The following is a 48,757-nucleotide window of genomic DNA, read 5'->3' on the forward strand; positions in this document are numbered from 1 at the left end:
TAGACCTGACCGCTGGCCCAGTACAGCGCATCACTGCCCGGCTGATGGCGATCAAACTCACCGCTATATAGTGCCTGCTGTTTCACCAGATCAACCTCCTTTTGCGTGGCATTCACTTCCGCGGTAATTAACGGTGACAGCACCAGACCTAAGGTAATACCGGTGCCCAGAAAAAACAGGCTGGCGATGAGATATAGCACGTTTGATTTTTTTAGCATCCCTACCTCCCTGCAGCAGAATAGCGCTGTACTGCTCTGCCCGATCCTGCTGCTCACTGGTGTTAATAAAATCGTAAAGTCAGGCTAAATATTGATTATCGTGTTGCTGTGCATACTGTGACAGTAACCAGCACTGTTACAACCAATTCTCAACGGCGGCAGGGAAAGCGAGGCGAAGCAGAATAACCAGTGTCAGGGAGTGGCAAAGACAAGGGCCGGCAGTACCAGCCCTGGAGGGAAAAGATCAGTTCAGCAGCGCGAGAATTTCGTCAGTGGTGCCGGTTTCGCGTTTACGCATCTGAGTGCTCACACCTCATTTGTTAGCCAACACATTTTGCGCCGCGCAATAGAATTACTTATATTGTTTGCTGCAGTCAGGCATGCAGGATGTTAGTCAGGTAAGGGAGAAAGGATTCATGACACGTAACATCGCCCCGGGATATTGTGTTGTCGAACGCGCTGGTTCGCTGGAGTACCAGGCCAGAGAATTGTTTCGCGACACCCGTGCTCCAGCAGTTACCATGTTTATGCAGTTGAACGCTGACACGCCCTGGTTAAGGCCGGGACAGATATTAATCGTCGCCGATCCTGAAACTCAGGCTCCTCTGACGCTGCATGCCTTGACAGCTTTGAGACAGGCTAAGCACAGAATTAACAATGCATTAATTGGCGTCAGTGTTAATGAAGCGGATTTTATGCAAAAACATTATGCCACCATTGCTGCATTAACGAGTGCCGGCAATCAGATTTTTGGTATCACAGGGGATGCCGGAGCAAAATATTTCAGTGCAATAGAGCAGACGTTAATAAAAATAGAGGCCAGTTATCAGAATCAGTTTCGCGCACAGGGAACCCTCATTAGCCAGCAGTTCTTTGTTGAGCGTAATCAATTGCTGAATCAATTAAAAGAACTAGTCAATAAGCCTGTACTCAAAAACCTCTCCCGCTATACCATTAAATTCCAGCAGTACGAAAATATGAAACGAGCGCTAAATCTTTCAAGCCGCTCAATAGTACATGAGTGGTCGACTGTGGGTTTGGGAGGCATACCAGGCTATTCAACCTATGTCGGCAATGCCGCCAAAGCGGCACGTTTTCTTAAGATGGGCGGCTATGTGGGTATTGCGTTTTCTTTTGCCGGGGCGACGAATGATGTTATGAAGGCCTGTACGGTTGGACGTGAGGGTGAGTGCAGTAGATCTGCGTTTAGGGAGTATTCGAAATTTGGACTCTCAACCACTGCGGGTATTGGCGCTGGCGCTGCAGGATCGGCGATTGGCCTGGGTTTTTGCACGGCTATCGGGATAGCCACGGCAGGAGTGGGAGGCGTTGCCTGCGCAGCGGTCGGTTCAGTTGCTGCGGGTTATGCAGCCGGGGAGTTTATGAACTGGGGTGTCGACGCTTTTTATAATCATATGGGCTTATAAATGACAATTAAATTTCTTGGCATATTTATCATTGGGCTATGTTTAGCCAGCTTCTTATTATCCATATTGATTTATGCTTATAACAGAAAGAAATATTACACGCTTTTGGAAGAGTTTCAAAAAAAACACGTATTCCCGGCCCCCTACTCATTTCATTGCCTTGTGGGATTTTTTGGCGCTGCGCCCATGTCATATTTTTTTATGGGCATTATGAAAAAAAAGAAAAATTTTTTCCTTAACCGCGATAGCAGCGCATATGATTTTTTTGATGATAACAAGGGCAAATCTATCGGATGGATATCTGCACTTTATTACGCACATATCACCAGTTTCATCTGTGGTGTATTGATAGCCCTTCTGGGTGCTGCACTTGAGTTAAAAGCGAGATTTTTTCCATAACAGGACCGATTTCTGATTCAGACCTGACGCAGCATTCCCGTAACAGGAAAATGCTTAACAGCAGGATGACATCTGCCAGAAGACGGTTGGCTGCGGCAGGAAAATATTGAGAACAGGGCCGGCAGCACCAGCCCTGGAGGGAAAAGATCAGTTCAGCAGCGCGAGAATTTCGTCAGTGGTGCCGGTTTCGCCGAGGCGCGGGAAGATGCGCTCAATGCTGTTGTGGTGGGTTTCGGCGTTCAGGCAGCTCATCGCATCGGTCGCCAGCGTAACGTTGTAGCCCAGCTCGTACGCCTGACGCGCCGTGGATTCCACGCCAATACTGGTGGCAATCCCGCACACCACCACCTGAGTTACTCCACGTTGATTTCGCCCGGCTGCGGTGTCATTTCGGGACCAACATACCCGGCAGTTGTTCGCGCGAAACGCCTGCGTCAACTGTATGGCAAGTGCAACCATTTCACCCAGGTCCTCCGCTAATTGCGGTGTCTGCTTGTTGATTCATGAGAAACATATCCATCCGAATAGGAGACTTATCCAATAAGGAATTGTCTACTTTCTGAACCGGGCTAGTTCGTTTAGCTTTTTAAGTCATCAAGACACTAAAGCCCTGTTGCAATTAGTTATTTAATGAGAAAAATTTTTCCTGAATGCGGATTTTTAGTGCATAAAGTGCATAAGAGTAGCCGGTGCCATGTTTGTCAATAATCAGATGTGCAGGGACGAAAACAAATAGGGCACCCGAAGAAGTGACCCATTTGTTTTATTTGATGTATCCAACTTTAGTTTTTAGATACTACATCGCCGACGCATTTTACAGTCGACCAGCAGTTATGAGCCCAATCAACTCCTCCAGATTTACATACGGCATTGACAACTGCATCGCCACCCATAATGGCAGCTTTATAACGCATATTCTCCAGTGCTTCAGAACCGGTCGCGACATCTGGTCCAGTGGTGGTTGCGAAAATATTTCCGCTCATCTCGGTCACCATTGTTGAACTACCGGCACGACGAGCGCAACTCATCCCCATAACCTCACCAAGAATTCTGGCTTTTGGATAAGGATTGTTGGAGTAACCTTCCATATTGGCAAACTTTACCCTTGCATCCCTCGGCATATCCTCTATGTCATCAGAGGCGCAGCCTACAAGCAATGCCGCCAATATCAAAATCGCCAATCCACTCTTCATTCACCATCCTCAGATAATTATTGTGTAGGGAATCTTATAACGGAGTTTGAAAAACGTGAAGTAGATACTCATATAACTATGACCTCACTCAATCGTTAAACGTTTGTTTTTATGATTAAGTGCCAGGAAAGGGATTGCTTTACTAACGTGTTGCTTAAAAGATAGGCGCTCTGCCACACAACCACATCAGCACGAATGAAAGAGGCCCGTTCATACGACCCTGGCGAGCGAATTTGGCATGGCCTTTGCTAACTGAATCTGGAACCAAAGAGAGTTTCTGATTTCTCATCCGCACTCTTGCAATGGATGTCTTACCTGAAAAATTTTTATCCGCTTCTCTGCCTTTAAAGAATATAGTAAATTCGCCAGCGGTACATTTGCTGGTATGACTGGAGGGACGCTGGGTGCATCTGCTGGTATCGGTATCTGTTTTGCTATAGGCATAGCCACTGCAGGAGCCGGAGGGGTTGCTTGCGCCGCTGTAGGTTCATTAGTGGCTGGGACTGCTGCCAGCTCAGCAAGTGATTATCTTATGGATCTATGGTTGAAATAGCATGAACACGACTCTTTCTTATGTTGCTCTCGGATGCGCGATCATCCCTTTTTTTATAACTACGCTACAGTTTATTATTTATTTAATCAACAAACGCAAATATAACACTTTGTTATCGCGATATCTCGACAGCGCATTCGAATTACCACCACTGTATAGATTCTACGGCTCCATGGGTTTTTTTGGCTCTTTTGGCATGTCCTACTTCTTCTCCAGGCTTAAAAAAGGCCAGAAAATTATTTTTCAACCCAAAGAGCAGGCGGCTATTTCTACCTTTCTTAATGCTATCGATGTAAACGTAACAAAGTGGCTTGACACTTATTATTACCTGTCAATATTTTCATTACTTTTATATGCGGTTTTTGTGGTAATGAGCCTGATAAAAATGGTTACTGTGCAACTTTAAAGCTCACATTTTGGGCTGATTTTTTTATTAAATAAACTATTCATCGCCAGCCTAACATCCAGCATCGCCAGACAGCCTTCAGGGAGCCGCAAAGATAAGGGCCGGCAGCACCAGCCCTGGAGGGAAAAGATCAGTTCAGCAGCGCGAGGATTTCGTCAGTGGTGCCGGTTTCGCCGAGGCGCGGGAAGATGCGCTCAATGCTGTTGTGGTGGGTTTCAGCGTTCAGGCAGCTCATCGCATCAGTCGCCAGCGTAACGTTGTAGCCCAGCTCGTATGCCTGACGCGCCGTGGATTCCACGCCGATACTGGTGGCAATCCCGCACACCACCACCTGCGTCACGCCACGCTGCTGCAGCTGCTGGTGCAGATCGGTATTGTGGAACGCGCCCCAGGTTTTTTTCGTTACGCTGATATCGCCCGGCTGCGGTGTCATTTCCGGCACCAGCACCGCCCAGTCTGCCGGCAGAGCAGCATCGTGGCGCGGCTGCTGATTGCGGCCCGGGGCGCCGCCCGCCACGTTCACCAGCACCACCGGCAGCTGTTTCGCGCGAAACGCCTGCGTCAGCTGCGTGGCGCGTGCAATCACTTCATCCGGATGGTGCGGCGTAACCGGCAGGCGGACGATGCCGTGCTGCAGGTCGATGACAATCAGGGCGGTTTGGGCATCTAACGTGGTGACAGCCATGGTGAGTCCTCTCAAATTAGTGGTCAGCGAGTCGTTGCAGTAAGGGAATGGCGGCCAGCAGCGTTTGCTGCTCCTGCGGACTGAGCAGGCTGCTGATACTGTGCAGCAGCCAGTCGTCACGCTGGGCGCGATTGCTGGCGATGAGCTGCAGGCAGGCAGCGGTAGGCTGATAACGGGTTTTGCGGCCATCCTGCGCATCGGCCACGCCCTGTACCAGGCCCAGCGTCTGCAGGCTGGCGACCGTGGCACTCATTGACTGGCTGCGCACCCCTTCGCGCGCGGCCAGCTCGGTCACCGTCATTGCGCCGTCGCGCACCAGATATCCCAGCACGGAAACCTGCGGCCAGGTGAGATCGCCCGGCGGGGCCGATTCACGCAGGCGGCGCATCAGTTTGCCATTGATGCTGCGTAACGCGGCAGCGGCGCTAATCAGCTCGCTCATCGCCCTTCTCCTTTACTGATGAGACCGCAGTATATAAATACGCAGGCAAACTGTGTAGTTTGCCTTCGTATCAATTTGTAATTGCACATCCCGCCGCTCAGCTGCGCTGCAAATAGTGAATCAGGCTATGAAAGCGCAACGGGCTGGCCAGCGGATTGCGATAGCTGTGCGGCTGATCGGCGGCGAACTGGCTGGCTTCTCCGGCCTGCAGGCGACGCCAGCTGCCCGCCATGCCCAGCAACAGCTCACCTTCCAGCACCACCACCTGCTCAATCACTCCGCTTTCGTGCGCTGACGAATCGCTTTGCGCGCCCGCCGCCAGCGTCACTTCCAGCAGATCGAAGCGCAAACGCGCGTCATACGGCAGCAGCGGCCTCACCTGCATTTGTGCATTGGGCTGGCTGAAGGTCGCCACATCGCCCGACGGCTGAGCCCCGCTCTGCACAAAAAAGGAGAACGGCACATTAAAGCCGGTGGCGATTTTCCATAGCGTGGCGATCGTTGGACTTGACTCGCCGCGCTCAATCTGACCGAGCATGGCTTTACTCACGCCAGTGCGCGCCGCCGCCAGCGTCAGGCTCCAGCCATTGGCCTGACGCAGCTGCTTCAGCGCCTGGCTGAGATGTTGATGCAGATTTTCCATGAATTCTCCTGAAAAGCGGGCGCGCAGTGTACCACTTGTGCGCGCCATACCGTGCGTGCCACAATGTGCGTTATAACGCACAACAGGATGTGATTCCATGACCACTGCAACTGTTCGTCCGGCTTTTTCCTTTCCGATGCTGATTTCCGGCCTGATCGCCGTGCTGGTCGGCTACAGCAGCACCGCGGCGCTGATCTTCCAGGCGGCGCAGGCTGCAGGCGCCTCACCGGCGCAGATTGGCGGCTGGCTGTCGATGCTGGGCGTGGGCATGGGGCTGGCGTCACTCGGTCTGTCGCTGTGGACGCGGATGCCGGTGCTCGCCGCCTGGTCGACGCCGGGTGCCGCGCTGCTGGCCACCAGCGTGCACGGTCTGACGCTGAATGAAGTGGTCGGGGTGTTTGTCGCGACCAATCTGCTGATTGTGCTGAGCGGCGTGACCGGCCTGTTTGCCCGGCTGATGAACCACATTCCCCAGTCGCTGGCGGCCGCGATGCTGGCGGGGATTCTGCTGCGTTTTGGCATCGGCACCTTCAGCGGCTTACCGGATCATTTTGCCCTGTGCGGCAGCATGTATCTGGTATGGCTGCTGGGCCGCCGCTGGCTGCCGCGTTATGCCATTCTGCTGGCGCTGGTGACGGGCGTGCTGGTGGCGCTGGGTCAGCGCGCCATCCACTTTCCGCCTCATGCGCTAACGCTGAGCGTGCCGGAATTTATCATGCCGCACTTTAATCCTGCCGCGCTGATTGGCGTCGGCTTGCCCTACTTCCTGGTGACCATGGCATCGCAGAATGCGCCCGGTATTGCCACGCTGCAGGCGCATGGTTACCGGCCGCCGGTCTCCGCGCTCACCGGCTGGACCGGCCTGATCGCGCTACTGCTGTCGCCGTTCGGTGGCTTTTCGGTGTGTATTGCGGCGATCACCGCCGCGATCTGCATGGGCGATGATGTCGATCCGGACCCGGCGCGCCGCTGGGTGGCTTCCGCGCTGGCGGGCGTGTTTTATCTGCTGACCGGCTTTACCGGCGCGCTGATTGCCGTGATGCTCAGCGCATTGCCGCCGGTGCTGATCGCCACGCTGGCCGGTCTGGCACTGCTGGCCACGCTGGCGGGCAGTCTGCAGCGCGCGCTGGCGGAACCCGCGCAGCGCGACAGTGCTATCGTGGCATTCCTGATCACCGCCAGCGGCACCTCCCTGCTCGGCGTCGGTTCGGCGTTCTGGGGCCTGATCGGGGGCGTCCTCACCCATTTGCTGCTCAGCCCACGCCGGAACGGTTAATATTTCACCACCCCGCGTACCGTGGGGGGAATAACGCCCTGTTTTCCCCCCTTTTTCCCCCGTTTGATTGCGGCGCATTTGGCTTAAGATCACTACCATCGCCCATCACACCCGATGTTTGGCTTCAGATAACCACCGATAAGGGCCCAACGAGTGGCAAAAACTTTTCTGCGCAGCGGTAATCTCGACGCGTTACTGGCACTGGGGGAGAACGGCCAGCCGGTCTGGGCTTCTGCCCTGCAAATTCGCGAAACGTTACGTTTGCGCCGCCAGACGACACTGGCCAACTGCCTCGCGATCCCGCAGGCCAACGAGCGCGGTGACCGCCTTGACTGGTACGCGCCATTCAGCGGCAAAGTGAAATCCTGGCTGGCGGCCAGCGATCGCGAAAAGCGTCAGGCGCTGGATCAGCTCACCCTTAATCAGCAGGATTTGCAGGCGCTCAGCCTGCGCGCCCGGGATGCCGACAATCCGGCGATGCGCCTGTTTGGGGCGCTGCTGGCAAAGACGCTGCAGTTTCCCGATCAGCAATACGTCTATCTGGTGGATGGCAAGCCGGTGATCACCTTCTGGGGCTTTGTCGACCCGCAGGCGCGCACGCGTGATGATGCGCTGGCCTGCCTGCGCGACAGCCTTTATGAAGAACTGCCGCCGCTGGTGGTGCCCGCGCCGGAGCCAGAAAGGGCTGCCGCGCCTGAACCGGTTGCGGCCCCCGTTGTGGCGGAGCCCGAGCCGGAACGGCTGGCGGAACCCGAACCACAGCCCGAACCCGCACCGCTGAGCGTTGTCGCCGACACGCCCGCGCGGAAGAAATCCGCACTGCGCCCGCTGCTGCTGGTGCTGCTTCTGGCCGCTGCTGCCGCAGCGGGTGTGGCCTTCTGGTTACACGACGCGCCGGTCCAGCCGGCAGAAACCGAAACCGCGCCTGTGGTCAGCGCCGCGCCCGCGCTGGCCCCGGCGATGCTGGCGAAAGCACAGACGCTGGCCGCCACGCTGCCGCACAGCAGTGCGACGGTGACGCCTGCGCCGGCACCGGCTGCCCCACCGGCACCGCCGGAGGTCGTAGCGGAACATACCGAACCGGCCAAAGCGGACGATCTGGTGATGACGGCCGATGACGCGCGCCTTGGCTCGGTGAAATTTATCAATGGTACCTGGCGCGTGACGCTGCGTCAGACCAATCTGCCGACCGGAAAGCCGCCGAGCCTGCGCTATCAGATCCGCAACGGTAAAGGCAGCGCAGTGATTACCCAGGGCGACAATATTCGCTGTAAAGCCGATGTCACCGCCGCCATGACCAGCGCCGGCACCATGGTAGTGCGCAGCCGCTATACTGCCAGCTGCAGCGATAAATCACGCTATCGCATGCCGGAGCTGGTGTGCAAAGCCGGTGATGGCATTGCCAGCTGTACGGCGCAGTATGGCGCCGATCAGGTGTTCCCGTTGACGATTAAGCGTGAGAGTAAGTAACCATGTTGGCTCCACTGATTGATGACAAACAGAAAATCACGCTGATCGAAGACAGCGGTGTGCAGTTTCTTGATTTTGGTTTGCGCCTGCCCGCGCTTCAGGCGCGGCGGCAGTTTGTGCGCCAGACCGCCAATGGTCCGCTGCTGCGCCTCAACGTTGATGGCAACAGCGGCAAGTTTCTGCTCTATCCGCAGGATGGCGGTGCCGCTGAGGTAGTGCGCCCGGAGACCGATATCGCGCTGGCCGATTCCCTGACGCTGCTGGCCGGGCAGTGGCTGCCGCTGCCGGTGCTGCGCTGTTCCAGTGGCCGTCGTTTCATCGGTGGCCCGGATAACTGGGCGCGTCTGCGCCTTGCGCCGCTCAGCCAGCCCGACGCGGCGGGCAATACCCATCGCATCACCCTCGCCTTCGATACGCGCCTGGTGGCCGACACGGACGGCGGTGAGCAGCTGGGGTTGAGCAAAGCCGATGCGCAGAACGGCGTCAGCTTTGCGCTGGCGTGGCACAACTATGAACTGGGCGAGTTCCTCGACCTCACCTGGGTTGACGGCTGGCTGCGCGAGACGTTCAGCCAGCAGGTGTATGCGCTGGAATCACGCCGCGAGCAGGAAGTGAACCAGGCGCTGCGCGAATTTGAATATCAGGCGCACTATCTCAACGTGCTGGAACTGCTGGGCGAACAGCTCGATCTGGCAGAAATCACTATCCAGGCGGCCTCACCGCAAACGCCGGCGGTCAACGTGGATATCATTCTCGACGTCGGCAACTCGCATACCTGCGGCATTCTGGTGGAAGATCACCCCGAAGAGAGCAACGGCCTGCGCCAGACCTATGAGCTGCAGCTGCGCGATCTGTCGCAGCCGCACCAGGTCTACAACGAGCTGTTCGACAGCCGACTGGAGTTTGCCGAGACGCACTTTGGCAAAGCCAACTTCTCGCTGGAGAGCGGCCGCGAAAACGCGTTTATGTGGCCCTCACTGACCCGCGTCGGTCGCGAAGCCAGCCGCCTGGCGCTGCAGCGCGCCGGCACCGAGGGCAGCACCGGCCTCTCCAGCCCGCGCCGCTACTTATGGGACGAAGCGCGTTATCAGCCAGGCTGGCGCTTCAACGCCAGCGGCGGCAGCGACGAGCCGCAGGCCACCGCGCTGCCGTTTACCCTGTTGCTCAACGATGAGGGGCAGCCGCTGCATGCCCTGCCGGAAGATGACCGCCTGCCGGTGTTTTCTGCCAGCTACAGCCGCAGCTCGCTGATGACCTTTATGCTGTGTGAGCTGCTGGCGCAGGCCATGATGCAGATGAACAGCGTGGCCCAGCGCCAGCGTATGCCGCAAAGCCAGGCGCCGCGCCAGCTGCGTCATGTGATCCTGACGCTGCCATCAGCCATGCCGAAGCCGGAGCGGGAAATTTTCCGTCGCCGCATGCAGGAAGCCATCGCGCTGGTGTGGAAAGCCGAAGGCTGGCATCCGGCCGACGCCGCGTTTGACGCCACCAGTCAGGCACACAGCCTGCGGCCGGTACCGGATGTGCAGATGGAGTGGGATGAAGCCACCTGCGGTCAGATGGTGTGGCTGTTTAACGAAACCCAGGTGAATTTTGCCGGTCGCGCGGAAGATTTCTTCAGCAGCATGGCGCGCCCGGATCGCCCGCGCGAAGCGGATGAGCTGCCGGGCAAAAGCCTGCGCATCGCCTCGATTGATATCGGCGGCGGCACCACCGACCTCGCCATCACCCAGTATCGTCTGGATGATGGTCAGGGCAACAACGTGAAAATCACCCCGCGCCTGCTGTTCCGGGAAGGGTTTAAAGTGGCCGGCGATGACATTCTGCTGGACGTGATTCAGCTGTGGGTCCTGCCCGCGCTACAGCAGAGTCTGCAAAAAGCCGGCCTGGCGCTGGCGGAACCGCTGATGAACAAGCTGTTTGGACACGACAGCCGCATGGACGGTCAGGCCACGCTGCGCCAGCAGGTCACCCTGCAGCTGTTTATTCCGCTGGCGCAGGCGGTGCTGGAGCGCTATGAAAACTGGAATCCGCTCGACAGCCACAGCGAAATTAACGCGCTGTTTGGCGAGCTGGTGCCGCAGAAGCCAGCCAGCAGCGTGCTGGCGTTTGTCAACGGAGAGATTCAGCGCACGCTCGGCGGCGACAGCCGTTTCGATCTGCTTGACGTGCCGCTGGTGGTGAGCATGGCGCAGCTGCATGCTGAGTTCCTGCAGCACCGGATGGCGATCATCCCGGCGCTACGCGCCATGTGCGAAGTGGTTTCCCTCTATCAGTGCGATGTGCTGCTGCTGACCGGTCGCCCGTCGCGCTTCCCGGGCATTCAGGCGCTGGTGCGTCATTTGCAGCCGCTGCCGGGCAGCCGCATTTTGTCGCTGGAGGGGTATCACACCAGCGACTGGTATCCGTTCAACAAACAGGGACGCATTGATAACCCGAAATCCACCGCGGCGGTCGGTGCCATGCTGTGTCTGCTGGCACTTGATCTGCGTCTCAGCAGCTTCTGGTTCCGCGCCGGCGATTTTGAACCCTACTCGACCATTCGCTACCTTGGCGTGCTGGATGAAAACGCCACGCTGAGCGATGACAATCTGTGCTACAGCGAGATTGATCTCGACAGCCACAGCTTCGCGCTGGACCGTAAAAGCAGCTTCCGCATTCGCGGTAATGTCTGCCTCGGTTTCCGCCAGCTGGAGAACGACCGCTGGCCGGCGACACCGCTCTACAGCCTGAGCATTACCGATCCGCAGCTGGCGCGCCAGGTAGCGGGCGAAAGCGTGCTGCGCATCAGGCTGGCGGTACAACCGGGGCCGGATAACCTCGGCCCGGAGCGGCTGGTACTGAGCGAGGCGCGCATGGACGATGGCACGCGCGTGCCGCTGGAGCAACTGAGTCTGAAACTGAATACGCTGTCGGCCACCGGCAACGCCAATGCGCAATACTGGATCGACAGCGGGAGCGTGTGTAAACGATGAGAACTGCCAAAAAAGCTACGCCGGCGACGCCTGCTAAACGCCTGGGCCTGCTGCAGGAGACGGTTGACGGCGCGCTGAACTGGGTGGAGAGCCACCAGGCGCACTCACCGCGTCTGGCGCTGGAAGCCGATACGCTGCGGCTCCAGCTGCGTCGCGCCCGCGTTGAAAGCCACGCGCTGGCGCGACAGCTGGCGCGGCCGGTCACCCTGGCGCTGTTTGGTCAGTCGCAGGCGGGTAAAGCCTGGCTGCTGAGTGAAATGGTCGGCGACGCGCAGGGCCAGCTGATCGCCCGTCTCGGCGACAAAACCCTGAACTATTTTCAGCACATCAATCCCGGCAATCTCGATTTTGCCATCGCCACCCGTTTCAGCCATCAGCGTGAAGCGCAGTCTGGTGCGTGGCCGCTGGAGATGACGCTGCTGAGCGAAGCCGAGCTGATTCGTCTGATGCTGGCCTGTGCCAGCGCGGACACCCAGCCGGACAGCGCGGCGATTGATGCCGCGCTGCAGCGCCTGCAGCGCCATCGCCAGAGCGAGATGCAGCCCGGCCTCGACAGCGACGCGCTGGTGACGCTGTGGGCGTGGCATCGCCGCCAGCCCGACCACGCCGAAGTGCTGGACCGTCATTTCTGGCCGCAGGCGATTGAGCTGGCACCGTGGCTCAACGTGGACGACCGCGTGCAGCTGTTTGCGCTGCTGTGGCCGCAGCGTCCGGCGCTGAATGAAACCCTGCGCAGCCTGCTGCATCTGCGCCATCAGCTGCGGCACGCGCCGCGCGTGCTGGCACCGCTCAGCCTGCTGGTGGATGACGCCTCGCTGCCCGCTGAAAAGCTCATCGGCCATGATGCCGACCTGAACGAATTGATTGAAGTGTGTCCGGTTGTCGCCAACCGCGTGGGCAAACCGCAGTCGGTACCGCTCGGCTGGCTGGCGCTGCTGACGCTGGAAATCACCCTGCCGCTCAGTTCGACGCCGCGTCAGGCGCTGTATGACGAAGCCGATATGCTGGAGCTGCCCGCACCGGGCACGCCCGCCGACCGCGATCAGCAGGACGAGCGCGCAAGGCTGCAGGCGCGTGATGCGCTGCGCGCCAGTCTGCTGGAACAGAAACGTGCCCTGCTGCCGGGCTTCTATGCCGCGCGTCAGGGCATCGATTTAATGCTGATTTGTACCGCCGCCAGCCAGCGTCAGGATGCGGATCTCGCCGCCAGCGCGCTGCGCGAGTGGCAACTGCAGCAGAGTGCGACGGCCAGCGCAGACAAGCCGCGCCTGATTTGGGCGATTACGCCGCACGATGCGCGCTATCAGCAGTCGCAAATTAACGTCGATGAAGCGGTACAGCGGCAGATTGGTCAGCCGGGCCAGAGCTGGGGCTCAATGCTGGCGCGCGATCGCGCCGGCGTCGACCGCATGAGCAGCTGGCTGCAGGATGAGATGCAGCCAGAGGCACGGCGCGACCGGCTGGCGCTGCAGCTCAGCACGCTGCAGCAGAAACTGGTGGAGCGTCTGCAGCCGTGGACCGAAGCCAGCGCCACGCCGGAACAGGCCGCGCGGAAACAGGCCATCGCCGATACGCTGCTGAAGTGTTTACAGCATCGCACCGGCCTGCACGGCGAGCTGCTTGAGCGTCTGCAGCCGTCGCGCGAGGCGGTGCGCCAGCTGTGGCTGAGTCAGAGCCACGGCAGCACGCCGTCCACCGGCGGCCAGCCAGCCGCGGTGGAGCAGAGCTATTTTGGTATTGGTTTTGAGTTTGACCTGTTTAACGATGAGCCGGTAACCACCGCCGAACCGCGCAGCAGCAGCGGCCAGCGCGATCAGCAGTTTCCTCAGCAGGTGTTCGCGCTGTGGCTGGCGCACCTGCGTCAGCTGCCGGAGAGCCAGAGCCTGCTGGCGCTGCTCAACGTTGATAAGCCGACGCTGGAACTGCTGGTGGAGGAGCTCATCACCGCCAGCTTCCGTCTGCAGGTGCTGAGCAAACTGCAAAGCGCGCTGAACGAAACAGAGACGCAGGCCAGTGCCCATGAAGCGCGCACCGATCGCCAGGTGTCGCGTGCCATGACAGTGCTGGGTGACTTTGTCGCCTGGCTCGGCTTCCTGCAGCGGGATGAACGTGAACGGCCGCAGAGTCGCGTCAATCGCGGCAGCCCGATTTTCGCCCGCCCACCGGCGCCCAGCGTCAGCTTTTCGTCAGGCCAGCGTCTGACGCGGCTGTCTGCCGCGCCGGCTAACCACACCGCCTATTACATTTATGACTGGCTGGTGGGGTTAAATTCGCTGATCGTCGAGAATAACGGCTACACCGGCGGCGGCGATTTGTCGGCCAGCGCACGCCAGACGCTGGCGATTATGCTGCTGCCGCTGCACGCGTAGTCAGTGAGTAATCAGGCGCAGCTCACCCGCCAGCTGCTGCGCCGCCTCTTCCAGCAGCGCCAGCACCGGGGCAAACTCCGCGCTGGTGCTGACCTCGGCGACATGCTGCAGATGCAGCGTTGCCGGCAGCGCCATGCCGCCGGTCAGCCAGTCCCACAGCGCATCCAGATTGTAGCCAAAGCATTCACCGCAGCCGCTCTGTTCGACCAGCGCCTGATAAAAGGCCTGGCGCGTGCCCAGCGTGCGAAAATCAAAATGGAGTGTCAGCATAGTCAGGGTACCGGCGTGAAGCTGCGATAGTGATCGGTGGTGAGAAAGATCAGCCCATCAGAAGAGTAAAGCAGACGATCGGCATCGCGGTGGCCGCAGTCGTAATTGACGTCCGCCTCATACCACTGCCGCCCCGCCTGCATCGGCAGCCGCCGTTCGCGGTTACTGAAGCGATCGCCGCCAATCGCCCGCCCTGGCAACACCTCACACAGGTTGCCCTGCGCCGGGTTCCAGCCCTGACGACGTGCCGCGCTTTTGGTGAGATAAAAATCAGGCAAACGGTGATGCTGCTGCAGCCAGCGCGCCACGCGATGTGCATCGGTCAGTTGTGCAATATCCGTCTGTTTTTCTGGCGCAGTACCGCTCAGATGGGGCTTCAGCCCGATCCAGCAAACCACCAGCGCAAACAGTAATCCAATCCAGAGTTTTTTCGACATAGTGACATCCTGAAAGGCAGGACGCCGATAATAGCAGGTTTCAGGCGGGGAAAAACGCGGGCCAGCATGGCTGGCCCTGGCGGAGGTTTACTGCTGCATCGCGCTCGGGGTGTGCGCGGCGTGACGACGCCATGCGCCCGGTGCCACGCCATACTGGCGCTTGAAGCTGCGGTTAAACGACTGCTGTGAATCGAAGCCCAGCGAAATCGCCACGTTGAGGATCGGTTCGTTGGTGGTGGTCAGGCGGTCGGCCGATTTTTTCAGCTTCTTAGCCCGGATGTACTCACCAAGCGGATAGCCGGTGTGCTCTTTGAACATACGCTGCAGGTGCCACTTCGAATAGCCGGCGCGCCCCGCTACGGTGTCCAGATCCAGACGTGCTTCAATGTTGTTATCAATCCAGTCGATCAGATCGTGAATAAAAGCGTCGCTCATCATCCCATTCTCTCCCGTCGCCATGGCGAACAGTATCAGTATCAGTTGCAATTACACTTTAAGGGTGACTGACTATCGCACTTAATGCAAGTTTTATTATTGCATTAAATGCCGCACTCGCCGTAGGGGCTTTCGCTACCTGTTACGAATTGATCAAAACCGCACATAAAGTGTATCAGATATTCTTGCAGATGCAGTTCGCCCAAGCCTACACTCCTGTGGTTTTAATGCAATCTTAAAAGTTGCAGATTTTTCGTACGTCTCCTTTCTTTTTCACCAACGCGGAATAACAACAATGCATCTGCAAACATATGGGGTTCGTCGGGCCGTAAGCCTGTCAGGAGTGATGTTGCTGGGAAGCCTGCTGGCCGGTTGTGATCGCGGTGTGGCGCAAAATGCGCCGCCGCCTCCGCCCGAAGTGAGTGTCGCGCAGGTGGTGCAACAAAAAGTCAGCCAGTGGGATAGCTTCAATGGCCGCATTGAAGCGGTGCAAAGCGTGCAGCTGCGTCCGCGCGTTTCGGGCTACATCGATCAGGTTAACTATCGCGAAGGCGATGAGGTGAAGAAAGGTCAGGTGCTGTTTACCATTGATGACCGCACCTACCGCGCCACGCTGGAGCAGGCGCAGGCCGAACTGGCCAGCGCGCGTAGCCAGGCGGCGCTGGCCCGCAGCGAGTCGGCCCGTACCGACAAGCTGATCGGCACCCAGGTGGTGTCGCGCGAAGAGTGGGAACAGCGGCGTTCTACTGCCAGTCAGGCGCAGGCCAGCGTGCTGGCCGCCCAGGCGGCAGTCGATATGGCGCAGCTGAACCTCGACTTCACCCGCGTCACCGCGCCGATTGATGGTCGCGCCAGCCGGGCGATGATCACCACCGGTAACCTGGTGACCGCCGGCGACAGCGCCAGCGTTCTCACCACGCTGGTTTCACAGGACCGCATGTACGTCTACTTTGACGTCGACGAAGCGATCTATCTGCAGTACCAGGCGATGGCGCGTCAGGGCCAGAACCGCGGTTCGCTGCCGGTAGAGATTGCGCTGACCGGCGAACAGGGTTATCCGCACCGCGGCACCGTCGATTTTCTCGATAACCAGCTGACCGCCAGCACCGGCACCATTCGCATGCGCGCCACGCTCGACAATCAGCAGCGTCAGTTTACCCCAGGCCTGTTTGCCCGCGTGCGGCTGCCGGGCAGCGCAGAATTCAACGCGCTGCTGGTCGACGACCGCGCGGTACTGACCGACCAGGATCGTAAATACGTTTACGTGGTTGATGCGCAGGGCAAAGCCGAACGCCGCGATGTTCAGCTGGGCGATCTGGCTAACGGCCTGCGTATTGTGCAGCAGGGTCTGAAGCCAGGCGACAAGGTGATTGTCAACGGTCTGCAGAAAGTGTTCATGCCCGGTATGCCGGTAAAAGCGCAGCCGGTGGCCATGCGCTCCGCTCAATAATAATCGAGACTGCCCGTTATGGATTTCTCCCGCTTTTTTATCGACCGACCGATTTTCGCCGCGGTGCTGTCGATTTTGATATTTACCACCGGACTGATCGCCATTCCACTCTTGCCGATCAGTGAATACCCCAACGTGGTACCACCCAGCGTGCAGGTGCGCGCAGAATATCCCGGTGCCAACCCCAAAGTGATTGCTGATTCGGTGGCAACGCCGCTGGAAGAAGCGATCAATGGGGTGGAAAACATGATGTACATGAAGTCGGTGGCCGGCTCAGATGGCGTGCTGGTTACCACCGTGACCTTCCGCCCGGGGACCGATCCCGACCAGGCGCAGGTCCAGGTGCAAAACCGCGTGGCGCAGGCTGAAGCGCGTCTGCCGGAAGAGGTGCGTCAGCTCGGCCTGACCACCCAGAAGCAGTCACCTACCCTGACGCTGGTGGTGCATCTGTTCTCGCCCCACGGCAAGTACGATTCGCTCTATCTGCGTAACTACGCCACGCTGAAGGTGAAAGATGAGCTGGCGCGCCTGCCGGGCGTCGGCCAGATTCAGATCTTCGGTGCCGGTGACTACGCGATGCGCGTCTGGCTCGACCCGAACAAAGTGGCGGCGCGCGGCATGACCGCCGGCGACGTGGTCAGCGCCATGCAGGAGCAGAACGTGCAGGTTTCTGCCGGCCAGCTGGGCGCTGAGCCGACGAAGAAAGAGAGCGATTTCCTGCTGTCGATCAACACCCAGGGGCGGCTGGAAGATGAGGCGCAGTTTGGCAACATCATCCTGAAAACCGCCGATGACGGCACGCTGGTGCGCCTGCGTGACGTGGCGCGCATCGAGATGGGCTCCGGCAGCTATGCCCTGCGTTCGCAGCTGAACAACAAGGATGCGGTTGGTATCGGTATCTTCCAGTCGCCGGGTGCAAACGCCATCGACCTGTCGAATGCGGTACGCGCCAAGATGGCCGAGCTGGCAACGCGCTTCCCGGATGACGTGCAGTGGGCCGCGCCGTACGACCCAACGGTGTTTGTGCGTGACTCAATCCGCGCCGTGGTTCAGACGCTGTTCGAAGCCATCGTGCTGGTGGTGTTAGTAGTGATTCTGTTCCTGCAGACGTGGCGCGCCTCGATCATCCCGCTGCTGGCCGTGCCGGTGTCGGTGGTCGGTACCTTCAGCGTGCTCTACCTGCTGGGCTTTTCGCTCAATACCCTGAGCCTGTTCGGGCTGGTGCTGGCGATTGGGATCGTGGTCGATGACGCCATCGTGGTGGTGGAGAACGTCGAGCGTAACATTGAGCAGGGCTTAACACCGGTGGCGGCAGCTCACCAGGCGATGCGCGAGGTCTCCGGGCCGATTATTGCCATCGCGCTGGTGCTGTGTGCGGTATTTGTGCCGATGGCCTTCCTCTCGGGCGTAACCGGTCAGTTCTATAAGCAGTTTGCCGTGACCATTGCCATTTCGACGGTGATTTCGGCGATTAACTCGCTGACGCTCTCTCCGGCGCTGGCGGCGAAACTGCTGAAGGCGCACGGTGCGCCGAAGGACCTGCCGACGCGCCTGATCGATCGTCTGCTGGGCTGGGTGTTCCGGCCGTTTAACCGCTTCTTCCAGCGCAGCTCAGACGGCTATGAATCGATGGTCGGCAAAACCCTGCGCCGGCGCGGTGCGGTGTTTGGCGTGTACGTGCTGCTGCTGGCCGGTGCCGGCTTCATGTTCCACACCGTGCCAGGCGGCTTTATTCCGACGCAGGATAAGCTGTACCTGATTGGTGGCGTGAAGATGCCGGAAGGCTCATCGCTGGCGCGTACCGATGAAGTGATTCGTAAGATGAGCGAAATCGGCATGAACACCGAAGGCGTGGCCTACTCCGTCGCCTTCCCCGGCCTGAATGCGCTGCAGTTCACCAATACGCCCAATACCGGCACGGTGTTCTTCGGTCTGAAACCATTCAGCGAGCGCAGCCGCACTGCGGCGGAAATCAATGCTGAGATCAACGCGAAAATTTCCAAAATCCAGCAGGGCTTCGGTTTCTCCATCATGCCACCGCCGATCCTCGGTCTGGGCCAGGGATCGGGCTATTCGCTGTATGTGCAGGACCGTGCGGGCCTGGGCTATGGTGCGCTGCAAACCGCGATTAATACGCTGTCCGGTGCGGTGATGCAGACGCCTGGCATGATGTTCCCGATCTCCTCCTATCAGGCCAACGTGCCGCAGCTGGATGTGCAGGTTGATCGCGACAAAGCCAAAGCGCAGGGCGTATCGCTGACCGATCTGTTCACGACGCTGCAGGTGTATCTGGGTTCCTCTTACGTCAACGACTTCAATAAGTTTGGTCGTACCTGGCGTGTGATGGCGCAGGCTGACGGGGATTTCCGCGACAGCGTGCAGGATATCGCGAACCTGCGCACCCGTAACGATCGCGGTGAGATGGTGCCGATTGGCAGCATGGTGAACATCACCACCACCTACGGTCCGGACCCGGTGATTCGCTATAACGGCTATCCGGCGGCTGACCTGATTGGCGATGCCGATCCGCGTGTGCTCTCTTCTGCGCAGGCGATGGAAAAACTCGAGGCGATGTCCAGCCAGGTGCTGCCGAACGGCATGAATATCGAATGGACCGACCTGAGCTATCAGCAGGCAACCCAGGGCAACACCGCGTTTATCGTGTTCCCGGTGGCGGTGCTGCTGGCGTTCCTGGTACTGGCGGCGCTGTATGAGAGCTGGACGCTGCCGCTGGCGGTGATCCTGATCGTACCGGTGACGATGCTGTCCGCACTGGTCGGCGTGTGGCTGACCGGCGGCGATAACAACGTGTTTGTCCAGGTCGGTCTGGTGGTGCTGATGGGGCTGGCATGTAAGAACGCTATCCTGATCGTCGAGTTCGCCCGCGAACTGGAGATGCAGGGCAAAGGGATTGTGGAGTCAGCGCTGGAAGCCTGTCGCCTGCGTCTGCGCCCTATCGTTATGACCTCCATCGCCTTTATTGCCGGCACCGTGCCGCTGATTCTGGGCGAAGGTGCGGGCGCCGAAGTGCGTGGCGTCACCGGCATCACCGTGTTCTCGGGCATGCTGGGGGTTACGCTGTTTGGCCTGTTCCTGACGCCGGTGTTCTACGTGACGCTGCGTAAGCTGGTGACGCGCAAGCAGCAGCCGGCGGTGGAAACGCAGACGGTGTAAACGTTAAGGAGTAAAACCCATCCGGGCCACCGTGCCCGGATTTTTTTTGCCTGACGCAGCACGACGATGTTACACAATAACAGCGCGCCTTTGCGCCAGAGCACAGCAGCAGGATTTCACAGGATTTACAGGGGGAGATTGCGCGTACAGAAGCGGAATGGCAAGGTGCGCATCAGCGATGCGCACGGGAGGTTAGCGGTCTTTTTTGCAGAGATCGGCGATTTCGAGGTCAGGCAGCGGTTCGCAGTTGCTGGTATCGTGCTTTTTCAGCTCGTTAAGGGCATCGGCGACGGTGCGGGTTTCCAGCACTTTAAGCGACGCCTCTTCCGCTTGCTCCGCGATCGATTTGAAGTACCAGCACAGGTTGGCGCTGACCAGGCAGCGCGGTGCGACATCGGGGCGCGACGCCCACAGTTTTTTGTCTTCAATCACTGAAGTGTAGATATCGCGCAGCGTGATCTCAGCGGCCGGACGACCCAGATGGATCGAGCCGGTACGGCCAAGCGTCGAGACAATGATGCCATCGCGCGTTAACGGAACCATGAGTTTCCGAATGAAACTGGGGTTCGCTTCAAGACCATACGCCAGAATGGCACTGGTCGAGCGTTTACCCAATTGCTCCGCCATCGCTACGCTCAAAACCATCTGCAAAGCTGTCGGGAAGCGGTAATCTAGCATTTCTGTTTCCTGAGTTGCGGCCTATCTTCTTGTTTTCATACCGCGGCAGTGAATAATCAATGAGCAATAAATATAACAAACACTGTTGCTTTTTAGAATACCGAAAATGCTTTCCGCCCGTGACTAACCTGCGCTATTACCCGCCTTGATATCTACTTAAACTATTGAATTTAGATAAAAATATTCCAACAGGGCATGCCGCTGACCGCTTTAGCACTCTGAGCCTTGCGCAACAATATGCGCGATGTGTCACTTTTTTGCCCCCACCGCTGTAGCTGCGGGCTGGCAAAGGACGTTGTGACAAAGGGACGATCATTTCTGCACGCGTGGTGCGCCGTCTGCGCAACCGACCTTCAGACAAACCATTGTTTCTGTGTAAGAAACAAAAACACACCGGCGAAGGGGCTGCGTCAGGGTCGATTAACCGGTTTCTGAAAGGAATAATATTGATCAGGGTCATGAGTCCCTTGCTATTTTTTGCACAAAATGCGCGCCGTTACTATTTTCGAGGCGCGAAATAATGTCTGTATTATCCCCGGTCGTCGGCGCGTTATTGCTGACCGTTCTCCCGCTGACGGTGGGCATCATCACGGCGGCAACCAGCTGCCTGAACGCGCCAACCTTATGGCAATGCGTACGGATGGCACCGCTGCCTTTCGTTGTCTCGGCTGGCTGCACTCTGCTGTTAAGCGCGTTGTGTTGCCTGCTGCAATATCTGACGGATCGCCACTAAAGCGCAGCAGCGGCCATCTCTGCCCGTTAGCCGTCAGTGGCGATTTCAACCTGCGGATTCCGGAGCGCCTGCCGGCAATTTCCGCTTCAGCACCACCACCAAAAGCACGTTGATGAGCGCCAGCCCGCATAACAGCCACAGCGTAGCCTGCGCGCCGGAATGCTGGAAAATATAGCCGCCAATCAGCGGCGTGAGCGCCTGACCAATCAGCGCCGGTCGCGCCATGCGGCCAACCACAATGGCGTACTCTTCCGGTTTTACCATCGCCAGCGGCAACGTACCGCGCACGATAGCCCGCAAGCCATTTCCTGCACCGTACAGCACCATACTCACCAGCGCCCACGCGGGATAACAGGCCAGCAGCAGTAATCCCAGCGCCACCAGCCCGACTGAGAAGAAAGTGGTCCAGATGGGATGGCCGCGTTTGAACGCCATATCGACAATGCGCGACGCCACCTGGCACGGCCCCAGCAGCGTGCTGATCGCCAGCGCGGCGCTCAGCGAATGCCCGCTCGCCTGCAGCAGAGTAATCAACTGCACCGATATCGCCGTCATGATCACCGACGCGAGGGTAAAGATGCTGCACAGCAGCCAGAACAGCGTGGGGGCCAGCGAATTCTGTGCGGTATGCTGTTGCGTGGCTTTTGGTATGGATGGCGTGCGCGGCGCCGGTAGCGCATACAGGTAAGCCGGCAGCACCGCCAGGCACAACAGCGCGGCAATGGCCAGACAGGCACCGCGCCACTCCAGCCAGTGGATCAGCAGCGCGATGCCGGGCCACACCAGCGAGGTACAGAATCCTGAGATCAGCGTAATACCGGTAATCGCGCCACGCGCCTGGCCGCCATATAAGGTGCCCAGCGTGGCGAACAGCGCGTCATACAGCCCCATCGCCATACCCGCGCCGATAATCAGCCAGGCAAACAGAAACAGCGGCAAACTGTGACTCAGCGCCATGATCACCAGCCCGAGCGCCATCACCGCCCCGCTCGCCGCCAGCAGCCGGCGACCCTGTGCGCGGGCAATCAGCCGACCGCACAGCGGTGCCAGCAGGCCGGAGACCAGAATGCCGAGCGAAAGTGCGCCATACACCCACTGCTGCGACCAGCCGGTTTCCGCGATGATCGGGTTAGCCATCACGGCCATCAAGTAAAATGATCCGCCCCACGACAGGATCTGCACGGCGCCGAGCGTAACGATAGCGGGCGCGCCCGGTTTTGGCTGATACTCCACAGCGAATATCCGTTAACAGGTAAATCACGGTTATAACATGTTCATCCGACAGGAAAAATGCCCGCGCGCCCTGTCGAGCCGAATTCCACGCCGGGTTTCAGCGATTGGATAGATAAACCTTATTATAGTATGTTGTAACTAGTATGCTTGCTTGCTCGCCGCGTCATTCAGTGCCACCCTTTGGTATGTTGTAACTATGGAGAACCGCGATGGCTCGCTATGATTTGGTGGCTGATTTACACGAATGCGTGAATACGCTGGAGCGAGAACTCACTGCACTGCGCGCGTCGGTTGAACAGCAGCCGCTGTTGCTGGCGCGCGTATTCAGCCTGCCGGAAATCGAGAAAGGCAAAGAGCATGATGAAATCAACCGCATCGCGGTGACCCAGCATCTCGGTAAACGCGCGCGCGAAATGGCCCTCGCCCACTATTGTCGCCTGTTTATGCAGCATCAGTCAGAAAAACTCAGCACCAAAGCGGCGGTGCGTCTGCCTGGCGCCCTCTGCATTGAGGCGGATGAGGCAGCCAGCCAGCGACTGGAGCAGCAGGTCACGACCATCAACACCCTTAAACAGCGGCTGGAGCAATTGATCACCGTCGACTCCGGCCTGCCGAGCGAGGCGCGTTTTGAGTTTGTGCACCAGCATCTGCGTGGCCTGATCACGCTCAACGCCTACCGCAGCGTCACGCTACTGCAGGCGCCGGATACGCTGCGTTTTGGCTGGGCGAATAAAAACATCATCAAGAAGGTGACGCGCGAGGCTATCGTCGGGCAGCTGGAGCGCAGCCTGAAGGCGAACCGCGCGCAGGCGCCGTGGACGCGCGAACAGTGGGCAGAGAAAGTGCAGCAGGAGCTGGAGCGGTTGCGGTCATTGCCGGACGGCGCGCAACTGAAGATCAAGCGGCCGGTTAAAGTGCAACCTATCGCGCGGCTGTGGCGCGCCAGCGAGAAAAAACAGCTGCAGCTGGCCTGCCCTTCGCCGCTGCTGGTGTTGTGTCGCGATCGTACGCAGGTGCCGACGCTGGGTGAACTGCTGGATTACGATGCTGAAAACATCGCGCACCGTTACAAGCCGCTGGCGCAGCCGCTGCATTTGATCATCCCGCGGCTGCATTTATGGAGTGACCGTCTGTAAGGCAAAAAAACAGCGCGACAGGTCGCGCTGTGGTGCCCGGCAGTAAAGCTATTGCTTCATGCTGCCAACCATCTCTTCCGGCCGCACCCATTCGTCAAACTGCGCTTCGGTCAGGTAGCCGAGCTTCAGCGCCGAGGCTTTCAGCGTCAGCCCCTGTTTGTGCGCCTGCTTGGCAATTTCCGCCGCTTTGTCATAGCCGATATGGGTATTCAGCGCGGTAACCAGCATCAGCGACTCGTTGAGCAGCTGATCGATGCGCTCGCGGTTGGGCTCAATGCCCACCGCGCAATGGTGATTGAAGCTGTCCATGCCGTCTGCCAGCAGCCGTACCGACTGCAGGAAGTTGTGGATCACCATGGGCCGGTAGACGTTGAGTTCGAAGTTACCGGACGCACCGCCCATGTTCACCGCCACATCATTGCCCATCACCTGGCAGCACAGCATGGTCAGCGCTTCACACTGGGTAGGATTGACTTTGCCTGGCATGATCGAGCTGCCGGGCTCATTTTCCGGAATGCTGATTTCACCGATGCCGCAGCGCGGACCGGACGACAGCCAGCGCACGTCGTTAGCGATTTTCATCAGCGAGGCGGCCAGGCCTTTCAGCGCGCCGTGCGCATGCACCAGCGCATCGCAGGTCGCCAGCGCTTCAAACTTGTTGGGCGCAGTGACAAAGGGTTGCTGCGTCAGGTCGGCCAGCGCTTTCGCCACGCGCACCGCATATTCCGGATGGGTATTCAGGCCGGTACCGACTGCGGTACCGCCCAGCGCCAGCTCGGCGACGTGCGGAATACTGTGTTCGATGTGCTTCAGATTGTGCTCCAGCATGGCAACCCAGCCGGAAATCTCCTGGCCGAGCGTCAGCGGTGTGGCGTCCTGCAGGTGGGTACGACCAATTTTAACGATGTCTTTAAACGCGGCGGATTTCTCGCTCAGGGTATTTTTCAGCACCTCAATTTGCGGAATCAGCTGTTCGCGCAGCGCAATCACCGCAGCAACGTGCATCGCCGTCGGGAACACATCGTTGGAGCTCTGGCTCTTGTTAACATCATCATTCGGATGCACTTTGCGCGACATGCCGCGCTCGCCGCCCAGCAGTTCGCTGGCGCGGTTCGCCAGCACTTCATTCATGTTCATGTTGGTCTGGGTGCCGGAGCCGGTCTGCCAGATGGCCAGCGGGAACTCGTCGCTGTGCTGGTCGGCCAGCACCTCGTCAGCGGCGTCGATAATCGCCCCGGCCCGTTCAGCCGGCAGCAGCCCCAGATCGCGGTTAACCTGGGCGGCGGCGCGCTTGGTCAGCGCCAGCGCATGCACCAGCGCCACGGGCATCTTCTCGGTGGAGATACGGAAGTGCTCCAGCGAACGCTGCGTTTGTGCGCCCCACAACTTATCTGCCGGAACTTCGATCGGACCCATTGAATCTTTTTCAATGCGGTTGGCTGCCATGACTACGTCTCCTTAGCTCAGATTTTGAGGTTTCCGCCTAAGTCGTCTTCCCGCGACGCCTTAGAGCGAGCAAGATTGTCACATACAAGAAATTAACATTATGCGAGCCCATCGCGTTTATTGCACTTGTTCGTGTATTTTCTATGGCACTTTCTGCTTTAATACGCTTATTTACTTACCGTTATTAAGGGTAAACGATGCAAAAATTGAACAATTCGCTGCAAAATTATGCATGGGGCAGCAAAACCGCGCTGACCGAACTCTACGGCATCGAAAACCCGCAGGGATTGCCGATGGCGGAATTATGGATGGGCGCGCACCCCAAAAGCCCCTCTACCGTTGAAGTGAATGGCGTCACCCGTTCGCTGCGTGACGTGATCAATGACGATCAGGTCGCGACGCTGGGGGCTGCGGTAGCGCAGCGTTTCGGTGAGCTGCCGTTTCTGTTTAAAGTGCTGTGCGCCGATCAGCCGTTATCGATTCAGGTGCATCCCAGTAAAACTGCCGCAGAAGCCGGTTTCGCGCGTGAAAACGCGGCGGGCATTCCGCTCAGCGCCGCCGAGCGCAACTATAAAGATGCTAACCACAAGCCCGAACTGGTGTATGCCCTGACGCCGTTCCAGGCGATGAACGGCTTTCGCGAACTGCCTGAGATTGTCTCGCTGCTGGAGCCGGTCGCGGGCGCGCATCCGCAGATCGCCCATTTCCTCGAAAACGCCAGCGAAGCCGCGCTGGCTAAACTGTTCGCTACCCTGCTGTCGCTGAAAGACGAAAGCAAAACCCGCGCGCTCGGCGTACTGAAATCCGCGCTGAACGCGCGCGAAGGCGAACCGTGGCAGACCATCAAAACGATCGCCAGCGACTACCCGGACGATAATGGCCTGTTCTCACCGCTGCTGCTGAATGTCATCACCCTGCAACCGGGTGAGGCGATGTTCCTGTTCGCCGAAACGCCGCATGCCTATCTGAAAGGCGTGGCGCTGGAAGTGATGGCCAATTCGGATAACGTGCTGCGCGCCGGCCTGACGCCGAAATTCATTGATATTCCGGAACTGCTGGCCAACCTGAAGTTCGAGGCCAAACCGGCGGCGACGCTGCTCACACAGCCGCAGGCACAGGGCGACAGCCTCAACTTCCCGATTCCGGTAGAGGATTTTGCCTTCGCCATCCATACGCTTTCGGCCACGCCGCAAACGCTGGCACAGCACAGTGCCGCCCTGCTGTTCTGCATCGAAGGCCAGGCGGTGATTGAAAAGGCCGGGCAGCAGCTGGTACTGCAACCGGGCGAATCCTGCTTTGTCGCAGCCAGCGAGTCGCCGGTGAGCGCGGCGGGGACTGGCCGTCTGGCGCGGGTGTACAACGCGCTGACGTGAGGCGGCTGACGCCTGCAGCATTAACTGCTATTATTTCAAACTATTAATTAAAAAACGCCTGCGGGCGTTTTTCTTCACCCGTCGCGCGGCCCAACGGTATGCGCACGCAAGGATAAGGACGACTCAGCGATGAAAAAGACCAAGGTTGCCGTAGGTGTGATTGTGGCGCTCGGCGTAATCTGGACTGGCGCAGCGTGGTTTACCGGTAAACAGCTGGAAAGCCACATGGATGAGATGCTGCAAAATGCCAACAGCCAGATCAACGCGTACGCGCCGAATAGCCGTCTGACGCTCAGCTATCAGGATTACCAGCGTGGCGTATTCAGCAGCAAAACCAAACTGGTAATTCAGGCCAGTTCGCAGACCGAAGACAATCCGCTGCTGAAGCCGGGTCAAAGCATCGTGCTCAACGAAACCATCGACCACGGTCCTTTCCCGTTTGCTCAGCTGAAGCGCGGCAACCTGATCCCCAGCATGGCCTCGGTCCACACCGAACTGGAAAACACCGATGCGGTGAAGAAACTGTTTGAACTGACTCAGGGCAAATCGCTGGTTAATGCCGATACCCGCGTCGGGTACAGCGGCGCGACCGATACCGCGCTGCACCTGCTGCCGGTGGATTACAGCAATGCGCAGACCGGTGATCGCCTCGCCACCAACGGCGGCACGCTCAACGTCAGCGCGGACAGCAAAGGCGACAAAGTGAGTCTGCAGGGCGACTTCTCCAGCATCGCCGTCACCAGCAAAAACCAGTTGCAGCAGCCGGTGCTGTTTACCCTTAACGGTCTGAAGCTGGGCGGTGACACCCACCTGAGTCCGGAAGGCGTGCGCGTCGGCGACCAGACCATCACGCTGGATAAGCTCGACGCCAGCATCAACGGTCAGGAAGGCCTGACGCTGGAGAAGCTGGACGGGAAGTCCTCGTTCGACAACAAAGACGGTAAGATTGGCGGCCAGATTGATTATCAGGTCGATAGCATCAGCCTGCAGAAACAGCCGTTCGGCGAAGCCAAACTGGCGATGAAATTTGCGCAGTTTGATGCTCAGGCGGTGAAAACCTTCTCTGACCAGTACAATGCGCAGATGCAGGATCTGCTGAACCAGCCTGGCGTGGTGGACGATCCTATCCGCTACCAGGCCAGCGTGCAGACCATTCTGAGAAATAACCTGCCGACCCTGCTGAAAGGTTCGCCGACCGTAAGCGTGGCGCCGCTGAGCTGGAAAAATGACAAGGGCGAGAGCACGTTCAACCTTAACGTCGGTTTTAACGATCCGGCGACCGTCACCGGTGAACCGCAGAGTCTGGGTGCCGCCGTGGATCGCGTGCTGAAAACGCTCGACGGCAAGCTGAGCATCAATATGCCGATGGCGACCGAAGTGATGCGTCACGTCGGGCTGGCGGAAGGTTATCAGGGTGATGATGCGCAGAAGCTGGCCGATCAGCAGGTGAAAGGTCTGGCGGCGATGGGCCAGATGTTCCGTCTGACGCAGCAGCAGGACGATAACATCACCACCAGCCTGCAATACGCTAACGGTCAGGTCACCATGAATGGCGACAAAATGACGCTGGAGCAGTTCCTGTCGCGCTACATGTTAGGCGCGCCAACCAGCGAAGGCATGCCAGAGTAATCCCCGCGGCAGCCCGCTCCGGGCTGCCGTTTTCCCCCGGCAAAAAAATTTCACCTTTTTTGCATCCGTTCAGCCGCACCGCACGTATATCCCTTTGTGAGCACCCTTCTGCTCCTTCAATGAGGATATATGATGAAAAAGTTAATCAGTTATGCCGTCCTGTCTGCCGCCCTGCTTGGCGCGAACGCTGCGACGGCGGCCATGCACGCCGATTCGGTGATGGTGGGCGGCGCGGCAATGTATCCACAAAAAAACATTATTGAAAACGCCCTGAACTCGAAGGATCACACTACGCTGGTCGCCGCCGTTAAAGCCGCGGGTCTGGTCGATACCTTACAGGGCAAAGGCCCGTTTACGGTGTTTGCGCCGACTAACGCCGCCTTTGCCAAACTGCCTGCCGGCACCGTTGATGCACTACTCAAACCGGAAAACAAAGCCAAACTCACCAGCGTGCTGACCTACCATGTGGTCGCCGGTAAATATGATATGAAAGCGCTGGAGCAAAAAATTAAACAGGGTGGCGGTAAAGCCGAATTGAAAACGGTGAATGGTCAGCCGCTGTGGATTATGAGCAACGGGCCACATAATATTCAGCTGAAAGATGGTCAGGGTAATGTGGCGAATATCAGCACTTATGATGTAAATCAGAAAAATGGCGTCATTGACGTTATTGATACCGTTTTGATGCCTGAATAACTGTCTATACTCGGTAAGGTTAAACAAACCGGCCAGGAGTATTATGGACGCCTCTCAGGCTGAGCAACAAATAGCCTTAATACAGGCGGTCGCGAAGCGCGATCGCCTGGCTTTTGAACAGCTGTACCGGCTGACTTCCCCGCATCTGTTTGCGGTAGCGCTGCGCATGTTACGCCAGCGGGCGTGGGCGGAAGAGATTCTGCATGAATGCTACATCACGGTCTGGCACAACGCCGCGTCATTTAATAGCGCGCTCAGTTCTCCCCTGACCTGGATGACACACATTGTACGCAACCGCTGTATTGACTGGCTGCGCAGCGGCTATGCCAGACAATTCCATGCCGACGAGGCCTGGCTCGACGATTTAAGCAGCACGCCGGGTGACGTCAGTCTGGATGAGCAGCACGATCGCGAGGTTGCCCGCCTGCACCACTGTCTGCAGCATTTGAGCAGTGAACAGCGCCAGTCGATTGCGCTGGCCTATTATCAGGGCTTATCACATAGCGACATTGCCGGGTGGCTGCAGCAGCCGGTCGGCTCGGTTAAAAGCTGGATTCGACGTGGCCTGGACCATCTGCGGGAGTGTGTTGGACGATGAGTGACAAGGTGCAGCGGGATGACGCCCTGGCGGCGGAGTACGCCCTCGGCACGCTGCGCGGCAGCGCGCGATTGCGCTTTCAGCGCAGACTGCAGGCCGAGCCGGTGCTGGCGGCGCAGGTCGCCCGCTGGCAGACGCTGCTGGCGGGTCTCGATCAGGCTCAGCCGCCCGTCACGCCGCCGGAAACGCTGTGGAAAAAAATTGCCCTTTCTCTGCCGCCCGACAAGCGCGTCGCACCCGCACGCCGGACGCTGCCGTGGCTGGCTGCCGCCTGCGTCGCGCTGGGCTTAGCGCTGACGGCTTACTGGCTGCGCGAGCCGGTTATGACACCGCTGGCGGTGCTGACCGATGCGCAACACAGTCAGCAATGGGTGGTGAGCGCCAGCCGCCGGCAGGACGTGATCAGTCTGGCGCCGCTGCAGGTTAGCGCGGTCAGGGCGGATCAGAGTCTGGAACTGTGGCTGATTCCGCCTGGCCGGGCGCCCGTTTCACTCGGTCTGGTCACCGGAAGTGCGCCGCAGCAGTATCCGATTGAGAAACAGCAGTCGCTGGTTAAGGCGACGCTGGCGATCAGTCTCGAGCCGCACGGCGGTTCGCCAACCGGACGTCCAACGGGCCCGGTGCTTTACAGTGTGAATTTATAATCGGTGATGGTCACGGGTGAAATTAGCGTTAACACGGCAGCGTTTATTATTTGTTGACGCCCAGCGTGTTGCAGGCGGAGTGCTGTTAATCATTGCGGCGTGACTTAAGCTAAATTAACGGGCACTGAACGCTCAATTTCAGCAAACGGCAAAAACAATGAAAGTTTATTTATCCGCCGGCGAGCCTGACTGCCGCGGCCAGGCGAAATAACCCTCTTGTAAATTAATCTGGCATATCTTTGGGAAAGAAATATTTTATCGACGATTCATTTTCTTTTTCAGAATTCCCTGCCATGCTTAAAACGCTAAACCATAGTACGCGATATTATCGCGAACAATAAATAATAACGCTCGACACCATTGTGTCTTAAACGACACCGGGGAAACTCACCATGCAATTTCTTAAAAACTTCACCATTCGCCGGGTTGTGCAGTGCATCCTGGTCGCGGCGCTACTGATTGTGGCGCTGGCCGGGATCTATGGCAGCACGGTGCTGCGCGACATGCATCAGCGCGAACTGCATAACGCCACCCTGACCAGCCAGCTGCTGTTTCTCAATCGCGCAAGTTTAGTGATGGCATCGGGAACCACGGCGGCGAAAGCGGCTGTAGCGACCGATGCCCCGGCCGATAGCGACTGGGCGCCGCTGCGTACCGCCCTCACCGCATCGCCGGCTGACTTTGCGGTGCCTGCGGCTGAGCGCCTGCATTTCCTGCAGCGCGACATCGCAGCGAATAACCATGCCGACCAGTCCGATCGCCAGCGTCTGCAAATGGCCTTTGGCATTGCTGCACTGCTGATGCTCGCGCTGCTGCTGTTCTGTGACCGTTTTCTGGTCACGCATCTGGTACGGCCGCTGGGGGCGCTGCGGGAACATTTCCGCGGCATCGCCGCTGGCGATCTTACGCGGGAACCGCAGGATTTTGGCCGCAACTGTGTGGGTCAGCTGATTCCGCTGGTCAGGCTGATGCAGCAGAGCCTGCTGACCACGGTGCGTGCCGTGCATGACAACACCGACGTGCTACGCAAGGAGTCTGCGGATATCGCCAGCGGCAATGCCGATCTGTCCGACCGCACCACCCGCCAGGCGGCTGCGCTCGAGCAGACCTCGGCCAGCATGGAGCAGCTTAGCGCCACCGTAGAGAAAAATGCCCACAGCGCGGGCGAAGCGCGCGAGCTGGCTGAGGATGCGGCGCGCACCACGCGCGACGGCGAAGCGCTGGTGAAAAGCGTGTCAGCGATGATGGCCGATATCGCCGCCGAGGCCGATAAAATCCGTCAGTTCACCGCCACGGTTAACAGCATCGCATTTCAGACCAATATTCTGGCACTGAACGCGGCTGTTGAAGCCGCTCGCGCCGGTGAGCAGGGACGCGGCTTTGCCGTGGTGGCAGCTGAAGTGCGCACGCTGGCACAACGCAGCGCCAGCGCCGCGAAGGAGATCGAAGGGCTGATTAATGGCACCGTGACGCGCGTTGGCGAGGGAGCGCAGACCGCGCAGCGCGCCGGCGCCATCATGGACAGCGCCACGCAAAGCGTTTCCGCCGTCACGTCGCTGATTGGCCAGATTGCGCTGGCGTCAGACGAACAGAGCAAAGGCATTGCCCAGGTTACGCTGGCCGTGACCGATCTGGATCGCGTTACCCAGCAGAATGCCGCCCTGGTGAAAGAGATTGCCGCCTCGGCCGGCAGCCTGAATGGCCGTACCGGAACGCTGGCTGCGGTGATCAGTCATTTTAACTTTTCTGACAGCCCGCAGCACAGCGCGCTGCTGGCCGGTCAGCGCCCCGTTTCAGCCATTGACAGCTTCGCGACAGAAAAGCTTGCCGTCTCTGACCCGGCATAGCTCGCAGCCGATAACCATACCGCCAGGGACAGGCCACAGAAAGAGAAGAACTTATGAGCCATCAATCATTGCAGCACATCGTTCCGGTTCAGACTGATGTGCGTGACTTACGCATCGCCACGGGCATGACCCAACTGCACGCGGCTGAACGCTTCGACCTTAGCCTGCGGGTCTGGCAGATGAAGGAGTCCGCAGCAAAACCGTCGCCGCTCAGTCAGGGAGAATATGAGTTTTTGCTGCTGCTGGCAGGAAAACATCCCTATTTTAGTCTGACGGCCAGAGCCCGCTAATGCCGTGCGCGCTGGCCGTTGCGTCAGCGCCACCTGCGACAACCGGGGATCCGCTTCCTCCACCCGGCGTGATTCATGCGTCAAATCTCTTTAGCGCTGACGCCCGGGGCACGATTCACCTGTGCTGTCTGCTGATAAAAGGCGTCGAGACGGGCGCGAAAGCGCGCCGGATCGTGCTGGTCTTTAATTCTTTGCAGCGCCCGCGCCGAGCGGGTGCTGATCGCCTCGCGCTGCGCCATCATCTGCGTGATGATCTGTTTGAGCTGCGCAATAATTCTGGCCCTGATCGCCTGTTTCTCCTGCGCTGAACCGATAGCGATTTCAAACATATCATTCAACGGACAATCAATAAGCCAGCCGGCCGAAGCCGGGTTTATTTCCGGCAGTGCGCGTACATTGGTGGTAATAACCGGACAGCCGCACGCCTGCATTTCCAGCACTGAAAAGCCGTAGGTATCCTGCCAGGTCGGTAATAATCCCACATCGGTCTGTTCGAGCATTTTCATCAGCCGATCATTTTGCAAAAATGTTTCATGCCTGAAGATTGCCTGCTGATTAATCAGGTCTTCAATCCGCTGATGAAATTGCGCGTCATCCTGCTGCGCGCCGTGCGCGATATTATAGCGATGCTTCAGGTTGCCCGTTAAATTCACCTGCACGCTTTCGGGGTGAATGATGCCTTCTGCCAGCAGCTCGCTAAAGGCCAGCACCACTTCCGCCCCGCCTTTACGATAAAACTCATTGCCGACAAAGCTGAACGTCAGCCTCGCCTGATTCACCGGCCTGACCCGATCACAGATAATTGCCTGCGGCGGATGCAGGGTGTGCAGTTTGGGCAAAATGGCTGCCGCCTGCTGTGGAAACGCCTGTAACAGCTTAATTTGAATCTTTTTCGTCGCGTCGGAAATGGCCAGCAGCGCCGTACACTGCGGTGCCGCGATCAGTTTGAGTTGTTTCTGCAATTGTGGATTATGCAGTTTGGCCATGCCCGGCACCGGCAGCACGCGCGGAATTTCGGTTTCAAATGTCGCCATCCAGCGCTTTTTTGTGCAGGCCACTTCATTAAAGAGATGGATGATTTGTGCATCGTCCGGCACCGAGAACGGTAGCGGCGCGAAAATAAACAACTTATTGGCTTTGCGGATTTTCTGCCTGACGGCGTTACGATAAAACCAGATATTTTTATATTTAAGATTGAGATAATGGTGTGAATCGTTGACGATGATATTTCTCTTTTCCGGATAACCTTTCCCATTTACGATTATTTTCATACGTGCCCCGGCACAGGAAAAATAAGCATAGCTGGCAGTATATTCCTCGCCAGTCACAAATCCAGCGAGCAAGTAAACCCGCGCTAAACAATAAGAAAATACACATTTTGTGACAGGTAATAACATCAGCCAGCCTGAATAAAATACAGGCGCGGCCGGTAAAGAATATTAATCAATACAAAATTCGCGGAATTCAGAAAAATGGCTAACGCGTTGATTTTCATTTAACGCTGGCCATATTATGACAGTTTCGTGTCAATATTTGATGCTAAAGCTTAATCTTTATTTTCTGCAGGCCCGCAATGCATAAGCAGAACGATGATCACAGGCCGGCTGACAATCGGTAAGCAGCGGTAACAGAAACGTGGCGAATAATGACCTGACGCCGGGCGGGCGACAGGCTTAGCGGCCCTGCACCAGCTGCGGCGGCACGATTAACGTCTGCACATCGGCCTGTGGCTGCGCCAGGCGCTGTAATATGCGTTCTGCCGCGCGCCGCCCGACGATGCGCGCTTCACTGCTGACAAACGTCAATGCCGGATCGTTCAGCTCAGGCTGCGGATCGTCGTTGAAGCCGACCAGCGCCAGCTGCTGGGTGTAGTAACTGTCCACGGCATCTTCCCCGAGGGTGCGGCCGCTGCGCAGCGCGCCGAAATAGCAGCCGAGCGTGGTGCTGGCATTGTGGGCCAGGATAGCAGTAATACGCGGATGCTGATGCAGCAGCGCCTGCGTCAGCGCGGAGACGCTCTGCTGGCGATCGTCACATTCAATAATCCAGTCCGGGCGAAACGGCAAACCATACTGCAGCAGCGTGGCGCAATAGCCGCCGATACGTTCGGCGCGCGTCAGTGAGGAACCCAGACCGCCCACCCAGGCAATGCGCTGATGTCCCTGTTTGATCAGATACTCGGTGGCCATCCGCGCCGCCAGGCTGTTATCCGGACGCAGCGAATCGACTTTTTCCAGACTGCTGGCGCGCGCGGCGCAGATCAGTGCAATATTTTGCTCCTGCGCCTGCGCCTGCAGCCGCAGCGATTCCGCCTGCGCCACCGCGCCGCCCAGCACAATGCCATCGGCACCCTGCGCCGCCAGCGAATCAAAACAGCGCTGCAGATGCTGGCCGTGCTGACCACTCTGCGTCAGCACCAGCACTTTGCCCTGCTGCTCCAGCACCTCGCTCAGTCCCGCCGTCATTGCTGCATAAAAGGGCTGGCTGAGATCGCGCACGATCAGACCAATCACCCCGCTCTCACCGCCGCGCAGCATGGAGGCCGAGCGATTACGCACATAGCCGAGTTGCTCAATCGCCTGATTCACCCGCGCGGCGGTGGCAGGTGAAATGCGCCCTTTGCCGGACAGCACCAGCGATACCGTGCTGACCGATACGCCAGCGGCCTGCGCGACATCATGGATGGTGATTTTCTGCTGGGACATAGTGTGACGCTTTTCGTTGCCGGAAAATTCAAAGAGGTAAAACGTTACACTGATTAGCATAAAAATAAAGCCTGATGCTCGTCACGCTTTGTGATTATCACCACAAAAAGCCGTGATAAAACGTTTTATCATCCTCCACCACTTTACCCGCTTGTTACTTTTTAGCCAGGAGAGACTATGCCTCACAGCCAACCCAAAATGTCGCTCTGGGAATTTTTCCAGAGCCTGGGGAAAACCTTTATGCTACCCGTGGCGCTGCTGTCGTTTTGCGGCATCATGTTAGGGATCGGCAGTTCACTCAGCAGCCATGATGTACTGACGCTGATTCCGCTGCTCGACCAGCCGTTCCTGCAATACCTGTTTATCTGGATGGCGAAGATCGGCTCCTTTGCCTTTAGCTATTTGCCGGTGATGTTTGCCATCGCCATCCCGCTGGGCATGGCGCGGGAAAACAAAGGCGTGGCGGCGTTTGCCGGCTTCGTCGGCTTTGCGGTGCTCAATCTCAGCGTTAACTTCTGGCTGAACATCAACGGGATCCTGCCGACTACCGATGCGGCAGTGCTGAAAGCCAATAACGTGCAGAACATTCTCGGCATTCAGTCCATCGACACCGGTATTCTCGGCGCGGTGATTGTAGGCATTGTGGTGTTCTGGCTGCACGAGCGTTTTCACAATATTCGCCTGCCGGATGCGCTGGCATTCTTCGGCGGCACGCGCTTTGTGCCGATTATCACCACCGTGGTGATGGGCCTGCTGGGGCTGGTGGTACCGCTGATCTGGCCTTTCTTTGCGCGCGCGATCACCGGTCTTGGCTGGATGATCAACAGCGCGGGCGAATTCGGCCCGATGATCTTCGGCACCGGAGAACGTCTGCTGCTGCCGTTTGGCCTGCAGCATATTCTGGTGGCGATTATTCGTTTCACCGATGCCGGTGGCACCATGGAGGTGTGTGGTCACAGCGTCAGCGGCGCGCTGACCATCTTCCAGGCGCAGCTGGCGTGTCCGGAAACTCACGGCTTCGCGGAAAGCGCTACCCGCTTCCTGTCGCAGGGTAAAATGCCGGCATTCCTTGGCGGCCTGCCGGGGGCAGCGCTGGCGATTTATCACTGCGCGCGCCCGGAAAACCGACACAAAATTAAAGGCCTGCTGATTTCGGGCGTGGTTGCCTGCGTGGTCGGCGGCACCACCGAACCGATCGAGTTCCTGTTCCTGTTTGTCGCACCGGTACTGTATCTGATCCACGCGCTGCTGACCGGTCTCGGCTTCACCGTGATGGCGATGCTTGGCGTGACCATCGGTAATACCGACGGTAACGTGATCGACTTCTTCGTGTTTGGCGTGCTGCACGGCCTTTCTACCAAATGGTACTGGGTGCCGGTGATTGCCGCCGTGTGGTTTGTGGGTTACTACGCCATCTTCCGTTTCGCCATCACCCGCTTCAACATCAAAACACCTGGCCGCGAAGCAGAAACCAGCCGCGTTGAGCAGCAGGTCAGCCGCGCCGGCGTGGGCAAATCCGGCTACAACACGCCAGCGATTCTCGCGGCGCTGGGTGGCGTTGACAACATCACCTCGCTGGATAACTGCCTGACGCGCCTGCGCCTGTCGGTGGCCGACATGAGCAAGGTCGACGATGCCGCGCTAAAAGCCAACGGCGCCATCGGCGTGGTGCACCTCAATCAGACCAATCTGCAGGTAGTCATTGGCCCGCAGGTGCAGTCGGTCAAAGATGAAATGGCCCATCTGATGAGCGCGACGGTGTAAACATGCAGGCGTTTAATTTTGATCGGGTAGTGGATCGCCATGGCAGCTGGTGCACGCAGTGGGACTTTGTCGCCGACCGCTTTGGCGTGCCAGATCTGCTGCCCTTCACCATCTCGGACATGGATTTCGCCACCGCTCCCTGCATCATTGACGCGTTGCAGCAGCGGCTGAATCACGGCGTGCTGGGCTACAGCCGCTGGCAGCACGAGGATTTCCTCTCCGCCCTGCAGCACTGGATGCGCAGCCGCTTTGCCAGCGAGATCGCGGCAGAGTCACTGGTGTACGGCCCGTCGGTGATTTATATGGTGGCGCAGCTGCTGCGCCACTGGACGCAGGCGGAGGATGAAGTACTGATTCACACGCCCGCCTATGATGCGTTTTACCAGACAATCATCGGGAATCAGCGCAGGGTGCTGGAACTGCCGTTGCAGCGCGCTGGCGACACATGGCACTGTGACATGGCTCAGCTGGAAAGCCTGCTGGCGCGGCCGCGCTGTAAGGCGATGTTACTGTGCAGCCCGCACAATCCCACCGGCAAAGTGTGGCAGCGCGCAGAGCTGCAGCAGATGGCGGCACTGTGCGAACGGCATGGCGTGAGCGTGATCAGCGACGAAATCCATATGGATATGGTGCTGAGCGCGGCGCGCCACACGCCGTGGTGCGAGGTGGCACAAGGCCGCTGGGCGCTGTTTACCTCGGCCTCCAAGAGCTTCAACATTCCGGCGCTGACCGGCGCCTGGGGCATTATTCCGGACGCGGACGATCGCCGGGCGTGGTTTCACGCGCTGAAGCAGCAGGACGGGCTGTCGTCACCGGCGGTGATGGCGCTGGCTGCCACTATTGCCGCCTACCGTCACGGCGCACCCTGGCTCGACGCGCTGCGCGATTATCTGCGCGCCAATATGCAGCACATTGCGCAACGGCTCAACGCGGCGTTTGCCGGGCTCAACTGGCAACCACCGCAGGCCACTTATCTGGCATGGATTGACACCGCGCCGCTGGCCATTGATGACGTCGCGCTGCAGCAGCGGCTGATCCAGCAGCATAAGGTGGCGATTATGCCAGGCAGCACTTACGGCAGCGCCAGCCGCAGCTATCTGCGTCTCAACGCCGGCTGCCCGCGCAGCAAGCTGGATGACGGGCTGGACCGGCTGATTGCCGCACTGCAATCGTTCTGAACCACAGCGGATGCTGATTAATTCAGCATCCGCTGCCCGCTTTGCGCAAATCACTAGCGCGGTTGCGCAAGATGTTTTTATAATGGTCTGCACTTTACGTTAATTCAGCGAGTGCGACATGATTGATGCGAAACTTCCCCTCACCGACCTTCACCGCCACCTCGATGGCAATATCCGCGCCCAGACCATCCTTGATTTAGGTCGTCAGTTCAATCTTGCGCTGCCCGCCGATACGCTGGATACCCTGCGTCCACACGTGCAGGTGACCGCCAACCAGCCGGACCTGGTGAGCTTCCTGCAGAAGCTTGACTGGGGCGTCAAAGTGCTGGGCGATCTCGACGCCTGCCGCCGCATTGCGCTGGAAAACGTCGCTGACGCCGCGCAGGCCGGTATCCATTACGCTGAGCTGCGCTTCTCACCGGGCTACATGGCGATGAACCATCAGCTGCCGATTGCCGGCGTGGTGGAAGCGGTAATTGATGGCGTGCGCGCGGGCGTACAGCAGTATGGCGTTGATGTGAAGCTGATTGGCATCATGAGCCGCACCTTCGGCGAAGAAGCCTGCCTGCGCGAGCTGGAAGGTCTGCTGGCGCACCGCGACGGCATCACTGCCGTCGATCTGGCCGGCGATGAACTGGGCTTCCCGGGCAGCGAATTCCTCAGCCACTTTAACCGCGCCCGCGACGCCGGATTCCGCATTACCGTGCATGCCGGTGAAGCCGCCGGACCGGAGAGCATCTGGCAGGCGATCCGCGAACTGGGCGCTGAGCGCATCGGTCACGGTGTCAAAGCGATTGAAGACCGCGCGCTGATGGATTTCCTCGCCGAACAGCGCATTGGCATTGAATCCTGCCTGACGTCGAACATTCAGACCAGTACCGTAGCCTCGCTGGCCAGCCATCCGCTGAAGGCGTTCCTGCAGCACGGTATTCTGGCAACCATCAACACTGACGATCCGGCGGTACAGGGCATTGAGCTGGCGCATGAATATGAGGTGGCTGCGCCACAGGCGGGCCTGAGCGCCGCCGAGATTCGCCAGGCGCAGGAAAACGGTATTGCCATCGCCTTTTTAACCGAGGCGGAGAAAGCCGCGCTGCGCCAGCGCGTGGCGGCATAAGCCATAAAAAAGGAGCGCAGATTGCGCTCCTTGTTGATCGGCTGGCGATAACGCCGTCCGGTTTACTTCAGGGACAGTGTCTGGCGTTTCTCCGCCGACTGCAGGCCAAGCTCAATCAGCTCCATCACCTGAATCGCCTCTTCCGCCGTAACCGGGTTGGCACCGTTACCGGCAATGGCGTCGCGGATCGCCGCATAATAGGCCGGATAGTTGCCCGGCAGCGTCAGCAGCTCTTTCTCCACCATCACGTCGCCCTCGGCCAGCGTCAGCGTGCCGTTGCGCATGTCGTAGCCCCACTCTTCACGCGGCGGACGTTCACCGGCTTTCAGACGGTCCTCCTGCGGATCGAGCCCATACTTAACGTAGCTGCCGCGCGTGCCGTGCACCACAAAACGCGCCGATTCCGCCGCTACCAGCATGCTGGCGTGCAGCACCACGCGCCGGGTGGGATACGTCAGCACCGCGTGGAAGTAATCGGTGGTTTGCGCGCCGGGACGCAGTTCAGCCATGTCGACGTTGATCGCCACCGGCGGTCCAAACAGCTGCAACGCCTGGTCCAGCACGTGCGGTCCAAGATCGAACCAAATCCCGCTGCCCGGGCCTTTCATTTCGCGCCAGCGCTGACGCACTTCCGGACGGAAACGGTCAAAGTGCGACTCCAGATAGCGCACCTCGCCCAGCGTGCCGTCGTTCAGCAGCGTTTTCAGCGTCAGGAAATCGCTGTCCCAGCGGCGGTTGTGGAACACTGACAACAGCAGCCCTTTGGCTTTGGCCAGCTGGTCGAGCTCGCGCGCCTGTGACAGCGTCACGGTAAACGGTTTATCGACCACCACATGCTTGCCGGCATTGAGTGCCGCTTTGGCGAGCGGGAAATGGGTGTCGTTCGGGGTAGGAATTACAATCAGGTGCAGCGTCGGGTCATCCAGCAGTGCCTGAGGATCGGCCACCACCTGCACCGACGGCCAGTCAGCGTGCACTTTACTGGCATCGCTGCTGGAGATCGCCGCCAGCTCAACGTCTGGCGTACCGGCGATCAGTGGCGCATGGAAGGTTTTGCTGGCAAATCCGTAGCCAATCAGGCCGACACGTAGTTTATCGCTCATTCTCATTCCTCTTGTTCGTGACCTGACTGATTTAAGACGAATCAGTCAGTAAGAACAAGGCGGAATCACCTGAAAGCTCAGGAGATCGCACTCCGTGCCGGTTGCCAGCTCTCCTGGGCCACCAGCGCGTCGTGCGCATCCTGACTGCGGCGGCGGAAATCGCTCGGACTGACGCCCACCCGCTTGCGGAACACGCGCGAGAAGTAGAGCTGGTCGTCGTAGCCGACCTCGCGCCCCACCGAGGCGATCGGTTCCTGAGTGGTTTGCAACAGCAGCTTGGCGCGGATCACCCGCTGATCTTCGCGCCAGCGTAACAGGTTGATCCCCATCTGCTCGCGGAACAGGTGGGCCAGACGCGACGGCGACAGACAGACGTGGCGCGCCACTTCCTCGATTTTCACCTCGCTGGCCAGATGATTGGTGACGTACTGGCAGGCTTCAATCACGCGCGGGTCGCGAATTTGCTGATGGCTGCGCGGATCCTCTTCCACCGCACGCAGCAGCAGGCGCTCCAGCAGATTCATCGCCAGCTCTTCGGCAAAGCGACGTCCTGAGTTGTGCGTCTGTTCGATGCTGGCAAACAGGCGGTCAAATTCGGCGCGCAGCGCATCCGGCAGCCGCAGCCGGCCAACGCCCTGGTTCTGATCCTGCCACTGCAGCCAGTCGGTCCAGTAGGCGCGCGGACGGAAATAGACCCAGCGATGATGCCAGCACGGACTGTCCGGCGCGCGGCCATAATAGTGCGGCGTTTTCGGCTGGAACAGCAGCAGGTCGCCCGGCTGGCAGTCAAACGCTGACTCACCGTCAAAGACGCGTCCCTGTCCCTTAATGGTCAGATTGAGAATGTAACCTTTCATGCCGTGCGGGCGATCGATAAAAAAATCGAGCTGATCGCCGGCGTTGATCGGCGTCAGTCCGGCCACCAGCCAGGCGTTAAACGGATAGCCCGGCAGTAAAGGATTTTGCTGTTCACTCGTCGCTTCGCGGTGGTACATAAGGATCTCCCGGTTCGCGTGACGTTGGGGCGCAGCGTTGCGGCTGCGCCCGCGGGATCAGGCGGTTCTGCTTTTCTGTTTGTAGCGGTCAAAGATCACCGCCGCTAACAGTATCAAACCGCGCACCACATACTGTGAGAATGGCGAGATATTCAATAAATTCATCGCATTCTCGACGGTACCCAGAATCAGTACCCCGGCGACCACGTAGGAGATCTTGCCAATACCGCCCTTCAGCGACACGCCGCCCAGCACGCAGGCGGAGATAACGATCAGCTCATAACCGAGCGAGGTCATCGGCTGACCGCTGGTCATGCGTGAAGCCAGGATAATGCCGGCCGCCGCTGATACCAGCCCGGAAAGGATAAAGATGATGATGCGCGTGCGCACCACCGGGACCCCGGCCAGCCGTGCCGCTTCCTCATTGCCACCAATCGCCAGCGTGTTGCGGCCAAAGGTGGTTTTGTTCAGCAGGAAACCGAACACGATCATGGTGGCGATGGTCAGCCAGATCGGTGCCGGCACGCCCAGCCAGTTGGCGTAGCCGAGGGTGAAAAAGCGCTCATCCTCAATCCCCACCGCTTTACCGTCGGAGAAGATATAGGCCAGGCCGCGCACAATCTGCATGGTCGCCAGCGTGGTGATCAGCGCGTTAATTTTGAGGCGCGCAATCACGAAGCCGTTAACGAAGCCGGTGGCCATACCGAGCAGCAGGCCGGCGGCGACGCCGATCCACAGGCTTTCGGTCATGTTGATCACCACGGCGGTGACGACGCCAGCGCAGGCAATCACCGACGCTACCGACAGGTCGAAATCGCCGGAGGCGAGGCAGAACAGCATGCCGCACGCCACCATGCCGGACATCGACATCGCCAGGCCCAGCCCTTTCATGTTGATAAAGGTGCCAAAATTAGGCACAAAGATGGCGCAGACGATAAACAGCAGCGCAAACACCACCAGCATGCCGAAGTTGTCCCAGATGCGCCCGAGCTGCAGGCCACTGCGCTGCACCGGTGGCGTATTGGACGTGGTAGATGAAGCCATTTTTACTCTCCTTTACCTCAGGCCACGGCGGCCGCTTGAGTGGTTTTCGGCATGGCCAGGCTCAGCGTCAGCTGCTCCGTGGCGGCGTCGTGGGGCAGTTCACCGGCAATCTCACCTTCGCGCATCACCACGATGCGGTCGGCCAGTCCCATCACTTCGGGCAGATCGCTGGAGGCAAACAGCACCGCGATCCCTTTGTTTGCCAGCTGATAAATCAGGTTATAGATTTCATGTTTGGCGCCGACATCAATGCCGCGCGTCGGTTCGTCGAGCAGGATCACGTTCATCTCCTCCGACAGCCAGCGGCCCAGAATTGCCTTCTGCTGGTTGCCACCGGACAGATTCATGATCAGCTGATGCGCGCCCGGCGTTTTGATGTTCAGCGAGCGAATGTGGTGGTCCGCGTTTTTCGCTTCCCAGCCCGGCTTGATCAGACAGCCGGCACTCAGGTTGTGGCGGCGCGCGCTGATATTGATGTTCTCGCGCACCGAGTGCACCGGGATGATGCCTTCGGCTTTGCGATCTTCCGGGCACAGCATGATGCCGGCGCGGATGGCATCAATCGGTTCGCGGATGTTGAGCTGCTTACCGTCCAGCGTGACCGTGCCTGCGCGCAGCCGGGTGGCACCAAACAGCCCTTTCATCAGTTCGCTGCGGCCGGCACCGACCAGTCCAAACAGACCGACAATTTCTCCGGCGCGCACCGTCAGCGATATCGGCATCCGCACGCCTTTCGCTTCCACCTGGTCCAGCTGCAGACGCACGGACCCCAGCTCACGTGGCGCGTAGCCATAGATATCTCCGAGATTGCGTCCGACCATCGCCTCCACCAGATCGTCATGGTGGGTATTGGCCATATCCGTGAAGGTACGCACGTAGCGCCCATCCTTAAACACGGTGATGGCATCGCTCAGCGCGAAAATTTCTTCCATGCGATGCGACACGTACAGCACCACCCGGCCCTGTTCGCGCAGCTGGCGAATCACGCGGAACAGATGCTCAATTTCGCGCGCCGACAGCGAACTGGTCGGCTCATCAAAGGCGATGATGCGCGCGTTGCGAGCCAGCGCTTTGGCGATTTCGACCATCTGCCACTGGCCGAGCGACAGGTATTTCAGCGGCATGTCGGGGTCGATATCCATGCCAAGATTTTTCAGCTGCAGACCGGCTTCGTAGCGCAGCAGCTTACGGTTAACCAGCCCGCGCTTGTGCGGCAGCTGGCCAAGATAGATGTTCTCCGCCACGCTCATTTCCGGTACCAGATGCAGCTCCTGGTAAATGATCGCCACGCCGGCATCCAGCGCATCAACGGTATTGCTGAAGCTTTTCGCTGTGCCTTTGATGCGGATTTCGCCGCCGCTGGGCTGATAGCTGCCGCTGAGGATTTTCAGCAGCGTGGATTTGCCCGCGCCGTTTTCTCCCATCAGCGCGTGCACTTCACCGGCGCGGCACTGAAAAGAGATATCCTGCAGCGCTTTCACGCCAGGGAAGGTTTTGCTGATGCCATGAAATGACAGAAATGCTGGATCCGTGTTCATGGGAACTCCTGAGCCTCCATGTTTCGCACCGTAGCGGCGTTGGCTGCGCACATTTACCCCGGTCACTGACTTCAGTAAGCTCCCGGGGATAAACGTGTTTGCCGCCTTGCTACAGCACGAACTATGCCGGCTGCCTGTTAATTAACATCACATTGAGGACGGCTTAAAACCGACTTACATCAGCCCTTTCTTCGCCAGCTCGGTTTTGAAGTTGTCGCGGGTGATCAGCACCACGTCGGTCACTTCGGTGAATTTCGCTGGCTCCTGTCCTTTGGTCACCCAGTTGTAGAGCATTTCGCTGCTCTTATAGCCGTGCACGTCCGGGCTCGGCAGCAGGGAACCGTAGAAGCCGGTTGGCGCGCCTTTTGACAGCTCGCTTACCGCATCCACGCCGTTGATGCCGATGCCGATCACGTCCGGTGCCTTGAAGCCCTGGCCTTCGGTGGCGCGCACGCCGCCCAGCACGGTGTTGTCGTTCATGCCGACAATCAGCCAGTGCTTCACTTCCGGATGCTGCACCAGCAGCGAGTTACCGGCGTCAAACGCGCCCGGGATATCGTTGGATTTGGTCGGCACCTGATAAATCTGCTTCTCCGGGAAGCCGGCGGCTTTCAGCGCGGCCATCGAACCACCGGTGCGGCGGCGCGCGGTATCCAGTTCGTTAGCGGTAATCGCCATGACGGCGGTTTGCTTCACATCCCAGCCGCGTTTCTGCATCTCTTTGTACAGCTCCTGGCCCTGACGCTCGCCGATTTTGGTCGCTGCCATCATCACCAGCGGTACGGTATCCATCGGCTTGCCTTTGGCGGTGACAAACTGGTCGTCCACGGCAATCACTTTCAGGTCATAGCTGCGTGCTTTGGCGACGATAGCCGAGCCCAGCTTGGGATCCGGGGTACAGATGACAAAGCCTTTGGCGCCGCTCGCCGCCAGGCTATCGATAGCGTTCAGGGTTTTTTCACCGTCCGGCACGGCAATTTTGATCACTTCAAAGCCGAGATCTTTGCCGGCCTTATCGGCGAATTTCCACTCGGTCTGGAACCAGGGTTCCTCCGGCTGTTTGACGAGAAAACCGAGCTTCATGGTCTCGGCGATAGCGGATTGTGACATAAGCGCGGCGAGGCCTGCGGCCGCCAGTGCTTTAGTGAATTTATGCATGATGCTCTCCGGCACAATGGTGTTTTATCGCTGTTATCAACGAATCGGTGTAAACGCTACCAATCAGATTTCACGTTCGGGTACAGCGCAAAATCAGCGCGTTAGCTCAAAGGTTGTACAAAGGCTGTGCAAACGCTGGGCTAGTTGTAGCGGGAAAAGCGCGGAAAAATGTAGAGCGGTATCACATCCCAAAACGATGACTAAATCCTCCATATATTCAGCAAAATTAACCGGACATTAACTTTTGCTGTCGATCACACAACCCCGCCGATGACAGAAAAGTGCATATTCTCAGCCGCTGATGACTAACCGCCGCCCGCGCCCCATTCCAGGATAGAGCGAGACAACTCACACAGGAGAATCCCGATGAGCGCGGGTGCCATAACAATTGGGCTGGATTTCGGCAGTGACTCGGTACGGGCGCTGGCCGTGGAGTGCCACAGCGGTAAAGAGCTGGAAAAGGCGGTGGTCAACTATCCGCGCTGGGCAAAGGGTGAATTCTGCGATGCCCACGCCAACCGCTTTCGTCATCATCCTCAGGATTATATTGATGCGCTGGAGCAGGCGATCGTCAGCGTGGTGCAGGCGTTAAGTCCGGCGCAGCGCGCCGCGGTGGTGGGTATTGGCGTCGATTCTACCGGCTCGACGCCGGCCCCCATCGATCGCGACGGCAACGTCCTCGCGCTGCGTCCGGAATTCGCCAGCAATCCCAACGCCATGTTTGTGCTGTGGAAAGATCACACCGCCATAGAAGAAGCCGAAGAGATCAACCGCCTGTGCCGCAGCGGCCAGTTCACCGACTATACCCGCTACATCGGCGGCGTTTACTCCTCCGAATGGTTCTGGGCCAAAATTTTGCACGTGTCGCGTGCCGATGCCGCGGTACGTGAGGCGGCGGTGTCGTGGGTAGAACTGTGCGACTGGGTGCCCGCGCTGCTGAGCGGCACCACCGCACCGGCCGATCTGCGGCGCGGACGCTGCGCCGCCGGGCACAAATCACTGTGGCATCCGGAATGGCAGGGTTTACCGCCGGCGGCGTTCTTTCGCGCGCTCGATCCCATGCTGGTGGAACAGCTCGATTCGCCGCTGTTCAGCGATACCTTTACCGCCGATGTGCCGGTCGGCACGCTGTCGGGCGAATGGGCGCAGCGTCTTGGCCTGTCAGAACAGGTGGTGCTGTCCGGTGGCGCCTTTGACTGCCACATGGGCGCGGTTGGCGCGGGCGCACAGCCGTACACGCTGGTGAAAGTCATCGGCACCTCGACCTGCGACATCCTGATCGCCGACAGCGAACAGGTTGGCGATCGCGCGATCAAAGGCATCTGCGGTCAGGTCGACGGCAGCGTGATGCCGGGCGCCATCGGCTGTGAAGCCGGACAATCGGCGTTCGGCGACATCTATGCCTGGTTCAGTCGCCTGCTCGGCTGGCCCTTACAGCAGGCGGCGCAGCGCCATCCTGAATTACAGCCGCAGCTGGCCGCGCTGCAGCAGGATTTGATCCGCCAGCTGACCGACGCCTGGGCGGCAAATCCGCAACTCGATCACCTGCCGGTGGTGCTGGACTGGTTTAACGGTCGCCGCACGCCGGACGCCAACCAGCGCCTGAAAGGCGTGATTACCGACCTCAACCTCGGCACCGATGCGCCAGCGCTGTTCGGTGGCCTGATTGCCGCCACCGCCTTTGGCGCGCGCGCCATCATGGAGTGCTTCGAGCAGCAGCAGATTCCGGTGCAGAACATCCTGACGCTCGGTGGCATTGCGCGCAAATCCCCTGCCATCATGCAGGCCTGCTGCGATGTGATGAACCGGCCGCTGGACATTGTCGCTTCCGATGAGTGCTGTGCGCTGGGCGCGGCGATTTTTGCCGCCGTTGCCGCCGGCGTTTACCCCGATGTGCCGGCGGCGCAGCAGGTGATGGCCAGTCCGATTGCCGTCACCCTGCAGCCGGACAGCCAGCGCGTGGCGACTTATCAGCAGCTTTATCAACGTTATCAACACTGGTGCCAGGCGGCTGAACCGCAGTACGCCGCGCGCGCCGCATCCGCTAAGTAAAGGAGCGATGAATGGAACAGAAAGTCTGGTTTGTGATTGGTACACAGCATCTCTACGGAGCGGAAACCCTGCGCCAGGTTGAGCAGCATGCGCGCCAGGTGATGGACGGCCTGAATCAGGCCGGTACGCTGCCGGTGCCGCTTGAGCTGAAGCCGCTGGTGAAATCACCGGATGAAGCGCTGGCGCTGTGCCGCGAGGCCAATCACGACAGCCAGTGCGTCGGTATCATTACCTGGCTGCACACCTTTTCGCCGGCAAAAATGTGGATTGGCGGACTGAGTATTTTGCATAAACCGCTGCTGCAGTTTCATACCCAGTTCAATGCGGAAATTCCGTGGGACAGCATGGACATGGACTTCATGAACCTGAACCAGACCGCGCACGGCGGCCGTGAGTTCGGCTTCATTGGCGCGCGCATGGGTCTGCAGCACAGCGTAGTGACCGGTCACTGGCAGGATAAAACCAGCCAGCAGCGTATTGCGCGCTGGATCAATGCCGCCCTGGCGAAGCAGGCCAGCCAGCAGCTGAAAGTGGCGCGCTTCGGTGACAATATGCGCGAAGTGGCGGTCACCGAAGGCGATAAAGTGGCAGCGCAGATTCAGTTTGGCTATGCGGTTAACGGCTGGGGCGTCGGCGATCTGGTTGAGGTGGTGAACAGCGTCAGCGACGGTGATGTCAACGCGCTGGTCGACGAATACGAGAGCCAGTATCTGTTCAGCGCAGCGGCGTCTGTAAACGGCGACAAGCGGCAGAATGTGCTGGATGCCGCACGCATTGAGCTGGGCCTGAAGCGCTTCCTCGATAGCGAAGGCTGTAAAGCCTTTACCACCAATTTCCAGACGCTGCACGGTATGACCCAGCTGCCCGGTCTGGCGGTTCAGCGCCTGATGGCTCAGGGCTACGGTTTCGCCGGTGAAGGCGACTGGAAAACCGCCGCGCTGCTGCACATCCTGAAAGTACAGGCCGGCACGCGCGCCGGCGGCACCTCGTTTATGGAGGATTACACCTACCACTTCGCGCCGGGCAACGAGCTGGTACTGGGCTCGCACATGCTGGAAGTGTGCCCGTCGATCGCCAAAGAGGAGAAGCCGCTGATTGATGTGCAGTTCCTCGGCATTGGCGGTAAAGCCGATCCGGCGCGTCTGATTTTCTCGACGCCGGCGGGTCGCGCGGTGAACGCCAGCGTCATCGACATGGGCGATCGCTTCCGTCTGCTGGTCAACGTGGTCGATACCATTGAACAGCCGCAGGCGCTGCCGAAGCTGCCGGTGGCACGTGCGCTGTGGCGCGCACAGCCTTCGCTGGCCACCGCTTCTGAAGCGTGGATCCTGGCGGGCGGCGCACACCATACGGTGTTCAGCCAGGCGCTGGATGTCGAGGACATGTACCTGTACGGTGAACTGCACGGCATTGAAGTGCTGGTGATTGATGACGAGACGCGCCTGCCGGCCTTCAAAGATGCGCTGCGCTGGAACGATGCGTACTACCGCCTGAAACGTTAATAGCCTGAAATGTTGAAGCAAGCCGCGAGGGTATCGCGGCTTTTTTTATGGCTTAAAACGTGCGGTCCAGTCAACAACGGCAGGCGTTACGTAAAGCCAGCGTGAATACCTCCCTGTCGCCCCGGCCGCCGCATCCCTGCGGCGTACGCTTTACTCCACTGCCCGCCTTTATTTCCTTCATATACGTGTGCTGCGAGTAGTCAGGTTTAAACGCCGCGCAGCGCATAAATGACAGCGATGAACAACTTAACTGTCCCATCAAGGCCAGCCCGAATAGCAAAGCGTCCGCGCCAGGGATGGCGCGGCCGATCGGCATGGATGCGGGGTTTCTTTGCGATCGGGCTGGCCTTGATGGGGCCGGGCACCCAATTAATAGCAACCCCACCCAACATCCACGAATCAGGGCATAAAAAAAGGTGCGCTAGTTTGCGCACCTCTTAAAAGACACATGCGATCACAACTAAGACGTTAAACGC

General features: G+C 58.8%; 40 protein-coding genes and 2 pseudogenes. 23 read left to right on the forward strand and 19 right to left on the reverse strand.

Annotated features, from left to right (window positions below):
* Nucleotides 1-218 (reverse strand): annotated as a pseudogene (locus FT726_RS14000) (hypothetical protein); the annotation flags it as partial.
* Between the two features lie 416 nt (nt 219-634).
* Here FT726_RS14000 and FT726_RS14005 point away from each other — a divergent pair.
* Nucleotides 635-1,645: a hypothetical protein gene (locus FT726_RS14005; protein ID WP_288422611.1), complete on the forward strand. Its 1,011-nt coding sequence runs from the start codon at nt 635-637 to the stop codon at nt 1,643-1,645.
* Nucleotides 1,646-2,044 (forward strand): hypothetical protein, encoded by a 399-nt coding sequence (locus FT726_RS14010; RefSeq protein ID WP_346302938.1) that lies wholly within the window; start codon nt 1,646-1,648, stop codon nt 2,042-2,044.
* Between the two features lie 147 nt (nt 2,045-2,191).
* Here the strand turns inward: FT726_RS14010 and FT726_RS14015 are convergent.
* A pseudogene (locus FT726_RS14015) lies at nt 2,192-2,410 on the reverse strand (isochorismatase family protein); the annotation flags it as partial.
* A gap of 416 nt (nt 2,411-2,826) precedes the next feature.
* Complete coding sequence (locus FT726_RS14020) at nt 2,827-3,237, reverse strand: hypothetical protein (protein WP_288422609.1); 411 nt, start codon at nt 3,235-3,237, stop codon at nt 2,827-2,829.
* 554 nt (nt 3,238-3,791) lie between these two features.
* On the opposite strand from FT726_RS14020, the gene FT726_RS14025 reads away from it, so the two are divergent.
* Nucleotides 3,792-4,196, forward strand: coding sequence for a hypothetical protein (locus FT726_RS14025; protein WP_288422608.1), 405 nt, complete (start codon nt 3,792-3,794; stop codon nt 4,194-4,196).
* Between the two features lie 130 nt (nt 4,197-4,326).
* Here the strand turns inward: FT726_RS14025 and FT726_RS14030 are convergent, their stop codons facing one another.
* The 3 genes from FT726_RS14030 to FT726_RS14040 form a co-directional block, all read right to left on the reverse strand.
* Entirely contained in the window at nt 4,327-4,881 is a 555-nt protein-coding gene (locus tag FT726_RS14030; protein WP_288422607.1) for an isochorismatase family protein, read from the reverse strand.
* A gap of 16 nt (nt 4,882-4,897) precedes the next feature.
* On the reverse strand, nt 4,898-5,323 hold the full coding sequence (locus FT726_RS14035) for a MarR family winged helix-turn-helix transcriptional regulator (RefSeq protein WP_021506146.1): 426 nt from the start codon (nt 5,321-5,323) through the stop codon (nt 4,898-4,900).
* A 97-nt stretch (nt 5,324-5,420) separates the two neighbouring features.
* Nucleotides 5,421-5,966 carry a helix-turn-helix domain-containing protein gene (locus FT726_RS14040; protein ID WP_125309620.1) on the reverse strand — a complete coding sequence of 182 codons (546 nt, stop codon included), beginning with the start codon at nt 5,964-5,966 and terminating at the stop codon, nt 5,421-5,423.
* Nucleotides 5,967-6,063: 97 nt separating this feature from the next.
* Here FT726_RS14040 and FT726_RS14045 point away from each other — a divergent pair, with 97 nt between their 5' ends.
* From FT726_RS14045 to FT726_RS14060, 4 genes are all read left to right on the forward strand, one after another.
* Nucleotides 6,064-7,242: a benzoate/H(+) symporter BenE family transporter gene (locus FT726_RS14045; protein WP_346302939.1), complete on the forward strand. Its 1,179-nt coding sequence runs from the start codon at nt 6,064-6,066 to the stop codon at nt 7,240-7,242.
* Nucleotides 7,243-7,395: 153 nt separating this feature from the next.
* Nucleotides 7,396-8,712 (forward strand): SrfA family protein, encoded by a 1,317-nt coding sequence (locus FT726_RS14050; protein WP_346302940.1) that lies wholly within the window; start codon nt 7,396-7,398, stop codon nt 8,710-8,712.
* 2 nt (nt 8,713-8,714) lie between these two features.
* On the forward strand, nt 8,715-11,687 hold the full coding sequence (locus FT726_RS14055) for a virulence factor SrfB (protein WP_282995639.1): 2,973 nt from the start codon (nt 8,715-8,717) through the stop codon (nt 11,685-11,687).
* Nucleotides 11,684-14,056, forward strand: a complete 2,373-nt coding sequence (locus FT726_RS14060) for a virulence factor SrfC family protein (protein ID WP_346302941.1) — start codon at nt 11,684-11,686, stop codon at nt 14,054-14,056. The genes FT726_RS14055 and FT726_RS14060 overlap by 4 nt, the downstream gene beginning before the upstream one ends.
* Here the strand turns inward: FT726_RS14060 and FT726_RS14065 are convergent, their stop codons facing one another.
* The 3 genes from FT726_RS14065 to FT726_RS14075 all read right to left on the reverse strand — a co-directional run bounded on the left by FT726_RS14065 (nt 14,057) and on the right by FT726_RS14075 (nt 15,201).
* A complete protein-coding gene (locus FT726_RS14065; protein WP_058758476.1) occupies nt 14,057-14,326 on the reverse strand; it encodes a barstar family protein in 270 nt (89 codons plus the stop codon).
* Between the two features lie 2 nt (nt 14,327-14,328).
* Nucleotides 14,329-14,763 (reverse strand): ribonuclease domain-containing protein, encoded by a 435-nt coding sequence (locus tag FT726_RS14070; RefSeq protein ID WP_021506153.1) that lies wholly within the window; start codon nt 14,761-14,763, stop codon nt 14,329-14,331.
* An 87-nt stretch (nt 14,764-14,850) separates the two neighbouring features.
* Nucleotides 14,851-15,201, reverse strand: coding sequence for a helix-turn-helix domain-containing protein (locus tag FT726_RS14075; RefSeq protein WP_021506154.1), 351 nt, complete (start codon nt 15,199-15,201; stop codon nt 14,851-14,853).
* A gap of 292 nt (nt 15,202-15,493) precedes the next feature.
* Here FT726_RS14075 and FT726_RS14080 point away from each other — a divergent pair, with 292 nt between their 5' ends.
* Both FT726_RS14080 and oqxB read left to right on the forward strand, forming a co-directional pair.
* A complete protein-coding gene (locus tag FT726_RS14080) occupies nt 15,494-16,648 on the forward strand; it encodes an efflux RND transporter periplasmic adaptor subunit (protein ID WP_031279145.1) in 1,155 nt (384 codons plus the stop codon).
* 18 nt (nt 16,649-16,666) lie between these two features.
* Entirely contained in the window at nt 16,667-19,822 is a 3,156-nt protein-coding gene (gene oqxB, locus FT726_RS14085) for a multidrug efflux RND transporter permease subunit OqxB (protein WP_058758475.1), read from the forward strand.
* A gap of 192 nt (nt 19,823-20,014) precedes the next feature.
* Here oqxB and FT726_RS14090 read toward each other — a convergent pair whose 3' ends face one another.
* Complete coding sequence (locus tag FT726_RS14090; RefSeq protein ID WP_262263864.1) at nt 20,015-20,500, reverse strand: Rrf2 family transcriptional regulator; 486 nt, start codon at nt 20,498-20,500, stop codon at nt 20,015-20,017.
* A 520-nt stretch (nt 20,501-21,020) separates the two neighbouring features.
* Here FT726_RS14090 and FT726_RS14095 point away from each other — a divergent pair.
* On the forward strand, nt 21,021-21,233 hold the full coding sequence (locus FT726_RS14095) for a hypothetical protein (protein WP_088515833.1): 213 nt from the start codon (nt 21,021-21,023) through the stop codon (nt 21,231-21,233).
* A gap of 45 nt (nt 21,234-21,278) precedes the next feature.
* On the opposite strand, the gene FT726_RS14100 is transcribed toward FT726_RS14095, so the two are convergent.
* On the reverse strand, nt 21,279-22,466 hold the full coding sequence (locus FT726_RS14100; protein WP_346302942.1) for an MFS transporter: 1,188 nt from the start codon (nt 22,464-22,466) through the stop codon (nt 21,279-21,281).
* A gap of 209 nt (nt 22,467-22,675) precedes the next feature.
* Here FT726_RS14100 and tus point away from each other — a divergent pair, with 209 nt between their 5' ends.
* Entirely contained in the window at nt 22,676-23,602 is a 927-nt protein-coding gene (gene tus, locus FT726_RS14105; protein ID WP_346302943.1) for a DNA replication terminus site-binding protein, read from the forward strand.
* Between the two features lie 48 nt (nt 23,603-23,650).
* Here the strand turns inward: tus and fumC are convergent, their stop codons facing one another.
* A complete protein-coding gene (fumC, locus tag FT726_RS14110) occupies nt 23,651-25,048 on the reverse strand; it encodes a class II fumarate hydratase (protein ID WP_058758471.1) in 1,398 nt (465 codons plus the stop codon).
* A 197-nt stretch (nt 25,049-25,245) separates the two neighbouring features.
* Between fumC and manA the strand changes: the two genes are divergently transcribed.
* From manA to FT726_RS14145, 7 genes are all read left to right on the forward strand, one after another.
* Nucleotides 25,246-26,421, forward strand: coding sequence for a mannose-6-phosphate isomerase (gene manA, locus FT726_RS14115; protein WP_346302944.1), 1,176 nt, complete (start codon nt 25,246-25,248; stop codon nt 26,419-26,421).
* Nucleotides 26,422-26,550: 129 nt separating this feature from the next.
* Entirely contained in the window at nt 26,551-28,050 is a 1,500-nt protein-coding gene (locus FT726_RS14120; protein ID WP_058769727.1) for a YdgA family protein, read from the forward strand.
* Between the two features lie 132 nt (nt 28,051-28,182).
* A complete protein-coding gene (locus tag FT726_RS14125; protein ID WP_288422647.1) occupies nt 28,183-28,746 on the forward strand; it encodes a fasciclin domain-containing protein in 564 nt (187 codons plus the stop codon).
* Nucleotides 28,747-28,789: 43 nt separating this feature from the next.
* The gene (locus FT726_RS14130; protein ID WP_021506166.1) at nt 28,790-29,344 is read left to right on the forward strand and encodes a sigma-70 family RNA polymerase sigma factor; all 555 of its coding nucleotides are present in this window, start codon (nt 28,790-28,792) and stop codon (nt 29,342-29,344) included.
* Nucleotides 29,341-29,988, forward strand: coding sequence for an anti-sigma factor domain-containing protein (locus FT726_RS14135; protein ID WP_288422600.1), 648 nt, complete (start codon nt 29,341-29,343; stop codon nt 29,986-29,988). Before FT726_RS14130 ends, FT726_RS14135 begins: the two co-directional genes overlap by 4 nt.
* A 392-nt stretch (nt 29,989-30,380) precedes the next feature.
* Complete coding sequence (locus FT726_RS14140; RefSeq protein WP_282996187.1) at nt 30,381-31,835, forward strand: methyl-accepting chemotaxis protein; 1,455 nt, start codon at nt 30,381-30,383, stop codon at nt 31,833-31,835.
* Nucleotides 31,836-31,888: 53 nt separating this feature from the next.
* Entirely contained in the window at nt 31,889-32,125 is a 237-nt protein-coding gene (locus FT726_RS14145; protein WP_021506169.1) for a hypothetical protein, read from the forward strand.
* Nucleotides 32,126-32,205: 80 nt separating this feature from the next.
* Here FT726_RS14145 and FT726_RS14150 read toward each other — a convergent pair whose 3' ends face one another.
* Entirely contained in the window at nt 32,206-33,396 is a 1,191-nt protein-coding gene (locus FT726_RS14150; RefSeq protein WP_346302945.1) for a glycosyltransferase, read from the reverse strand.
* 402 nt (nt 33,397-33,798) lie between these two features.
* Nucleotides 33,799-34,830, reverse strand: a complete 1,032-nt coding sequence (gene malI, locus FT726_RS14155; protein ID WP_346302946.1) for a Mal regulon transcriptional regulator MalI — start codon at nt 34,828-34,830, stop codon at nt 33,799-33,801.
* A gap of 177 nt (nt 34,831-35,007) precedes the next feature.
* Here malI and malX point away from each other — a divergent pair, with 177 nt between their 5' ends.
* The 3 genes from malX (at nt 35,008) to add (ending at nt 38,889) form a co-directional block, all read left to right on the forward strand.
* Entirely contained in the window at nt 35,008-36,594 is a 1,587-nt protein-coding gene (malX, locus tag FT726_RS14160; RefSeq protein ID WP_031279154.1) for a maltose/glucose-specific PTS transporter subunit IIBC, read from the forward strand.
* A gap of 2 nt (nt 36,595-36,596) precedes the next feature.
* Nucleotides 36,597-37,772 carry a MalY/PatB family protein gene (locus FT726_RS14165; protein ID WP_288422595.1) on the forward strand — a complete coding sequence of 392 codons (1,176 nt, stop codon included), beginning with the start codon at nt 36,597-36,599 and terminating at the stop codon, nt 37,770-37,772.
* Between the two features lie 118 nt (nt 37,773-37,890).
* Complete coding sequence (gene add / locus FT726_RS14170) at nt 37,891-38,889, forward strand: adenosine deaminase (protein WP_127834039.1); 999 nt, start codon at nt 37,891-37,893, stop codon at nt 38,887-38,889.
* Nucleotides 38,890-38,951: 62 nt separating this feature from the next.
* On the opposite strand, the gene FT726_RS14175 is transcribed toward add, so the two are convergent.
* The 5 genes from FT726_RS14175 to FT726_RS14195 all read right to left on the reverse strand — a co-directional run bounded on the left by FT726_RS14175 (nt 38,952) and on the right by FT726_RS14195 (nt 44,727).
* Nucleotides 38,952-39,992 (reverse strand): oxidoreductase, encoded by a 1,041-nt coding sequence (locus FT726_RS14175; protein WP_021506175.1) that lies wholly within the window; start codon nt 39,990-39,992, stop codon nt 38,952-38,954.
* Nucleotides 39,993-40,069: 77 nt separating this feature from the next.
* A complete protein-coding gene (araC, locus tag FT726_RS14180) occupies nt 40,070-40,987 on the reverse strand; it encodes an arabinose operon transcriptional regulator AraC (RefSeq protein WP_346302947.1) in 918 nt (305 codons plus the stop codon).
* A 57-nt stretch (nt 40,988-41,044) separates the two neighbouring features.
* Nucleotides 41,045-42,031: an L-arabinose ABC transporter permease AraH gene (araH, locus tag FT726_RS14185; RefSeq protein WP_021506177.1), complete on the reverse strand. Its 987-nt coding sequence runs from the start codon at nt 42,029-42,031 to the stop codon at nt 41,045-41,047.
* A gap of 17 nt (nt 42,032-42,048) precedes the next feature.
* Nucleotides 42,049-43,569: an L-arabinose ABC transporter ATP-binding protein AraG gene (araG, locus tag FT726_RS14190; protein ID WP_346302948.1), complete on the reverse strand. Its 1,521-nt coding sequence runs from the start codon at nt 43,567-43,569 to the stop codon at nt 42,049-42,051.
* Between the two features lie 174 nt (nt 43,570-43,743).
* Nucleotides 43,744-44,727, reverse strand: a complete 984-nt coding sequence (locus FT726_RS14195; RefSeq protein WP_021506179.1) for an arabinose ABC transporter substrate-binding protein — start codon at nt 44,725-44,727, stop codon at nt 43,744-43,746.
* Nucleotides 44,728-45,093: 366 nt separating this feature from the next.
* On the opposite strand from FT726_RS14195, the gene FT726_RS14200 reads away from it, so the two are divergent.
* Both FT726_RS14200 and araA read left to right on the forward strand, forming a co-directional pair.
* Nucleotides 45,094-46,779 carry a ribulokinase gene (locus FT726_RS14200; protein ID WP_132462736.1) on the forward strand — a complete coding sequence of 562 codons (1,686 nt, stop codon included), beginning with the start codon at nt 45,094-45,096 and terminating at the stop codon, nt 46,777-46,779.
* An 11-nt stretch (nt 46,780-46,790) separates the two neighbouring features.
* A complete protein-coding gene (gene araA / locus FT726_RS14205; RefSeq protein WP_021506181.1) occupies nt 46,791-48,281 on the forward strand; it encodes an L-arabinose isomerase in 1,491 nt (496 codons plus the stop codon).
* Nucleotides 48,282-48,757: the final 476 nt, after the last annotated feature.

The organism is Pantoea sp. Morm, from assembly GCF_016643525.1.
Lineage (GTDB): Bacteria > Pseudomonadota > Gammaproteobacteria > Enterobacterales > Enterobacteriaceae > Pantoea > Pantoea dispersa.

Bases quoted from the DNA above. Each gene is read 5' to 3' on its own strand.
- FT726_RS14005 (WP_288422611.1), top strand. From the start codon at position 635: ATGACACGTAACATCGCCCCGGGATATTGTGTTGTCGAACGCGCTGGT.
- FT726_RS14010 (WP_346302938.1), top strand. From the start codon at position 1,646: ATGACAATTAAATTTCTTGGCATATTTATCATTGGGCTATGTTTAGCC.
- FT726_RS14020 (WP_288422609.1), bottom strand. From the start codon at position 3,237: ATGAAGAGTGGATTGGCGATTTTGATATTGGCGGCATTGCTTGTAGGC.
- FT726_RS14025 (WP_288422608.1), top strand. From the start codon at position 3,792: ATGAACACGACTCTTTCTTATGTTGCTCTCGGATGCGCGATCATCCCT.
- FT726_RS14030 (WP_288422607.1), bottom strand. From the start codon at position 4,881: ATGGCTGTCACCACGTTAGATGCCCAAACCGCCCTGATTGTCATCGAC.
- FT726_RS14035 (WP_021506146.1), bottom strand. From the start codon at position 5,323: ATGAGCGAGCTGATTAGCGCCGCTGCCGCGTTACGCAGCATCAATGGC.
- FT726_RS14040 (WP_125309620.1), bottom strand. From the start codon at position 5,966: ATGGAAAATCTGCATCAACATCTCAGCCAGGCGCTGAAGCAGCTGCGT.
- FT726_RS14045 (WP_346302939.1), top strand. From the start codon at position 6,064: ATGACCACTGCAACTGTTCGTCCGGCTTTTTCCTTTCCGATGCTGATT.
- FT726_RS14055 (WP_282995639.1), top strand. From the start codon at position 8,715: ATGTTGGCTCCACTGATTGATGACAAACAGAAAATCACGCTGATCGAA.
- FT726_RS14060 (WP_346302941.1), top strand. From the start codon at position 11,684: ATGAGAACTGCCAAAAAAGCTACGCCGGCGACGCCTGCTAAACGCCTG.
- FT726_RS14065 (WP_058758476.1), bottom strand. From the start codon at position 14,326: ATGCTGACACTCCATTTTGATTTTCGCACGCTGGGCACGCGCCAGGCC.
- FT726_RS14070 (WP_021506153.1), bottom strand. From the start codon at position 14,763: ATGTCGAAAAAACTCTGGATTGGATTACTGTTTGCGCTGGTGGTTTGC.
- FT726_RS14075 (WP_021506154.1), bottom strand. From the start codon at position 15,201: ATGATGAGCGACGCTTTTATTCACGATCTGATCGACTGGATTGATAAC.
- FT726_RS14080 (WP_031279145.1), top strand. From the start codon at position 15,494: ATGCATCTGCAAACATATGGGGTTCGTCGGGCCGTAAGCCTGTCAGGA.
- oqxB (WP_058758475.1), top strand. From the start codon at position 16,667: ATGGATTTCTCCCGCTTTTTTATCGACCGACCGATTTTCGCCGCGGTG.
- FT726_RS14090 (WP_262263864.1), bottom strand. From the start codon at position 20,500: ATGCTAGATTACCGCTTCCCGACAGCTTTGCAGATGGTTTTGAGCGTA.
- FT726_RS14095 (WP_088515833.1), top strand. From the start codon at position 21,021: ATGTCTGTATTATCCCCGGTCGTCGGCGCGTTATTGCTGACCGTTCTC.
- tus (WP_346302943.1), top strand. From the start codon at position 22,676: ATGGCTCGCTATGATTTGGTGGCTGATTTACACGAATGCGTGAATACG.
- fumC (WP_058758471.1), bottom strand. From the start codon at position 25,048: ATGGCAGCCAACCGCATTGAAAAAGATTCAATGGGTCCGATCGAAGTT.
- manA (WP_346302944.1), top strand. From the start codon at position 25,246: ATGCAAAAATTGAACAATTCGCTGCAAAATTATGCATGGGGCAGCAAA.
- FT726_RS14120 (WP_058769727.1), top strand. From the start codon at position 26,551: ATGAAAAAGACCAAGGTTGCCGTAGGTGTGATTGTGGCGCTCGGCGTA.
- FT726_RS14125 (WP_288422647.1), top strand. From the start codon at position 28,183: ATGAAAAAGTTAATCAGTTATGCCGTCCTGTCTGCCGCCCTGCTTGGC.
- FT726_RS14130 (WP_021506166.1), top strand. From the start codon at position 28,790: ATGGACGCCTCTCAGGCTGAGCAACAAATAGCCTTAATACAGGCGGTC.
- FT726_RS14135 (WP_288422600.1), top strand. From the start codon at position 29,341: ATGAGTGACAAGGTGCAGCGGGATGACGCCCTGGCGGCGGAGTACGCC.
- FT726_RS14140 (WP_282996187.1), top strand. From the start codon at position 30,381: ATGCAATTTCTTAAAAACTTCACCATTCGCCGGGTTGTGCAGTGCATC.
- FT726_RS14145 (WP_021506169.1), top strand. From the start codon at position 31,889: ATGAGCCATCAATCATTGCAGCACATCGTTCCGGTTCAGACTGATGTG.
- FT726_RS14150 (WP_346302945.1), bottom strand. From the start codon at position 33,396: ATGAAAATAATCGTAAATGGGAAAGGTTATCCGGAAAAGAGAAATATC.
- malI (WP_346302946.1), bottom strand. From the start codon at position 34,830: ATGTCCCAGCAGAAAATCACCATCCATGATGTCGCGCAGGCCGCTGGC.
- malX (WP_031279154.1), top strand. From the start codon at position 35,008: ATGCCTCACAGCCAACCCAAAATGTCGCTCTGGGAATTTTTCCAGAGC.
- FT726_RS14165 (WP_288422595.1), top strand. From the start codon at position 36,597: ATGCAGGCGTTTAATTTTGATCGGGTAGTGGATCGCCATGGCAGCTGG.
- add (WP_127834039.1), top strand. From the start codon at position 37,891: ATGATTGATGCGAAACTTCCCCTCACCGACCTTCACCGCCACCTCGAT.
- FT726_RS14175 (WP_021506175.1), bottom strand. From the start codon at position 39,992: ATGAGCGATAAACTACGTGTCGGCCTGATTGGCTACGGATTTGCCAGC.
- araC (WP_346302947.1), bottom strand. From the start codon at position 40,987: ATGTACCACCGCGAAGCGACGAGTGAACAGCAAAATCCTTTACTGCCG.
- araH (WP_021506177.1), bottom strand. From the start codon at position 42,031: ATGGCTTCATCTACCACGTCCAATACGCCACCGGTGCAGCGCAGTGGC.
- araG (WP_346302948.1), bottom strand. From the start codon at position 43,569: ATGAACACGGATCCAGCATTTCTGTCATTTCATGGCATCAGCAAAACC.
- FT726_RS14195 (WP_021506179.1), bottom strand. From the start codon at position 44,727: ATGCATAAATTCACTAAAGCACTGGCGGCCGCAGGCCTCGCCGCGCTT.
- FT726_RS14200 (WP_132462736.1), top strand. From the start codon at position 45,094: ATGAGCGCGGGTGCCATAACAATTGGGCTGGATTTCGGCAGTGACTCG.
- araA (WP_021506181.1), top strand. From the start codon at position 46,791: ATGGAACAGAAAGTCTGGTTTGTGATTGGTACACAGCATCTCTACGGA.